The sequence below is a fragment of the Streptomyces sp. SID13031 genome (assembly GCF_010548305.1).
GTDB lineage: Bacteria > Actinomycetota > Actinomycetes > Propionibacteriales > Kribbellaceae > Kribbella.
Genome location: NZ_JAAGLV010000031.1, coordinates 1 through 43,858, shown reverse-complemented (window position 1 = coordinate 43,858; position 43,858 = coordinate 1). Strand labels below are relative to the sequence as shown.

Below are 43,858 nucleotides of genomic sequence, written 5' to 3'. Positions count from 1 at the left end.
CCACATCCCCGCGCGCCCTGGGTGCCCGGCGGAGCCGCACATCGAGGACAAGCCATCGACCTGCGAGGCAGCGAAGAAACGAGCGAACCCTGCCAGGCACCCGGATCATGGCATTGACGCGAAGAAACTCGTCGCGGCCTTCAAGATCTCGACCGTGCGCTCGAGTTCGGCGTTCTTCCGCTTCAACTCACGGATCTCCCGCGCCGACTCAGACATCACCCCATCGGCCTGTCCCGCATACACCTGAGCCTGGCGGACCCAGCGACGCAACGTCTCCGGTGTCATCCCCAACCGGCCCGCCACCGCCGTGATCGCGCCCCACTCAGAGTCGTAATCCGCGACAGGCTCAGTGACCAACCGGACCGCCTTGGCCCTGGTCTGCTCGTCGTACTTGCTCGGCATAGATGCCACCTTCCCAATGAAGGAGGTGTGCAACAAACCCGGGGTGGTTCATCCAGCCTCGAGAGGCGCTTGGCTGAGCCTCACTCGTTCAGCACGGCGGCAAGTCCGTCGCGGCCGTGGACATCGAGTTTTTTGTACGCTGCCGTCAGGTGAATCTCGACGGTTTTGGCGGTGATGAAGAGGGCCTGCGCTATCTCACGATTGGTGCGTCCCTCGGCTGCCAATTCGACTATTCTGTGTTCGCTCGGAGTGAGAGATCGCACGCCGGTCAGGGCAAGCCGTCGCGGACGTGCTCCCGTCGCGTTGAGTTCGCGACGTCCGGCGGTCACCAGGGCTTCGGCGCCACAGATCTCGGCGAGTTCCAGCCCCTCTCGCAGGAAGTCCTTGGCGTCGTCGGACTGGTGGAGGTGGTGGAGGCGTGATCCATAAGTGATCAGGCTCTTCGCTCGTTCAAGGTCAGCTCGCGACTGCTCCAGTACTTTCGTGGATTCGCGCAGCCAGATGAGGCCTTCGGCCCCCTTCTTCAGGATGCCCAGCACGCGTAAGGATCGGCCGAGTGCCCGCGGCGCCCCCCAGCGGCGAGCCAGCGAAACCTCCTGTTGAGCCAGTTCGATACCTTCTTCAGATCGCCCAAGGCGATCGAGGCACAGAGCAGCTTCGGACCGCCAGGGCACCAGGGCAGGATTCGTGCCACCGTGCAGTGCGTATCGGTTGCCGCAGCGCAGCGCCGCGACCAGGCCTGACTCCGCGTCTCCGCTGAGTCGCAGGAGCCTTGCGTCAGTCAGCAGATAGAAGTAGGACGGCCCGTCGGGCGGTTGACCAGCCCCGCCGGTCACCCAATCCAGAGCTTCTCGCGCCTCGGCCAGCCGGCCTTGCGCGATGTAGACCTCAGCGAGGTAGGGGCCGGTAAAGTATCTGCCGATGGTGATGCTGCCGGTGTCGACCGTTTTGCGGGCCTGCACCAAGTCGGCTTCGGCCTCCGTGATCTGTCCCTGCCACAGCCACGCGAGCCCTCGATGGGCGTAGGCAGGGGAAACACCCCGCATTGATCCGTAACGATGGGCATAGGCGATCGCGGCTTCGAGACTGGCCATTACCGAGTGATCATCGGCAGCCAACATCGAGAGCCAAGCACATACCAACGCCCCTTCGCCGCTGATCTCTCGGATGAGGACATCGTCGGAGAGCGCCGCTGCGGCTCTGGCCGGCCCGGCGGGGTCACAGGCGAACGTCTCGTGCAGTGAGAAGACGGCGTCGACCATTCGCCTGCCCGTCCCGGCGCTGGGATCGACCTCGCCGTGCGGTGGAGAAGCCGGCACCAGATGCTGCCAGCCTGGTTCGAGGATCGGTACGTTGAGCAGAAGCGCTTCCAGACGGTGTTTCGCATCCTCGTTGTCAGTCGCAGCGATTGCCTTGGTAACTGTGTCTACCGCGTTGACGGAGTCGCCCATCTGAAGCAGAACTCCCGCTAGCAGACCAGACATCGCTACCGAACGGGGACCGGCTCCATCGAGTTGTTCTGCTTGCCGTAGGTAGCCCGCAGCCGCAGGCAGGTCGACCAGCTGGGCGATTGCGCCAAGTTCTGCGAGCAGGCCGGCCCGCTCAGCAACGGACAAACCTTCACGCAAGCAACGACGTAGGTATACGACCGCGCCCTCTGGGGCCCCCCGCGACGTTGCCTGTTGCGCGGCAGCTCGCAGTACTTGGTGTGCCGGCGGGTCAGTGATCTCCTGGGTCAGCAGCACGTGTGCAGCTACTTGCTCAACATCGCTACCCACTGCAGTGAGCTGCTCGACGGCCAGAGCGTGCATCCGGCTACGTGTGAGCCGATCCAGTTCGTTATAGACCGTCTCGCGAATGAGGGGGTGAACGAACTCGACGCCGTCGTATCGGTCGCTCGGGCTGCGTCTGATGATATCTGCCCGGCACAGCCAATCAGTGGCGTCCAGCCCCACGTCGACCGGAACTTGAGCGACGCTGTAGGCGACCCGTGTGTCCACCGCATCTCCGAGAACGGCGATTGCCCGGGCGACGGCGATCAGGTTCGGGTCCAAGGGCGAGAGTCTGTTGCGTACCCAGCGCGCCACGGTGTGTGAACTGATGGCTTTCACGGCGTCGGCGTTGCCGGTCGTCGGCTCGATGCCGGCACTGGCGACCATGTCGGTCAGCTCGAGTAGCAGCAGCGGGTTTCCTGAGGTCGCCAGGTAGCAGGCTGTCAGGAACTCGCGGTCGGCGTGGGCGCCGAGCTCAACCATCAGCAGCTGAAGAGCAGCCTTCTCCGAGAGTGGGCCCAGGCGCACTGTGAGACAGCCCGGTTCAGTGGCGATGTGGTCGAGCAGCCGAGTCTCGGCGCCAGGGTCGGCAGGGCGAGCAGTCATCAGAACGGTGAGTGGCATGTCCGCTGAGCGATGGATCAGATGGGCCAGGAACCGCAGGGACGGCCCGTCACACCAGTGGAGGTCGTCTACGAGGATGATCTGTGGCCCTTCCTGGCACAGATTGGCCACCATCCAGTAGAGAGCATGAAATGCAACGAACTCACTGGCCACATCCCAATTCGCGGTTCGTCGCTCGACCAGACTTGCCGCGGGTGCTGCAGCGCCGGCAAACAGATCTCGCCGCTGCGATGGTGAAGATGCTGCGATAACGGGCTCGAACAGTCTCCGAACGGCACCGAAGGTGGCGTCCCGCTCAAGCTGCGAGCAGCGCACGGGCAGGACTGCTGCGGCTGACCGAGGCATCGTCGATAGCGCCTCGTCCAGCAGTCGGGTTTTCCCGATGCCGGCTGGGCCTTCAATGACGGCGAACTCACCGGAACCCGCAAGACCGCGCCCGATCAGATCGACGAGCTGTGCCAGCTCACGATCGCGGTCGAAGAGGGTCGCTGCAGTGGCCACGGTGAACCTCGCGGTGGATTGATGTGTGGTGGATCGATCGAAGTGAATCAAGCATCTATGCGGCGGTCGGCTCAGCCACTGGGGAGACCCCCAATAAGTGGCCCTAGGGGTTGCATGTGGGGGCTCCGGCGAGCGACCAGCGGCCAACCGTCGATAACGCTGTAGGCATCCTCTTGGCGGAGCGATCAGGACGCAGCAGCGTGACAAGAACATTTGGGGTGTTGTTGGGGTACTCACCTAGGGCATCGCGCAGGCGCGCGACCCTACGGTTACAGAAATGGTCGCAGCCTGAGCTGGGGCCTGCCACCCCTATGAGCAACGGTGATGTGATGCGTAGATCTCGAGTACTTTTGTCATCCGCAGTGGGCCTGGTGACGGTGACTGCATTGGCTGCGGGCGCCATCGCTCTTGCCGGTCCCTCCGACCACGCCTCGACGGCAAAGTACTGTCAGACGTTGAAAGACATCATGCAGCCGCCATCTTCCAAGCCGGGGGAGGAGGCGTTCACGCGGGTGGATGCCTTGGCCGCCAAGCTCGCTGCTGACGCGCCGGGACCCATTCGAGGTGCGGTGCAGACCTATTCGACCGGACTGCACCAATTTGTGGTCGACGTCGGCAAGGTCGGCTTCGACAGTACGAAAATTACGCCGGAGCAGTACAAGACCTTGCAGACGCCTGAGATGACTGCCGCGACCAAGGCGATCATGAAGTCTGCTCAGGACGACTGTGATATCAGCACGCCGTCGGCTGAACAGTCCACCCAGCCCAACCCGAGCAAGTCCGCCGCACCGAAGTCACCGCCTGCATCCAAGACCCCGAAATCGTCGAAGTCTCCTGTGACGGTACCGAGCAAGAGCCGGTGAGTTAGTCAGCCGGCTGCTCCACCGCGCCGATGCGGTCGCTCCTGAGCGAGCAGGTCACGCGTGAGTTGGCGCCTGTTGGCTATTCCTAGCTTCCGATAAGCGTTACTCAGATGTACTTCGACCGTTTTCGCCGTGACGTACAACTGCTGTGCGATGTCTCGATTCGTGTGGTCGATAGCTAGTTCGACCACACGGCGCTCGCTGGGTGTCAGCGCAAAGATTCCACCAGATTCAGTCAATCGCCGCCGCACACCCGCGGCTCGCATCTCGCGGGCGCCCTGATCCGCCAGCGGGGTGGCGCCACACCTGCTGGCGATCTCCACGCCACTTCGCAGATGCTCGACAGCCTCGGTCCGCTTTCCCGATCTCCGCAGGGCCGCTCCGTACTCGACGAGGGCCTTGGCGTGTTCGAGGCGAGCTGTGCTGTCACGAGTTGTGTCTACGGCGCGCTCCAGCAAGTCGAGGCCATCCGCGCGTCCTACGCACAGGCCGGCGATTCGGAGAGCACGGCCAAGTGCGCCTGGCGCACCGAAGCGTTCAGCTATGGAAACCTCAGCCAGCGACTCCGCCCGGGCCTGTTCGATGTCACCAAGTGCCCACAGTGCAAGAGCGGCTTCCGAGCGCCAGGGGGCGATCGCGGGGTTGTCACCACCCAGCGCCGTGAAGCGGCGGCCAGTGAGCATCGCGGTTTTCAATGCGCCGGCGTGGTCGCCCTGCTCCCTCAGTAGCCGCGCTCGCGCATGCAGGTAATGCATGATCGCCCCACTCTCAGGGAGCGGGTCAGCCATATGCACCCAATCCATCGCCTGCTCGGCGGCATCGAGCCGGCCGCGCTCTATCAGCACTTCGGCGAGCCAGGGACCGAGGTACGAGCGGGCGATGTGCATCCTGCTCGCGTCTACCGCCCACATGCATTCGGGTCCGTCCGCCTCGGCGTCTGTGAGGTCGCCACGACGCAAGCGGGCCAAGGTCTGGTAACTGAGCGCACCAACCTGCTCGCGGACCGCGCCTCGTGCGCGCGCGACTGCTAGGGCGTTCTCGATACTCTCCATTGCGCGTTCGTCGTCAGCCACCACCAGCGACAGCCAAGCGGACACCAGCGCGGACCGCCCCGGCGCTTCTTGGATGAGAACGTCGTCCTCGAGAGCGTGCCTCGCGAGCTTCACCGCTACCGGATCAGCCTCGTAACAGCTGATCGCGGACAACACGCCAGCCAACTCCCGACCGCCCAGCGTGTCGGCGATCGGAAGGTCTCTCAGTTGGTGGGCGGTCGCAAAGACGTCAGGTCGGTCCGGTTCTAGCAGCGCGAGCACGACTTGCCCCGCATTCAGGCTCCGCGACAAGTCATTTTCGCTGCGGGGGAGAGCGCGCAGCGCCTCGGATCGAACAGATGTTGCCGACTCGTTCCGTCCGAGGTAGAGATACAGATCGCCGAGATTTGCCGCGATGGCGGCACGGCGGAGAGGGTCCGTCTCCAACGACACCGCGACCTCGAGGTAGTCGGCCGCGCTGGCGGTGTCGACCAGTTGGGCTGCGTGTCCTGCCTCACGGAACAGATCCGGTTTGTCTGCCTCGGATATCTCCTCGGCAAGGCAACGCCGCAGGTAGGTATGGGCGGCTTCTGGCGCATCACGAACGAGGGCGTCGCGGGCAGCTTGCCGCAGTACCGTGACGCTTTCAGCTCCCGTGGGCGCCGGGATTCGCAGCAGGTGGGCGGCCAACTCCTCAGCGCGCGCGCCCACTTTGCCTAGAACGGCTACTGCCTCGGAGTGATAGCGGATCTGTCGTGTGCCGGTGATCCGGTCGTAGATCGCCTCTCGCACCATGGGATGCACGAACTCGTACGTTGCAGGGTGGGTGGTCTCATCAACTCGCCTGATCAGATCCATACTCTCGATCTCAGCGATCGCATCGGTCGCCTCGTCGACGGGCAACCTGGCTAGCTCCGCGACGACGGCGACGTCGGCACGCGAACCTAGAACAGCGACGGCCTCGGCCGCGGTGGTTGGGATGGTGCCTAACCGTCGTAGGTTCAGGGAAACGCGCCGGGCTACGGCCTGAGCCCCAACCTGCAGTACGTGGGTCGCATTATCGGCAGTGAGAGGCATTTGTTCCGCAGCGAGCCCGCGAGCCAGTTCGCTGAGCAGTAGTGGATTCCCGCCACTCGCTTCATGACACGCGATCGCGAAATCGCTGTCTGGCACCCGTCCGAATGTTGTGGTGAGCCAGTCGACGGTGGCCGCTGGACTCAGTGGTGACAGCTGCAGGTGCCTACTCCCGTACCCGTTGGTAACGTGCTCGAGCAGTTCGCCTACCCCGACCGACTCCGCAGGACGAGCGCCCGTCACAAGCAGCAGCGGCAGCTCTTCGAGTCGCCCTAGTAGGTACGAGACGAACCTGACTGATGGACCATCTGCCCAGTGGAGGTCGTCGATCATGATGACCAGTGGTCTCGCTTGAGCGAGATTCGCGGCCAGCCAGTACAGACTGTGCATCGCGGCGAAACCGCCCACATCCGGCTGTGTGGAGGGGGACCCCTCCACGAGCTGAGCGGCCGGAGCAGCTGCTCCCGCAAGCCACAGCGCCCTGTCTGCGGGGCCGGCATCGGCCAGAAGCGGTTCGAACAGCTGACGAGCGACTCCGTATACGTACTCTCGTTCCAGCTCGGAGCCGCGGCCTACCAGTACGCGAGCCCCTGCCTTTGCTGCTGTGGGTCTCAGGTTCCGCAACAAGCTCGTCTTTCCCAGACCGGCAGCCGCAGAAATCATGATGGCGCTTCCTCGTCCCGCCATCGCGGAATCGAGTGCGCCACCGAGGACATCGAGTTCGGCAGAACGCTCTAGCAGGATCTCAGGGCCCATGAGTCGAAGTATGCATCAAGCCACTAGATCATCTGACTTGCCTCCGGAGGCGCGTCAGCGGGCGGAACTCAGAGGAGTGCGCGCTGATGCTCGACCAGTGGTGGTGGTCGGTGGGCTGGTCGGGCCAGGTGTTTGTGTGCCTGGCCCGACCGGTTGTTGTTGGGTGGGGTTGTTGGTGGGGTGGGGGTTATCGGTCGAAGGGGCTGCAGGCGCTGGGTGGGGCGCCTCCGAATCTGATGTTGGCGGTGTCGGTGGCGGTGGCGCCGGTGGTGTCGGTGACGGTGAGGGTGATGGTGTAGAGGCCGTTGGGGGCGGTGTGTTCGATGACTTGGCCGGTTTGGGTGGGGGTGCCGTCTGCGAAGTTCCAGGTGTAGGTGTAGGGGCCGGTGCCGTTGGTGGTTTTGCCGGTGAAGATTCGGGTGTTGCAGTTGAAGGGCATGATGTCGTCGGGGCCGGCGTCGGCGATGAAGTTGGCGGAGGTGAGGCCGGCGTTGTAGTGGGCGGCGATGCGGGTGGTGGTGAGTGCGTAGATGTTGGTGGCGGGTTCGTCGAGGGTGTAGGTGCCGGTGGCGCCGGTGATGTTGTAGCGGGCGCCGAGGTAGGTGCCGGTCATGGTTTTTCGGGGGATGGAGGTGGTGATGGGTTGGGGGGTGCCGTCGACGTAGAGGGTGAGGTTGGTGGGGGTGCGGACGGCGGCGACGTGGTGCCATTGTCCGTCGTTGATGACGGGCAGGGTGGTGGCTGTGTGGGTGGTGTTGTAGGTGGTGCCGGGGTTGGTTGTGGTGGTGGTGCTGTTGGGGGTGGGCAGGTTGGCTGCGTAGATGAGGCGGCCGTTGGTGCCCATGCCGAGGTAGGTGCCGCCGGCTGCGGAGCTGCTGGTGGAGACGTAGTCGCCGAGGAAGCGCAGGGTGTGGGTTTCGGTGGTTTTGACCCAGGTTTCGAGGGTCATGTTGGTTTGGTTGGAGGGGTTGATGTTGGGTAGGTCGACGCGGCTGTTTCCGGCGGCGGCGAATTGGGCGGCGGTGTTACCGAACAGGGCGCCGGGCTGGCCCAGGACTGGTGGGGTGGTGCCGGTGTAGGTGCCGTGCCGGTTTCCTGCGGTGGCGTCGGTGGCTGTGGTGCCGGTGGTTTCGTTGAGGCGCCACCAGGCGCCGGTGTAGTCGGCTTGCATCTCCTTGCAGTAGCCGCAGGCTGGTGGGGGTGGGTTGACGGTGACGGTGAGGGTGTCGGTGGCGGTCACTCCGAGGGAGTCGGTGATGGTGACCCGCACCTGGAACGTTCCTGCGGTCATCCACTTAACCGTGGGGTAGACAGGGTCGCCGGGGTGGTAAGGGGTGCCGTCGATGTCCCACGCGATGTTTGCCCAGCCAAATCCGGTGCCGCCGGTGGTGGCGGCGCGAAGTGCCGTGGAGGCACCTTGTGACACGGTCACGGCGGGGGCTGTCGAGGTGCCGATGGCGATTTCGACGGTGAGGCGTGGTGCGACGGTGATGGTGACGGTGTCTTCGGCGGAGTTACGGCCGAAGGTGTCGGTGACCCACAAGGTGGCGGTTTTGGTGCCGGGGGTGGTCCAGGTGTGGGTGGTGGTGGGTTGTGTGGTGGCGGGGTCCATTCCGCCGTCGTCGTAGGTCCAGTGGTAGGTCAGGCCGTGCCCGGTGGAGGCCGCACCGGTCAAGGAGACCGGCGCACCTACCTCGGCGCGGTTCTGGTCCGGTCCGGCGTTGACCACCGGCGCGGCCCATACCGTGACCTGCACGGTGTCGGAGGCCGACTCCCCGGCAGTGTTGGTTGCGGTCAGGGTGACGGTGAAGGTGCCGGGTGTGGTCCAGTGATGGTTGACCTGCCGGCCGTCCCCGCTGGTGCTGTCGCCGAAGTCCCAATGGAACACGGTGCCGTTGGGGATCGTCACTCCTTCACTGCCCGTCAGCGTCAGGTTGTAGAACTGCGCCACATCGCGATCGGCGCCGGCATCGGCGACCGGGGTGGTCAAGACGGTGACCGTCATGGTGTCCGTGGCGGTGCGCCCGAGGGCGTCGAGCACCGTCAGGGTCACGGTGTGTGCTCCTGGGGTGGTGTAGACGTGAGTGCTGGTGGCACCGGTCTGGGCGGGGGTGCCGTCGTCGAAGGTCCAGGTGAAGGCTATGCCGGTGCCGTTGGTGGCGGTTCCGGTCAGCGCGACGGTCTCACCCAGATGGGTTGTCTGGTCGGTACCCGCGTTCGCGGCCAGCGTCGCGGCGACCTCGACCGGGATCGTCGCGGACACGCTGCCGGTCCACACCACCCCCTTCTGCTGACCGAAGTCGCCGACCTGACGGGTGTGGATGGTGGCCTTGGCGACATGGGACCCGCCTTGTGTATAGACCCAGTCCAGTTGTGGTCCGGTCGTCGTCGCGTCGATGGTGCCGTCGTTGTCGACGTCCCAGTCATAACTGGTTCGGGCGAGAAGGACCTCTGCCGGGGCGACGGTCAACTGCACCGCGGTGCCGGCCTGGCCGGTGTAGGTGCCACCGGGCACCGAGCCACTGCCGCCGCGGGGGATGAACCTGACTGTGTCGACGTTGGGAACCTGGTCGACGTGGGCAGGGGCGTACACGGTGTTGCGGCTGTGCGGGATCCGCGTCCGGAACAGCATCGTGGGCTCCACGATGCTCGAGGATGGCGGGGTGTAGACCGGCCCGGTGCGCTCGGCCCAATCCGGTCGGGCACCGGCCGGGCAGGTACCCATGTTGTTCTCGCACGTAGTGCGCCACCACGCATCGTGGCGAAGAGAGGGCATGAGCAGCCAGTTGTAGTCGGCCACCGCAAGATCGGCCTCCGGCAGATCAATGGACACCGTCAGCGGGCCGGTGAGCTTGCAGCCCCCGGACGTCGCCTTACACGTGTAGGGACCACCGGTGTTCACCGCAGGCGGGGTGCCATCGGTGACCACCACGTCGAACTCCTTGGTTGCGGTCAGGCCCGCCGAGTCGGTCACCTTGACCGAGCCGCGCACCGTGTCCGGCGTGAACGTCTTGGTGATGCTCGACTTGTCCGCGCCCACCGCGACCGGTTCCCAATAGGCGTCGCAGGAGTAGAACAGGAAACATGGCACGGTACGGATCTGGTCGTCGCTTTCCAAGATCCACTCGTAGTTCACGATCTGGCCGCCCGGAGCGTGTGAGCGTGACCGGGAGGCGTCGAACGTGAACGACTTGCGCCCAGTGGCCGGATCGGTCTGCGCGGTGAACGGGCCACCGTCCAGCTCCACCGTCGGCTCGGGCCAATTGACCCGCAGGTCGACCTGCCTGGCCGCATAGCGGCCCAACGAGTCCTTGATCCGCAGCCACGTCTTGCCCGCTGCGCCACTGGAGAACGTGTGGCTGTACGTCGGGTCAGTTCCGGTGTATTCCAGCACACCGTCACCATCGATATCCCACGCGCGCTCCACGATCGACACACCCGCAGCGTCCACGCTGGACCCGGAGCTGTCGAACGTCACGGTGTCACCCGGCAGGCCGCTGTACGGACCGCCCGGCATCGGCCGCATCGTCGGCGACGTGCCCGCCGGCACCGGCGTAGCGGGCTCCGGCTGCCGCACCGTCGGCGAGATCGTCGCCTGGGACGTGCCACCGAAAGCGTCACGGACCCTGACCGTCATCCGGCGGGACTCGAACTCGCTCCACATGATGTGGGAGATCACCGGCGAGGTCGAGGTCCGCTCGAACTTGCCGTCGTCATCAAGATCCCAGTCGTAGCCGACAATCCCCGTGTCATCGGTCGAGCCTGACGCATCCAGGCTCATCGGCAGCAGGAAACGCGGATCCGCCGGTGTCGCCAAAACAGCCACCGGTGCCGGGTTCGCCGCCGCCAGATGACGGTGGGCGTAGCCGCGCCGGCCCTGAGCGTTCGTGACCTCCACCAGAATGTCGCCGTTGAACGGCGCGTTCCACGTCCGCGACACACTCGCCCCCGTCGCATCGAACCGGAAATCGCCGTCGAAGTCCCAGCGATACGACAACCCCGACCCGGCCGGCGCCGCGGTGAACGTCTTCACACACGGCAGCGACGTGCAATCACCCGCCGGCGCCATCGCCACGGTCGCGGCCGGGTGGTCCGAGGGTAACTGGTCCTCGAACACCACCGTGACCACACGTGACCCGACCTCGCGAGGCGACTCGTTGTCATAGGCCCGCAACGGCAACTGCATCCGCCCCGGAGCCCACGCACGAGCGACATACGTCCCGCCCGTGGCCGACAACGTTCCTTGCACCGCATCGATCGAACCGACACTCAGATAGGCATAGGTGTCACCCGCGAAACCCGTCACGGTCCCGTTCGGATCCGTCGCGGCCGCCTCGATCACCAGCGGCTCACCAACCTTGCCGTGCAACACGACACCACCGGTACCAGAATCACCATTGACCGTGATCACCGGCGGCTGCGACACCACACTCACCGGCACCGTCGTCGATGCGTGATGACCCGCCGCGTCAACAACCGTCAACTTCGCCAAACCATCATGATCACCGAAATACCAGGCAGACGTCGCCGTAGCCGCATCCGCACTCGCCGGGATGTCGATCCCCGGGAACAACTCCTGACCATCGTTGTTCCAGTCCCACTCCCACGCCACGATCGGACCGCCCGACCCCGCAACCGAAGCCGACCCATCCATCGTGAACCGCGCATGATGCCCAGTCGCCGTGAACGGCCCACCAGAAATCACCGCCTGCGGCGCCCGGTAAGCCTCCACCGGCATACTCACCTCGACCGAACCACCCAAAGCGTCATACACCCGGGCCCTGACCACCGCGCCAGGCGCGCTGACCACAGTGAACACATGCTCCACCGAACCCGTCTCGGTAACCTGCTCGGCCACAAACGAGTCATCCGCGTCGCCAGTGAAATCCCACTCCCAACGCACCACACCCGACTGATCCCACGCAGGAACCTCGAACCGGCCCGTCCCCGGCACCGCGACCTGCCGCGGCCACACCGGCTCCGAGACCCGCGGCGCAGCATTCACCAACACACCAGCCGACGCGATCGCCGTACCACCAGAAGACGTCGCCCGAACAGCAACCCTCCCGTTGAACTCCGAACTGAACGACCGCGACACCGACAAACCAGACGCCTCAACATCAAACGTGTGACCATCAAAATCAAAATCCCACTCAACAGTCGCACCTGCCGACACCGAAGCCGACAACCCAACCATCGCAGGCAACACCGACCTCGTCCGATCAACCTGCGACGTCACAATCGACACCACCGGCGGCGCCACACCCGAAACCGTCCCCAACGGACCACCCACACCCGTCACCAAAAACGCAGCCCAACGCCCCATCGCCGCGCTGAGGTCTCCTCCATCCTGTTGCACTGTTCCACCAGTCGCCAGGGCTTCATCCACTGCGACCGGATCCACCGCAGCCCCGCCCATTGCGATCTCGTGCAGGCGAACGGACGGCACAGCGTCCGTAATCAATGCACCAAGCATCGTTTTGGCCGCCGACTTCGCCGCAGCTTTCTTCCCTGCAGACAAAGGTGCAATCGGACTCGTCTCGACACCACCCGCCTCAGCCAGATCGATAATGTCCTGACTGCTCAGAATCTCCCCGCTGGGCAGGACCTCCGGGTTCTTGATGCCTACGGTGTGCAGCAGCACTACATGCCGCGGAATCGTCGGGTCAGCTCGCCACGGCTGCTGCAACGCCAGCCGCTGCGCGGACAACGCCGCCTTCTCCATCCACTGTGGATTGGCTTGGACGTAGTTCGCCCAGGCCTCGGCGTATCCCACACCATTGAGGAACACAGCATCGGGCCCGCGTGTGATCTCGTTGAGCGGGACCGTGCGGTTCCATTGCTCGAAGCAGGCCATCTTTGCGAGGAACGTGTCACGGTCACCGGCGGTTGTCCACATATAGGGCAGGCCGGGGACGCCAGCGGGAGCAGCCGGCATGGCCGCGCAGGCTTCATACGCGCTCTTCAACAGAGCGCTATCGAGTGCGGCTCGTACTCCGGCCAGAGAGGTCTGGAACGGAGCAACGACCGACGGAGCACACGACGGACTCGCATCCAGCAAGTCAAATCGGGTGCTGTAGTAGGGGAAATTGGAGCCAGGAGCAACAGGCAGCCAGTGCAATGCAGTGCGTTCGCAGTCCCAGTCCGAATACAACACAACCGAAACCCGTGCGCCCGCTGACTTGAAGACCTCAGTTGCGGCAGTGGTGACCGTCGTACGAACTGCGTCTCCAGCGGCCTCCTGGAAGTCGTTCGGCATCTCCAAGGTCAGCACCACGTCACCAGTCAGCTCACCACCTCGAGAAGGGCACCCCACATACCAGGCTGTGGTCGATGGCGTGGCCGGCGCGGCGTTCTGCCGACCCGACACAACTACCCGCACCTGACCCAGCGTCCCAGGAGCCGCCTGCAACGCATCCCACTCCGTCGGCGTGAACTGATAGGACATGGTCGCGCCATCGGAGGGTGACGCTGACATGGTTACAGCGGCGATTAGTTCAGTGGCCAGAGCTGAGTTGAAGACCTGGATGCGGAACTGATCATTGAGGTAAGCCCCCGCCCCGCCCCGGGCAAATGACACGCTCGCCGGAGCATCCTGGCTGAGGTCCAGCTGTGTCCCGTCAGCGAGTTTGGGCGCGATGGCTTGCTCGGATAGCACACAGCTGTACTGCGCGTAAGACACGCTGGACATCGCTGACCCGGTCGTGCGGACCCGCTCGTCGAACGCGGCCAAGTGAGCTGCTGGCGACACCGAGTCGCCGGATCGCATCGCCAGTTGCCACGCAGCGGCCACACCACGTTGCTGTGCGATGCCGAATAGCACTCGAGCCGTGGAGCGCTCGTTATCCTCACCCAAACTAGATCCGCCCTCGACTGAACCTAGGTCATACATGTACGACGTCGTATCGACCGTGCTACTTGCTGCAGTCTCGGGGGACAACGCGAGCAGCGGCAGGGCGTCAGCGCGAGCCAATTCCCGGCGCGCCGTCACAGCGAAGAAGTCCGCGAACCCATCCACCCATGCCTGACCGATGCCCGAGGTCTTGCCAGCCGAGGCCAGGTTCGCTGCCGGATCCGGGACGGCATTGACCTGGCTTGCCGAGAATCCGCGCTGCGTGAGCAGCCACTTCGCGTAATAGTGGAGCACCTCGTCCCATGAGACGCCGGCACCCGGACCAGGCGCACCAGCGTGCACCAGAATCTCGCCATCGGCGATAGCAGGCGTGCCAGCGGTCATCCGTGCCACAGGAGAATTCGTCGGAAGGGCCCCTTCTCGTGACTCGATGAACTGGCCCGCGCTGACAAGAGCGTCGTAGGTCTCGAACGCGTCGCGAGTGTCGGCGATCACGGCCTCATCCGATGGCGCCGGTCCGGCAGGGGTGGCCTGGTGGATCACGATGGTGTGCGGCCGGCGATCCTCGCTCGAGTCCCGATCCCGCACTGCGTTTTCATAGATCCACGACAAATGATCAGTGGCGTCCGGCACTTCCGAGTCAACTACCTCGGTGATGGAGGGGTTGGTGAAGTCGATCGGGTCGGGCACGGTTGTGCTGGGCAACAGCGGTTCACCCGAGCGCACCTGCACAAGGCGGCTCTTGCGCCCGTAGGTGTCGCCCGAAGCATTGACGACCTCGCCATACGCGCCCGCCGCTTGAATCTCCAGGTATAGCGGGATGGTATTGAAGCCCTTTGGGTCGATGATGCCGACTCCACTGAAGTCGACACGGACCGTTCCGGTCTCGTCACTGGTGAACGTCGCGACTGGCACGTCGGGCGCATTCGCAAACCACTGCGTCAGCTTCGCCTGCACCTGCCGTGCCGGGACGCCAGCAGAGCCCTGGCCGAGGCCAGGAAGCAAGGTCTCATTCGGCTGGTACCGGACATCGACAGTCGAGTCCGGCGCAAGGGTGACCGTTCGCGCACACGACCGGTACGGACCCGTCGTCACATCCAGGGTTTGGCCAGGGCCCTCCGCTGGTGCCACACCGCGGACCGTGACGTGGACGCGCTCGCCCTTGTGTGCCCGCCATACCGGCTGCCACAATTCAGTCGGGACCTCCATGGCTCCCGAACTGTCGGTGCCCCAATCGGGCAGCTCGGCGTATAGCTGGGTGTAGTCGTCGCTCCATACCTCGATCGTGAGCAGATCGTTCCGAGCAGGAGCCCGACCGTATGCGTCCAGCCGATCATTGCCCGGCTTGACCGTGAACTCACCGGGGTCACCGCCGACCAACGCACCTTCTGTAGGAACCATGATCTCGGGAGCGATGCCGTGTTCGGTGAATAGGCAATCCACTTTGCGCTGATACGTGGTCGCGATACCGGTGCTGAGCGTTGCGGACTTATATAGGTCCGAGATGCTAACAGGCCTATCATGTGTCAGTCCGCCGTCGTAGTAAGCGTCTGCAAGAGCTACGTTCGGATCGCGCCCATCTGAACGCGGGAGCTTTCCCAGGTGGTACAAAAGGCGTCCAATTGTGCGACTGTCCTCACCTAAGCTCGGATAGGCAGCCGCAGCGCCACCGTCGGTAAAGCTCATCGGCTTTGACGAGAATGGGAAGTGCATCTGCGCGTCGCCTGTTAGCGGTGTGCCGGCACCGAAGGGAAAGTCACCGTAGAATCCGTGCTGTTTGATCGTATATTCCTGCGCGATCATAGCGAAGTAGTCCGCATAGCTCTCGTGCAGATTCGCCTTGAGTGCAGCGGACTTCTTGATCTCCACCCCTCCAGTGGCCACACTGCTATATCCAGTCGCGTGCAGGTCTGGATCATAGGGGGCGACGCTTGTCAAATAGTCAACGCCGAGACTGTAACCGACGTAGTGGCCATATTCGTGCTGGATAAAGTCGTAGTCGAATCCACGATCCACACCGATGCGAATTGGCCCGGCGGGCGTGTAGTTTGTATGGTTAGCCCGAAAGCCGTTCGCCGGATCGTCGGGCATCAGTACCTGTGTTTGAACGGGGGACAGTGTGCGACTGGTCAGATCCTGAGCGAATGCGTGCGCCTCGCGGATGGCGTCATAAGCGACGAGTGCCTTCAGGTTTGAATCACTGAGGGGACGTGGGCCAGGGCCAAAGTCCAGCTTTGCCGAACCGCCGACGCCCCCGATCAAACCAGGGACCATCCATGCACAACTGTGACCGATATGGTTGGTCACCACGTTGTCATCGCCGGTTTCATGGTCTTCTGGGATAGCGGGCATGCGGATCTTCTTTGTGGCTAGCACAATTGGATCCGCAGTCACGCCATTAGGGGCGGTGTTGGTGACCTGAACTGACGCATTGTCATCGAGCGTGTACTCGAACCATAGGTCCCACTCATACTGCGGTCTGTCGGACGGACTCGGGCTGGGGCCGAATGTCCCGTCTGTCGCCACTTCGTACGCCTCCGGCCGGGATAACGGAGCTGCCTCGTGGATGGTGATCTGACCAACGTCGTCCAGATGGGCTGTGGCGATGGTGAATGGAGACTGCCCAGGGTGCAGTAGCGGTTGTGCACCCTTGATCGCGACCCGAACGCCGCGCAGTGGCCTACTTGCGCCGTCCTTGTCCACGTAGGTCACGGGAAACTCGATCCGACCGCCAGCCGGAAGCGTCCACGACCCCTGCGGCATGTCCTCCGGCCGCCAGGTGCGTTGGGTCGACCATGGGAAGCCATAGTTCGCCTGGGCAGGACCCTTGCGGATGTCATGGTCGGACAACGCGGCCCAGGCCGCCCCTACCTCGCTCAGCCCTCCCGCCCTCAGAGCCCAGAGATCGGCGAAAGAAGCCATGGACGGACCCGAGAAGGCACCGAGCTGGCATGCACCTGTCGAAGTGTTGGGCAGATTCTCCTCGGCCGAGGCGCGATCGCCCTGTCCCAACAAAACCACCATCGCCGCTAGCGCCCACATGAACACCAGGGCTACTCCACGAGTGAGGATCTTGATCATCCGCGTTGGCCGACTGGCCTGTCCGGCGGTTGGTTCATACGAAGCCATGGCTGGGTCCTCAGGGTGGAATAGTTGAAGCGGGTATGTCACGCCCGTATGAGGCGTGGGCGACATTGCTCGGCGATTCGCTCGCTTGCTAGAGCCGACGGGCGGCTCGTTTGAGGGATCCGTCCAAGTCAGACGGTAGAAAGTTGGAACGTCCTGAACGTCGGGGTAGGCCCCCCAGTTTTCAGCGCCCGACCCGGCCACCTGAGCGGCGTGAGCGCGGTTCATGCTCGTTCTCGGAACGACCATGCCTCCTTCCGCACAGTCCATCCCTCGCGTTCGAAGAGGGAGGTAGCCGACCTTGTCGACGAGCACAGGCGTCAGCCTTCGCTGGGGCGGATGAGAGCGGAGGGCGCAGGTGTCCGGGCTGGCGATCAACTCAGGGCCGGTGTACTGCACGCACTGTCCCGCCTGCCAAACGATCGGAACACCGCGCAGCCGCGGCCAGAAACGGTTCACGGCGCGCTCACCGCCGGCGGGGGATAGCCGGTGTATGTAGGGCGTCTACGCGGCTCGAGGGTCGGCTTCTGAGGCGACCTCGGCTGCGCCTCGCCGCCAGAAAAGAGGTGAATGGACGGGCGTGCGGGATCCTTGGGCAAGACTCGAGGCATCTCCGGCCGGCGGAGGAAATAATGAGCAGCGCCAAGCCCACCAGCGGCCGTGAGGTGAGCGCTTTCATTACACTAATGTCGCGTTAGTAAAGTAGCTTTACTGCGGGCCGGTTCTTCGGAATCTGGCTGCAGATGGCGTTGCGGTGAAGGACATCGTGGAGAGCGGGTCGGGGTGTCCAAGCCAACGGTGATTGGCTGGAAGAGGCGCTAAATCGCTGAGGGGCTTGGCAGGGTGGATGATCGGCCGAAACCGGGGCGTCGCAAGCAGATCGATGATGTCGAGGTGGTGCTGGCAACCTTGGAGTCGCCGCCGGAGCGGTTCGGGGTGACGCACTGGTCGTCGCGGCTGCTGGCTGTCGAGCTGGGGTTGTCGCATGTGACGGTGGCGAAGGTGTGGAAGCAGTGGGGTCTGCAGCCGTCGCGGGTCGAGACGTTCAAGTTCTCCACCGATCCCGAGCTGGAAGCCAAGGTCCGCGATGTCTTCGGGTTGTATCTGAACCCGCCGGAGAACGCGATCGTGTTGTCGGTGGACGAGAAGTCCCAGACCCAGGCCCTCGATCGGACCGCGCCGATCCTGCCGCTGCGGCCCGGGATTCCCGAGAAGGAGACCCATGACTACGTCCGCCACTGCACGACCACCCTGTTGGCAGCGCTTGAGGTCGCTACCGGCAAGGTCGTCGATATCTGCTAACCGCGGCACAGCAACACCGAGTTCCTCAAGTTCTTGAAGCAGGTCGCCAAGGCCTACCCCCGCCGCCGGCTGCAAATTCGTGTGCGACAACTACCGCACCCACAAACACGCCAACGTGCAAGCCTGGCTGGCGAAGAACCCTCGGATCACGTTGCACTTCACCCCGACGTCCGGTTCCTGGCTCAACAAGGTCGAGATCTTGTTCGGGATCATCACCCGCCAGGCGATCCGCCGCGGCAGCTTCAACAGCGTCAAAGAACTCACCACAGCAATCCGCCGATTCATCGACGGCTGGAACGACCGCTGCCAACCATTCACCTGGACCAAGACCGCCAACGACATCCTTGACCACGCCACCTCAGGTCAAAGAACATCGTTTACGCGACACTAGGAGTTCTCCCGCAGCCTGCTCGGGCAGAACGCCAGGATATGGCTGATGCTCTCACTCGTCCGCGCATGGCCCGCTGTCCCCACATCGGAAGGTTCGGGCGAAGTGGCGGCCTCTGGTGCTAACGGAGGCTGGCTACTCGTAAATGCTGGGGGTTCACCAGCGGGCTGGCCACGACGCCTCCAGCGACGTTCACCGTCAGAGTGTTGAAGAGCTCCCAAGCTCGAGCTCAACAGGCTCCGAAGGGTGTCACGTGGATGGAAAGACCCAATGCTAATCCCCGTCTCAGCACGGACTGCCAGGCGGAGTTGACGGCGTACGCATCATTCGGCCCGACCATCTGCCGCTGGTTGCGTTGGTATCGGACGGCGGCTTTTGTTGTCTTCGCAGCCAGCGGAGCAGTCTGGATCAACACCTCCAGTTTAGATGCTCCGCATTCAAGCGGTGGGTTTGCTGTGACAGCGGCTTCGCCTGCGGGTAGGACGAGCAAGCCAGCTGAGAGGAAAACTCGGCCACCGTCGGTTGAGGTTGTGTCACAAGACCGGCAAGTTGACCAGCGTGGCCGGACAGCCATTAGTGTCCCCGCCCGAGTTCGCGAGGAGGCGGTGGTGGCCAGGCCACGATCGGGCAGAGTGGCTTCGTCCGGAGTGCTGCGGCCGGCTGACGTCGCTCGTGTCGCAGTCAAATTTGCTCTCAGCCAGGTCGGTAAGCCCTATCGGTGGGGAGCGGAAGGGCCTGCCGCGTTCGACTGCTCGGGGCTCACCCAACAGGCCTACCTTCATGCAGGCGAGGCGATTCCACGCACATCGAGGGAACAAGCGAGATTTGGTACTCAGGTCGCCATCGATGAGCTGCTGCCAGGTGACCTCTTGTTCTATGCCTACGATGTCCATGATCTCGAGACGGTGCACCACGTGACGATGTACTTGGGCGACGGGATGGTGGTGCATGCACCACAGAGCCGCGATGTCGTCCGCGTTGCCCGTATGTGGCTGTCAAAGCTCGCCATCGCAGTTCGTCCTGCTGCAGCTCAGGCAGCAGAGCCTTCGAAGACTGACCGTCGGCAGGCGAAGCGCAGTCTGAATGCGACGCTGCCGGGTCTGACCGCGGTGTCGAGCATGACCTCGGATTCGAGGGCTGGTGTGTCGAGACAGACAACAAAGCCGAGTTTGCCGGCGGTGCTAAGACCGGCTGTGGTTGGGCCGTCCGTAGTGCCGAGATCGCCAGTAGTCTCGGGGCCGGTCGTGGTTAGTCCGTCAGCGGCGCCGACTCCGACCGTGACGCCTAGCCCCTCTGGGGCGCCGACTCCGACTGCGACACCGAGCCCCTCTGTGGCGGCAAGCAACAGTCAGGACGCGCCCGTGTCATCCCTGCCGTCCCCGCCATCGCCCAGCGACGGTGTCTGAATGGTGTGCTGGCGCCGTCGACGGCTACTGCCGTCCGGTACCCGGCATGAGCGCGGCGGCGGAGAGAACGTCGGGGGATTGTTTCGGGGTGCGCCTCAGTGTCGATGGCGGGCTGAAAGCGGATCGTTGCATGAAACATTGGACGACGCCGCCGCTGGTGAGGCACCGCAGGTGCCGTGCCGCGGGTGTCGTGAAGCATAGATCAGATCCGAGGTTGCCTGATGACGATCATCGAGACCCGTGTGCACGTGCGAGTCTTTCGGTACCTGGGGGCTCCGTCGGATCACAGATGGTATGTCGATATCGATGATGCCGACGACCAGAGACCAGACGATCCGATTTGGTTTGGCTACTTCAGATCGCAGCATGAGGCCATAGATGCTGCGTGCAACAAGATCGCCGCCTTACGCAAAGGCTTGAAGCCTACTGATCGGCTGGCACGTATCAGCGATCGACTGACGCATCAGGCGGCTTGAGCGCGACAGGTATCTGCCCCCGTGATCTGGCCGGCGGCAGGCTCGTGACCTCGGATGCCCATGCAAGACCCGCCGTGCACGTCCGGTTCGGCCGGTACCTCGGATGTGGTCGATCAGGTCATGCTGTGCCGCGCTGCCGGGGTTCTGGTGGCGGCGATGATCAGGAATCCGAGCAAGTAGTGAGTAGGGATCGCGAAGATGACCAGCGCCTTTGCCATTGGGGTGGAGAAGACGTCATTGTCGGCCAGGACCAGCCACATCACCCAGTCCGCGGTCGCGCTGCCGATTTGGTAGAAGGCCAAGCCTTTTGCGACGCCGACATGTGGTTGGCGGCGCAGTGTCCATGCGACCCACGCCTGGGCGGCCAAGGCAACGGCCAAGAGCTTCGTAACCCACTGCCCGTCCGCGCTGAGCCGCCAGCCGGTGACCGAACTGAGGATCTCCGGCGGCAGTAGACCGGTGAGTGCGTAGGCAAGTTCGAGGATCGCAACAAGCTTGAACAGCAGGCTCAGATCCAACAGTCTTTTCAAAACGGTGTCTCCCGATGTAGCCAGTCGCGATGGGTCAGTCGATTGCGATCTGGGGTGAAGCTCACCCAGGCAACCAGGTGAGTGCCAGATCAGTGACGGGGTTGACCCCTTGTCAGACCCCCTAACGTTGAGCGTGTTGGCCGTCCGAATAGTTGGCGCTGCGGAACTTCGTTTACAACACGCTGCTCAACGGATGGGTCTGTCGTTAGCGGTGCGCCCTGGCGTTGCCGGCGGAGTAGCTGCTGATTTTGACTCGCTCTGTACGACCGCCGGGCGCCGAGCGCACTACTGGGAGCGAGTCATGTATCAGGGCCTGGCGTCGACCTTGTCGCCGTCGACTCGGCGCGGCGTCCTTTGAACGACTACTTCCCTCAGGTCAACGCGTACAGCGGGACCGTCAACACCGCCGTAACCGCGAACTACCCGATCACCGCGTTACTGACTCCCAACACCGTGGGATTGGAGGGCGACCTGTATCTGGCTACTGATCGCTTCTGGGGGCGCCCCTGCCGGCTCCGCGGGCAGCAGTTTGCGGAGTCGGCGCCTACGCGGACAAGCGTGGCCACTGGGCAAGGTGTACGCCGCAGTCAGGCACGGCTGACCACTGATGTCAGTAAGTCGCATTCTTGGGGTTCGAGGCTGGGGAGAACCACCATGCGCGCGCTCGTGGTCAATGGGAGGGTCCGGTAGACAGTCTGCTCCTGACGATTGAGTAGTACACGCGCCTGGGAGAACTTGATGACCGAAGTACCGCGCGGCGCGTCGTTGACCGACGTGATACCTCGCGATGTGGCGGACATCCTCGCCTGTGGCGTTCAGCGCCCGCGCTGGCTTGGACCGGCCCGGACAGGATTGTTATGCGCGTTGGTTGCGACCACGTTAGTGCCCAGTCGACTTCCCAGGCCGGATCTCTCTAGGAGCCACAGCGTCGCAGGTTCCGTCGAAGTGCTGGCGGCTGCGTTGGCGCCGGAGGCACTCATCGACCTGATCGGTGCCTCAGGATCTGATGTCGATCTCGTGCTGACCGGTTTTGGAATGATCTTTCGAACGGCTGCCGGTGCCGGAACCAGTAAGGAGGGGCAACCATGACAGCTGCTGAGGTCGTCGTTGTAGGAGCAGGACTCGCAGGTTTGGTGGCGGCTGACTTGCTGGTGGCGAAGGGCCACGACGTCGTGGTTGTCGAGGCGCGTGACCGCGTCGGCGGCAGGCTGTTGAACGGGAAGTTGCCCGATGGCGGGCCGATCGAGGTCGGCGGCCAGTGGATCGGGCCGACTCAGGACCGGATGCATTCGCTCATCAGCAAGCTGGGGCTAGGAACCTATCCGACGTTTGACGACGGCCGAAAGGTCATGGAGATCGAAGGTAAGCGACTGGAGTACGCCGGGCGGATCCCCAAGTTGGGTGTTGTCAATCTCGCGGACATCGCCAGAGGACAGAGCAGGCTGGATCGATCTGCCTTGCAAGTCCCTGCAGATGCCCCGTGGACTGCTGCCAATGCCGATGAACTCGACGGCCAGACATTCGCGACCTGGGTTCGGACGAACCTGCGCACCAAAGCCGGGAGGGCGCTGCTTCGTCTGGCGACCGAATCCATCTTCTGTGCAGAGCCTGAGGATGTCTCCGCGCTCTGGGCGCACGCATATATCGGCGCGGCAGGCGGCCTCGATGCACTGATCGAGACCTCAGGCGGAGCTCAACAGGAACGCGTGCTGGGCGGGTCCCAACGTGTCGCTCTGGCGCTCTCCGACCGCCTTGGCGATCGAGTCCATCTGAGCCGGCCCGTGGTAGAGATTGCCTGGTCCGCGACGGGAGCAGCCGTGATCGCTGGAGGCGTCGAATACCGCGGACAGCGGGTCGTCGTAGCGGTTCCGCCGCCGTTGGCTGTCCGTATCAATTTCTCCCCGTGGTTGACGGGAGATCGCGACCAATTGCTCCAGCGAATGCCGATGGGACGCGTCATCAAGGTCAACGTCGTCTATGACGAACCGTTCTGGCGAGCGGCGGGTCTGTCAGGGCAGGCCAACAGCGATCGCAGAGCGCTCGGCACAGTGTTCGACAACACGCCACCGTCCAATGCTCCTGGTGTCCTCGTCGGGTTCTTCGATGGCGTGTTCGCCGACACAGCTCAACGTCTGTCCGCTCAAGAGCGCCGTCGCCTCGTCCTTGAGGACCTTGCCGGGTACTTCGGTCCAAGGGCAGCGAACCCGATCGACTACATCGAGAAGGACTGGGCGCTCGAGGAGTACAGCCGAGGCTGCTATGGGGCTTTCGCTGTGCCGATGACGCTGACGAGATACGGATCCGCGCTCCGCGCGCCCGTTGGCCCCTTGCATTGGGCAGGTACGGAGACTGCGACTCAATGGACCGGCTATATGGAGGGCGCGGTCGAATCCGGCGAGCGATGCGCACAAGAAGTTTCGACAGCACTTCAAGATCCCAGCCAGACAGCATGTGCCTGATGGCAAGTGACGGCGTCGGGATACCGATCTGCTCGCCGGCTTGCCGGTCGGTGGTGGACGAGACCAGCCGAGGAGGACCACTGTGATCGGCGAGCACCCCGCGACCCCCTCTCGAGGGCCCTTGAGCGAGCTGACTGTACGGCCGATCGAAGACAGCGAAGCCCGTGCGGCACACACACTGTTTCGCGGGACACTGCACATGCCGCCGACCTCTGATGATCAATGGGCGTTCGTACAAGACAGTTTCGAGCCCGGCCGCACCTTGGCCGCCTACACGCAAGGTTGCATGGTTGGCACCGCACTGGCGTGGACTTCAGCGGTTACCGTGCCGGGTGGGACCGTATGCCCTATGGCCGCTGTGACTAGAGTCGGTGTGCGGTCGGATTTCCGCAGGCGCGGTGTCTTCTCAGCGCTGATGCGTGAGCAGCTGGCAGAGATCGCGGCCAGGGGAGAACCATTCGCAGGGTTGCACGCCAGCGAACCGGGCATCTACGGCCGGTTTGGATACGGAGTGGCCACCCAGGCGCGTACGACGTACTTGGACACGGCACGCGCGGAGCTCCGCGCAGATCTTCCGCTGGCCGGCGAGGTGCGCTTGATCGACCCAGCGGAAGCGGTGCGCAGTCTTCCCGGGCTCTACTCACGGATGAGGCAATTGCGGACGGGTGCTCTGATGAGGCCGCGGCCGTGGTGGGCTGTGTACTACGACCGGCCGGTCGGCCTCGGAGAGTACCTGCGGATCGCGGTTCACCGTGGCGCGGGCGGTGACGACGGTTTCGTCGTGTATCGGCCCACGCTGAGTGTGGATCCAGCAGGCGGCGCGACCTTGGAGGTGGACGACTTCCAGGCTGCCAACGCTGCAGTGGCCAATGGACTCTGGCGGTTCTTGCTCAACATAGACATGGTCGAGCAGTTGGTGGTGCGAAGCAGGCCGGTCGATGAGCCACTTTCCGCGATGCTGACTGACTCTCGTGCGATGACCAAGGAGAGCTCCGATGCAGAACTCTGGCTGCGGCTGGTGGATGTTCGGCTGGCGCTTGCCTGCCGAACGTACGGGGATCCGGGGCCACTGGTGATCGAGGTGATCGACCGTTGTCTGCCCAGGAATTCCGGTCGCTACCGATTGGCAGGTGGCCAGGTCACCTTGGTCGACGATCCACCTCAGCTCATCGTCGATGCCGAGTCGTTGGCCATGATCTACCTCGGTACTTATCGGCCGTCGACTCTGGCGGGGATCGGCCGAGCTCGAGTCGCCGATCCGGCGGCGGCCGCACACGCGGACCGCGTCTTCGCGACGGTGGATGTCGGATGGTGCGGGACCTACTTCTGATGCCTGCCGGCCATCGATACTGACGCTCTGGAAACCGAACGCCCCCGCAACTTGGTGTCGCGGGCGCGTTCCGTGATCAGGAGGTGAGAGCCGTCGAGAACGGTCACCATCTTTGGGACGTCCCGATGTACCTGATCATGGCCCCGAGTTGTGACTCCTTGATATCCCGACCCGGGTTCTGACCTCGGGGTGGGACGGCGATGTTCGAGTTCGACAGTTGTCGGTTGTTCTTCGGAGGTTGTGATGAGTGAGATCCTCGACCCTGGGTTCGTTCTTGCTCAGGAAGAACGTCAGTGGGTGCATGAAGCCGTCGAGGAGGCAGGAAAGGTCTTCCGGCGTGAGTTGCTTCGGGCAACTGGTGGGTGGCCGCTGGAGTTCCTCAGGGATCGCGGCTTGAAGGACACCCTGAGTACTGAGGCAACTTGGAAGGTCGGGTACGCGCCCGACAGTTGGTCGCAGTTGACGGATCATCTGCAGAAGCGGGGATTCGAGTTGGCGACTCTGGTGCGGGCCGGCTTGACGACCTGGTCAGAGCCCGCGATTGGAGCATGGTCACAGTCTCCGAAGATACCGGTTCTCGGTTGTATGTGGGATGGGCGAGTAGCGCGCGAATCGGCTCGAGGTCATCTGCTGCAATTTCTGAGCGTTCAGTTAGCAGGTCGGCCAATGACGCTGTAATGGTCTGAGAAGTCGGTGAAGGTGCGACCTCGCATGGTGAAGGGCGCCGAGTGTGTGGGAGTGATGGTGTTGCTCCAGCCGAACGTGGGTGTGCGGTGGCCGCGGCGCGGCAGGACGTAGTCGAGGCGGCTGGGCGAGCCGCCCGGGGAGCGGTAGGCGGCTATCGAGTTGGTCGCCGGATCGTAGCTGGCCTGTTGGCCGAGCAGACGGGTAGGACCATCCGCGGACAGGAGGCTCAGCATCCGGCTGTATTCGCTGCTGCCGTAGCGGATGTTGAGGTCGCCAGCGATCAGTACCGGTTCGGCCGCCGGGATCGTCAGAGCTCGGAGGTAGGAGTTGATCGTCGCCAGTTGCCGCGCGCGGACACTTGCTGGCTCGCCAGGGTCGCAGCTGGAATCGTTGGCCTGCAGGTGTGTACCGATGAGGTGGACGCGGGTCCCGGCGACGTCCAGGATGACGTAGGCGAAGCCCTTGCTGGACCACCAGTCCGCTCCGCAGCCATCGGTGAAGATGTGTTGGGCCCGATGGCGGATCGGCCATTTGCTGGCGATAGCGACGCCGCCGTCCTCGAACGGCGTACCGATGTAACCGCCTGTGGTGCGGTTCCACCCGGATGTAGATCGCCCGACCACAGGCGTGCGATAAGGGTGATGAGGGGCGAGGCGGGGAAAGAGGTAGTCGTCGGTCGCGCTGTTGTCGAACAGTTCGGTCAGTACGAGAACGTCGGATCCCCGCAGGACCGCAGAGTCGCCCACCAGTCGAGCGCGCAGGTCGGGCTCCCAGTCGGTCAGTCCACTCGGCAGCAGCATCAGGTTGTAGGTCATCACACTGGGGAATGTGGTCGTGGCGTTCGCGACTGTTGAGCCCTGCACAGGGCTCGGTGCGACAACTGCAGCGGCAATCAGAACTGCGATGGCAAGCAGAGATCTCGGATAGCGGTGGACTCGGTTCATGGTGGTCCTTTCAACGGGTGATGGATCGTCAGGCCAATCCGCCGACCTCTGCGTGTGCAGTGGAGTCGATGCGCCAGCGCCGCTCGGTCTTGCCGTTGGCGGTGGTCCAGGTGATGTCGGCTGTCGCACGCTCGCTGTTACGGCAGATCTTCTGTGTTCCGTCGGGGTCCAGATAGGAGACGGTGACGGTTTGTTCGACGGGTTGGTGGACCTCGACGTTGATCATGTGGTGACCGATGCGCCCGTGGACTCGCCAGTCGAGTGTGCTGAACTCGGCGCGCAGACGCCTGGCGGCGAGCAGAGTGTCACCTCGCGGATAGTCTTCTCCGTCCAGCCGCAGTCGGACCAACGGCAGGGGGCGCAGGTGCCGCAGGCCTGGCCTTCCGGAGACTGCGGCGACTACTTCGATGAGGTTCCCGTCGCCGAGGTCGGCATGCAGCCAGGCCCATCGTTGGGCGTTGCCGTGGCCATAGATGCGGGCGTTCGCACCGAGCGCGTCGACAACGGTGAGCTCCTGCCCTCCATAGCGAACGATCCCTGAATAGCTGGCCGCCGGACAGGGCACGATCTGCGCGGCAGGCAAGATTCCCCGATGCCATGCCCAGGCGGGAAAAGTGAACAGAGGGGGGCCATGCTGTGTCATTCGCAGATCCCAGGTGGCCTCATCGGCGCTGCCGGCCAGTCGACTTCCGGTGACTTCAACGGGTCCGGCCGTGAAGATCGCGGACTCGCTCGTCGACCAGCCGGCCGGTCCGAAGCGTCGATGGACAGGTGGGCCGACGGCAGGAAAGATCGCGATCCACCCGTGTGCCCGGACGGCACTGCCGTCGGTCGGCGAGACGAGTTCGTGGTGCAACCAGACTCCGGTCCCGGTCAGGGGATCGGTGAGCGTCGTGTACCAGACCTCGAGTCTGCCTGGCTGTCCACGCCATCTGGAAGCCATCAGGTCGTCTACGGATGAAAGCATCTCAGACCTTTCGCAGTCGGGAGGAGCCGTTGCTGACCTGCCAGCTGGCGGCCCTGCGTGTGGTTGCATTGCGGTCCTTGCGGTCGGAGACGAAGTACCAGTCCATTTGGCATCGCTGCGGGCGGATGTCGAAGACGGCGAACCCGTGGCGGTCCAGTTCGGCCCATTTCACGTGCCAGTTCGAGGCTCGGAGAAGGTCGGCGGCATACGGCGAAATGGTGCCTGGGGCAACGTCGAGGAAGTCGTCGAGGTTGTCACTGGTTACCGATGGCACCACGAATTCGACGGCGGTGGGGGATAGCACGGTGCTCTTGGTGGTCAGCTCGTTCGCCCAAGATGTGTGGATGTCGCCGGTCAGGAAGACGACGTTGCCGATGCTGTTGCTCTGCATGAAGTCGACCAGTTCGTTGCGGTCGGCGTTGTAGCCGTCCCATTGGTCAGGGCTGAGGACCAGACCGTTGCTGGGGATGCCGAGTAGCTTGGCGAGCGGTCCGAGGAGCCAGGCTGGAAGGGCACCGAAATCCAGCCGGGAGATCATCACCGGATTGCCGATCAGTCGCCACCGCGTCGTCGAGGCAGCCAGCCCTTGCTTCAGCCAGCTCATCTGTCCGTCGCCGGTAATGGTGCGGTCGGGGTCGTCGACGGCGGTTCCGGCCGCCTGCTTAGATCGGTAGGTGCGGAGATCCAGCATGGACAGCTCGGCCAGGTTGCCGAACTGGAGTCGTCGGTAGATCTGTCCGTTTGCGCCGAAGCGGACCGGCATCCATTCGGTGTAGGCCTGGTGCGCTGCCGCCGCGCGTGCCGCCCAAGGCCCCTCGGTGGCGGGGTCGTGATTCTGGGCGCCGCCAGACCAGGCATCGTTGCTGACCTCGTGATCATCCCAGACGACGACCCATGGCAGGGCGGCGTGCAAGGCCTGAGCATCTGGATCTGTCTTGTACTGCGCATGCCGGATCCGGTAGTCGGCCAGCGTCAGGAGCTCGTTGGCGGGTTGGCAGGGTCGTACCGGCCGGCCGCGGTTGGCGAACTCGCCGGAGCGGTACTCGTAGAGGTAGTCACCGAGATGCACGATCAGGTCGATGTCTCCACGCTGCGCCAGGTGTCGGTACGAGCTGAAATAGCCGGCCTCCCAGTTGCTGCATGAGACAACGCCGAGCCGTAGGTGGTCGAGCTGCGCGGAACGTGCGGGGGCAGTTCTAGTTCGGCCTGTTGGCGATACCGCATCGTCACTGAGTAGGAACCGGTACCAGTAGTCGGTCGCGGGCTGGAGACCGCTCACGTCGATCTTGACGGTGTGATCGCGGTTCGGACCTGTGGTCACGGCCCCTGCCGCTGCGATTGTGCCGAACGTGGCGTCGGTAGCCATCTGCCATCGCACGACTACGATCGGGCCGTTTGCGGAGCCGGGCATCGAGTCGGCGGTCGGCGTCACTCGAGTCCAGAGCAGGATCCCGTCCGGGAGGGGATCGCCTGATGCGATTCCGTGGGCGAAGAACGGGCCGACTGGCTGGCCACTTGCGAAGTCGGCGGGTACTACGGTCGCGCCGATGACTGCGGCGGCCGCGCCGAGGAACGTACGTCGGGGAAGGGGCATGTCGACCACTCCTAGGTGAGGCGGGTGCCGACTGGACGGAGATCGACTCCGGAGGCGGCCAGACGTTGCTGAACGAAGGTGGAGGCTCGTTCAGCGAGCGCGGCAATGGTGAGCGAGGGATTGACGCAGAGCGCGGTCGGTACTGCAGCACCGTCGGTGACGAACAGCCCCTGGTGGCCGCGCAACTCGTGGTGGTCGTTCAGAGCCGAGGTCGATGGGTCGTCGCCGATCCGGCACGAGCCCAGCGGATGAGCGGTGACAACTCCGGCCGGCTCCTCGTGCCACGGGGTGACGGTCGACAAGCCATCACGTTCCAGAATGCTTTTGAGTTCCGCATCGGCGACGGCCCAGCCACGTCTGGTGTTCGCTGTCGGCCGGTAGCGCATCGTTCCGCTGGCAAGGGCGGGGGCGAGTCTGGTGAAGCTGCCGACCGGTGGCGGAGCGCCGAAGGTGCCCTCGTTCTCGTCCTCGGTCATGGCCAGCATCGTCAGCCACGAGCGCCAGCGCCTGCGCATCTCCTTCTTGCCCGTTCCCCACCAGCCGGGGGCAGCCGCCAGTATGTTCGTCATCGCTGGGAAGTAGATCTGCTGCAGGGAGAAGCGTTCGAACTCCGCCAGACCACCGTCCAGGTGATCGAACGTCATGGCGGTGATCGCTTTCCCGATCGGGAGGGCCTGGTAGCCCACGCCGGGAGCACGCGAGAGGCCGAGGACGTCGCGGACGCGGTCGTCGTTCGTTACCGCGACGCTGACCCGATCGCCGTTTCCAGAGAGGTTGCGACCGACCGCTGCGGGGACGCCGCCGAGTAGTAAGGCGGATCGCTGGAGAATGATCGGCGTTCCGACCGTGCCAGCGGAGAGGACCACGACCTTGCTCTCGATGCATTCCGTTGAGGGGACTGCACCGTCGGCGTAACACAGAGAAGTGGTCCGGTATCTGTAGCCCGGCGTGAGAGCGGGTGTGATCAGTTGTACCTCGTGCAGCGGCCGGATCTCGGCCCCCTCGGACTCCGCAGCCGGCAGATAGTTGTGCAGCATCGAGCGTTTCGCGTCGAAGACGCAGCCAGACAGCATCCAGTTGCAGTTGGTGCATCGCTCGAGATCGACTGCCACCGGTACCGGGTTGCAGGTCCGGCCCGCGTGTTTGCAGGCCGCGGCGAACACGCCGCCGGCGTACGAGACCTGGGACCAGTCCTGTTGAGCAACCGGCAGGGCGGACTCGATCCTGTCGTACCAGGGGTCGAGACTCGCGCGGCTCAGCGAGCTCGGCCAGATCCGTTGCCCTGACCTGCCCCGCCGGTCGAAGACGAAGCCCGGTGTGCGCAGAGAGGCCGCGAAGTAGACCACGCTGGAGCCGCCGACGCAGTTGCCGGCGATCACCGTCATACCGTCCCCGATGATCGCGTCGATGCTTCTCGTGTAGGAGCCGAGCGCCATGTCCTGAGCGAGGTCATTGGCGGCGAGCCTCGGACCGCGCTCGAGAACGACGACTCGAGCGCCTGCGGCTGCGCAGTGGAAGGCGGGGATCGCGCCGCCGAAGCCGCTGCCGATCACCACGACGTCTGTTGTCTCTACGGTCACGACGGACTCCCTTTCGCCGTGGTGGCAGGGTGGGGGTTCGCGAGTTGGCGGCCGTAGGAGAACTCGGCGCACCGCCATCGGCCATCCGGCCCTACCGCTGGGAAGCCCAGGAATTTCAGCCCCGGATGGCCGTTCGATAAAGCCTCGACGGTGTGTCGGTGCGGGGCAGAATCGAATGCGGCAGACACCAGCAATGCCAGCAAAATCCAGATGAGCCGGTCAGGTCGATCGCGCTGGAACAGGTCCGTCAAGACAGCGGTTCGATGTGGGAAGGCCAATCCGACGAACGGTGGTAGGCCCCACGGGAGCGGGATCAGGTGGGCCACCGCGTACGCCGTGGCCGCGACATTGAGTCCGGCCGCCATCTCGGGGAGAAGCGGGCCCAGGGCAACTAGTGGGTGTCGGAGCAGATCGAGGAATCCGATGTCGGCCCCGCCGGGCGGGCCGGCCACACCGGCCACGGCGGCATCGCCTGAATACCGCTTCGCGCCCGGGACGACGGTGTCCGCAAAGGCCTCCAGCGTCGAGGTGGTGGCCGAAACAGTGACGCTGTCACCGGTGGCCGACGCTGTCGTCGGCAGAGTGACAGACGGCAAGGTCATCGCGATCAACAGACCACGGATGACCGCTCGCCGGTCCACCTAGCACCACCAGGCAGTCGGTATGTCGATGCTGAGTCCGGTCTGGCCGGCTTCGTTGCCGTAACGCGCCAGGACTTCAGCCAGAGCAGGGAATGTCGGCCGTAGTGCTTCAACGACGTCACCGACGCCGACGGTCATGCCGTTGATCCGGAAGTCCTTGAGCAGGATTCCAGCCCCACCGGTGTCCTTGTCGAACCAGTAGCTTCCGTTCCAGCTGACATACGCAACGTCGCCCGGATGGTTCTGAACACTCCAGTGATCGAGTTGCCAGTACCGGCAGGACGGCAGTGCCAGAGCGAACCGGGACGGCTCTGCCAGCAGAAAGGCGAGAGCCCCGCCGTTGTCGATGGTGATGTCCCGCTTGCTGTACTCCACGCACAGCGGATTCTCTGCGTAGAGGTACCACGGGGGCTTCTCGCCCTCACCGAACCGATGCCATCGGCACGACGAGCCGAAGGACGGATCGTGGTAGGAAACGGCGGTTGTTTCCGCGTTCGCGGCCATCGGAGAAAGGGTCGCGGTGAGGATGCCGAGCAGCGCGGTGGTGATTGTCTTCCAGGGCATGACGCCTCCATGTGCAGAGCACAGCAGAGCGGGGCGGATTGGGGGTCGAGAACCTCGCGTCATCGGATGTCGCGTCGGTGGGTTCCGATGGTCGGTGAGGTGAGACCGTCGAACAAGGCGCCGGCGGGTTCAACCTCGTCTCAGCAGGTCTCAGCCGTCTTGAGCCAGGAGATGAGCGGCGATCCGGTCGACGGCCTCGGTGAGCCTGCGGAAGTAGGTTGCCCGGCTCACCACCAGTGATCTGGCGATCGTGTCATGTGCGTCGCGACCGAGCAGGAAGCGTCGATCGACGATCGTCGTCAATTGGGTGGCGTGCGGGGATCCGGCAAGAGCCGCTTCGGCGGCGGCGCGCAGCTGGGCACGCACCGACTCCGCCCGGCCGGGGCCTGCCGGTCCGATGGCAAGCGGGCTGCTGCTCAGCGCGTCGTCACTACCGAAGGCATCCAGCGCGCGCCGGACGTCGGCTGCGGTCGTTGTCAGGCTCGGTGGCGGCACATGCAGCTCCCGATACACCACGTCTCGTTGCGCTGACAGAAGTCCGCCGATGCCCAGATCGATGTGATAGCAGCCGAGCGTCCGCCCGTCCACGACCCAGCGCAGGCCGGGTACGGCGCGGCCGCCGATCTCCTGGCAGAATTCCCGCACTCGCTCACTGCGGTCGAACGCGAGAATGAGGGCATGGCGAAGCCGTGGAATCTCGGCCCGTTGTACCAACGAGAAGTTCAGCAGGCTGTACAGCCCGGCATCAGCAGCGCCCTGCGTGCCGCCGGGCAGGATGATGGTGTCTCGCCATACCAGAGTCGTCGACGCCGCGCCGATCTGCTGGGCATAGGCCGCACAGCCGGCGCCGATCGGATCACCGGCCAGCAACTCACGCGGCGCCGTCGCCGGGACGAAGCCGATAGCGTGGCCGGCCGGAGCGCCGTCACCACCCCGCGCCACCACCACGTTGGCCCCGGAATAGTGGTAGTACCCGCGGCTCAGTCCCCACCAATCCCGGAAGCCGTGGCCGCTTAGCCTCGCACCGACGATGGCCGCATCGCCTTCCCGTACCGAGGTCGCCGAATAGCAAGCATTGGCGCTGAGTCGATATCCCCACTGGACCCTTGGGCTGCTCACCAGGTGCGCGAGGTCTGCCAAAGCCGTTCTGCTGCCCGCGACCGCATCCCGGTAGTAGTGATCGCAGAGGCGTCGCCGCAACTGCTGGTCCCGCTCCGGGGCCGCGGTGGCCATCGCTGTGCACAGCGATGGCCGGACCAGCTCGTGCACGGTCAGCAGGTCGTCGTTACTCTCGATGTACGAGCGCCCCGCAAGCCAGTCGAACGCTGAATCCGAGTCGGTGCCCAAGACACTACTCAGCAGTTCCGCGGTGGTGGTCCGAGCGATGACACAGACATGCAATGCGTCTTGAAACCTCAGGTCTTGTTCGCCATCGGTGACGACAGCGGCGACCTTGGTCGCTATCTCGCTTTCACGAGCCACAGCTCCCCGCGCAACGCTCATGGTTGCTGCCAGCACCAACGTCAACGGAAGTCCTGCTGCCCAGCGCTGGATGGCGTCAGCGGCCGCGGCCGGTACGCCGAGCCGCCGGAGCAAGGTCAGGGAGTAGTCCTGCGACAAAGGTGCGAGCTTGACCTCGGTCAGCACATGCTCCCAGCCGTCCCGACGCCATTCCACGCCGGGCGGATGCCTGGACGCGACGACCACCACGGCGTTCGCGGGAAAGGTGCACAAGATGTCGCGCAGCGACCCGGTGGACTCGAATCGGTCGAGCTTGTCGACGAAGACCACGAGTCCGTCCGACGACCACGCGAAGGTCGTGCCGGCCGTCGGATCGGACAGCCAACAAGAACGGCGCCCGGCCTCGCCGGCCCGGCGACGCATCGCGCGCAGCAAAGCGGTCTTCCCGCTGCCACCGGGACCGTGCGCATAGATCACGATTGGTCCTGACTCACCCTGCAGCGCCCGATCGAACAGGGACAATTCCTCTGTTCGTCCGACAAATCCGATGCCGTGCCGCGAGGCGATCCACTCACCGATCGTCCACCCTCCGCCCGCTGAGCGCACGAAGGCCACCCCCGCCCCACCTCGACGAGACAGCTCCTGGATGGACGAAACTACGGCTAACCCGGGGATTGATCAAGCGACGAAGGTCACGCGTCCGGCACTGATGAAAGCACCTTGCCTCATGGCCATCGCTCGATGCGTGCAAGATGTTGGCGGTTGGCGGTTGGCGAAGGGCTGTGGCCCGACCGATATCAGCGGCCGGGCGCGTGGCGCCATCTGCTCGCGATCACACCCCCAATGGCGGTCGGCGTGACACGGAGCGACATGCCGCTGGTCTGGATCTAGTTGACAGGGCGCGTCCGTTGATCTCGGCCTCAACGGTCCCGGCTGTTGACCGAGCACCGCGCGATTACGCCGGTGATTGTGAGGAATCTCCATGGGTCGCGTGCTGTTCGGGAATGACGCCAGACCATCGCGCCGGTGGGTTCGCCAGGCCGCAGTCGATGCCGGTGAGGCTCCGGGAGTCCCGAAGGTGGTGGGGACAACCGGGAGTTGAAGCGTAGGGGCCGATCTGGAACGCACCATCGAGACCTTCGAGGCGGCGACGAGTTCCCCCGCGAGCGCGAGCGCCCCGCGATCTCGCTGATTTGCCGGTTCGATGCCGGGCAGAAGGATCGGTTCGGCGTCGCTTCGATCTGCCCGGTGCTTGGTGTGCGTGGCAAGATCGCTCCGCGGAACTTCCTGGCGTGGACCCGGCGCAGGCCGGGCGGTTTCCAGCGATCGACGCAACACTTGCTTGACACCTACCTCACCCCACCAACCCCCAACCACACATCAGCGCAAACCCCCACCCATCCCCCCAAAAGAATGGACGCCGCCAGCCTCAAAACTCCATGAGTCAACTGCATCCGGGGCAGTCCCGTCCCCTCGAATCCGGAGCCGAGTGGGCAGAAAGCCTATCGCTGGGCGAGGGGTCGCCCCGGTGGCTGCCAGCGGTTGAGGGTCTCGTTCGCCATGGCGACCCGCACGTGGCCGGAAGTGGAAGATCCAACCGCTCCGGGTCGGGGCGTTCCAGTTCTTCGCCGATCCTGATCTGGAACGGAAGATCCGCGATCCGTGACGTCGAACTCCTGGCCTTTCAAGCATTTGGCGAAGACCGACACGCGCGTGAGCTGCACGTCATCTGCGACAGATCATGCCACTCGCACCGACCTCCACGCGAAGCTTTTGAACTTGCCGAAGAGGCCAACTTTAGGGGGGCCACTCCGGGCAGACCACGATGTCCACTACCTGGATTGGGGCGACCCTGAGACCCGGCGATCATCCAAGTTTGTTCGTTTGATTCTTGATTGGGTGTGTGTGATGAGGGTTGATGCGGGTCGTCCTTTGCGGTGGTTGCTGGCGTGGGTGTTGTTGGTGGGGTGTGGGGTGTGGGTGGTCCCGGGGGGTGTGGGGTGGGCGGTGCCTGAGGAGGGTTCTCCGCCGGGATTGCCGGGGGGTGTGGTGTTCTCTGACCCGCCGGTGCCGGAGGTCGCTGCTCCGGCGGGGTTGTTGCCGGGTGGTTTGTCCGTGTCGGGTTCGGGTGCTGCGTCTTATGAGGTGCCGTTGGAGGTGCCGGCCGGCCCGGGGGGTGTGCAGCCGAGGTTGTCGTTGGGGTATACCAATGGCGGTGGGAATGGTCTGCTGGGGGTGGGATGGTCTGTTTCAGGGGCGTTGTCATCGGTGTCTCGTTGTGGGAAATCGTTGTCGGTCGAGGATAAGACGACGGGGGTGAAGTACGTAAATTCAGATTCAGCGTCGGGTGGGGACGCCGATCGTTTTTGTTTGAATGGGCAGAAACTGGTGGTGGTGGGTCCAGGTTCTTATGGCGCGTCGTGGACGACATATCACACGGAGGCGGAGAGCCGGACGAAGGTGGTCTCGCGGGACTCTGATGCTGGGGGGCCCAAGTGGTTCGAGGTATGGACGGACGATGGCCGCCATCAGCGGTATGAGGCAGCAGCCTCGGCTGATCCGATGCGTTACACCACGAGCAGTGGCGGGATCATGCCGACGGCGACGGTCCGTGATTCGTGGGTACTGAAGAGTGAGTCTGATCGTTCGGGGAACGTGATGACGTATTCTTACAGTCAGGTCTTCGAGCCTATTGCGGGACTTGCTGTTCCTGGGGCGAAGAGTGTCGAGGTCGTGGTCGATAAGATCGCCTATTCGACCGTATCGGGTGCCGGGCAGCGTCGTTATGTTCAGTTCAATTACTCAGATGATCGTCCGGATGTGGAATTCTCGTGGCAGTCGGGTGTACGGAAGCAGACCCGGAAGCGATTGGTATCGCTGGAGATGTTCGCACCGAACCCGAAAGACACGGCACTGGTGTGGAAGTATTCGTTCGACTACAATACCGAGGGCAGCACGGGCCGGAGCCGACTGGCAAAGGTGACGCGGTGCGGGTTCAAGGGTGGCTGCACCTGGTCGAAGAAATTCACGTATTCCGCAGGCCTTTCCTCCTACGCCGGATCGGTGCTGGAGTCCGGTTTCGAGTTGCGGTATCCCGATATTCAGTTCGATATGCCGTCGATGCAGGTCGCAGATTTCAACGGCGATGGCGCGGATGATTACATCTACAGTTTCGGTCATGAGCCGGGGTCAGGTAATGACTACATCCGGCTGGGAGTGAAGGCCGCAGGGTCGGGTCTGATCACGGCGCTGCAGGACAAGCGTCTGCTGACCGGCGTGGGTAATTACGACACGCGGACGCTCGCGCAGAGCAGGCCGGCTGACCTAGACGGGGATGGGCTGCCGGAGCTCGTGGCGTTGCACGAGGCGCGGGATGGCAGTGACACCACCCATGTCGACCTGCTGCACTGGGATAGCGCGGCGAATCGTTTCTCGAATGGTTCGAGCCGGGGTACATTTACCTACAACGGGCCGGCCGAGCCGGATTTCGGTGATTTCAACGGCGATGGGCTGCTGGACGCGGTGGGGAGTATCCGTCACGTGCCTTATGGTGATTCATTTGTCACCGAGTGGGGTTTACAGCTCAATGCCGGTACGGGGTTTGGGAGCGTTCGGCCGTTGTTGACCTCGGACTGCAAGCGGTCGATGGTCGATGTCGATGGTGATGGCCGGATCGATGTGTTCGCGGGGCGGACTAACACGAGTTCGCCTTACCTGGATTCCTGTGGTGACGGGGTCGGGGTGACGGCGTCGCTGCGTGACGACGGTTACGTGGCCGGTGCGGCCTTTAGCGGGTCTCGTTACCCGGCAGATGAGTTCGACTCCGAGGCGCTGGCCCCGGGCGATAACCAGTTGGAGTTCGGTGACTTCAACGGTGATGGGCTGCAGGACGCGGCCCAGGTCCGGTGGGTGAGCGCGGGCGGCCCGTGCGCGGGCCCCTGCATGACGGTCCGTTACAACACCGGGAACGGGTTCGCGCCGGAGGAGGTCTTCACCGAGCTGCCGAACTGGCCTGTGGAGGGTATGTGGGGCGATAAAGGCCTGAAGATCGCCGACATGAACAGCGATGGCCGAGACGACTTCGTGCTGTTCCACGAGCAGGCGACTGCGATGCCGGTGGCACCCCGGGTCTGGCGCGGTTCGGCGACCAACATCGCCGGTATCACGATCTTGTATGCCGGTGGCGGGTTCAAGACGCTGGTCGATGCCGCTAATCCCGACAAGCTGCACGACTTCGACGGGGACCTGCACAACGGTGGCTGGGGCCTGTCGAAGATCGGTGACTTCAGCGGCGACGGGTTCCTCGACATCGTCACCTATAAGGGAAACGGTGTCGCCAATCAGCTCATGGTGTATGTGGACAAGCCCTCGGATGTTGAGGACGCCCTCGGAGATCCCGCCAGCGCGATCCGCGGGGATCTGCTGACCAAGGTCTGGGACAGCTCCAACAGCAAGTGGCCGCTGGAGCACATCAGTTATTCCACGGAATGGTCGAACCAGCCGCGGGTGACCGCTGTTCCTGCGGTGTCCTTCCCGACGATGGCCGGACGCCACCGCGGGATGACGGTAGTGCGCAGTGTCGCCTCCCGTGCGCATCTGCTCGACCCGGCCGATGATGCGGCCGTGCGCAAGGGCGCGCACGTCACGGAGTACGCCTACGAAAATCCGGTCTCTGATGTGTGGGGCCGAGGATTCCTGGGCTTCAGTAAGACGTTCACGTGGAACAAGCACCGGCCGTCGGAGACAGTGACGGACTTCGACAATCACACCCGGATCGCGGGTGCGGGTCACAGGGGCTCCTACGCCAGTGCGGGGCTGCCTTCGACCGTGACCACGGCCACCGCCATCCTGACCACGCCTCAGGTCGAGGTTCGGACGGTGAAGGTGACCGCCCGGGTGCGCCAGACCACCCAGATGTATGAGACGCGGTCTTACTTCGGTGGCGCCACGCGTGAGGTGATCCCGAAGAACGTGGTGCTGCCCTCAGGCAACACCACAGTGAAGGAATGGGAGCAGAAGGCCGCCATCGACTGGGAGCTGATCAACCCGGCCAACCCGTCCCCGCGCGCGCATCTCACGAATCTGTCGGTGCCGACGTCGCCGGACAAGGTGACGGTCTTGGCCAGCACCCGTGATGACTATGGGAATGTGACCCGCAGCCAGCGGCAGGTCGCTGGTGGTGTCGGTGAGGACTCAGCGGCGACGTTCGACCTGTCGGCGGGGCGGATCGACGATTGGCTGATCCATGTGCCCGAGACCAGTTACGTGACGCAGATCGAGGCCGATGACACCCTGGCGGTTCCCCATCGCACCACCCGTCATCTGGAGTTCGACCATGATGAGAAGGGCCGGGTCAAGACGATCTTTACCGAGCCCGGCAGTTCCGACCCCGACCTTCGTGCGGTCACCACAATGGGGTATGGCGACAAGGGGGAGGTCCGGTCGATCCGGTATCACAGTGACAGCAGCGGTGTTCTCGACCGGGAGACCCGGTATGAGTTCGAGCCGCTGATCACGGGCTGGGCCAATGAAGGGATCTACCCGACGCAGGTGTGGTCGCCGCACAGCTTGGCGGCCTATCAGCCGAGCACGTGGACACTGACCGATCCCGCGACTGGGCAGCCGCTGCAGAACGTGGACCGTAACGGAACCCAGTCCAGTGTCCAGCACGACGATCTGGGCCGGCCGATTAAGTCCCAGGTACCCGGCGAAGCCGCGATCACCACCGCCTACTCCAAGCGTGAGGACAGCTTCGGCGGCGCGACCGGCATCATCACCACTACCCAGCGGGGCAGCGAAGTCACCCAGACCGTCACCGACGTGCTGGGACGACCGGTGTCACAGATGAACAACATGTTCAACGGCGACGGCACCCAGGCGGTGACCACTTCTTATGACCTCCTAGGACGGATCGTCAAACAGAGCCGCCCCTACCAGGTCATCGCCGCGACCTCCAAGCCCACCCGGTTCACCACCACCACCTACGACAGCCTCGACCGACCCCTGGACACCGAACTTCCCGACGACACCTTCAGCAGCCGCACCTATACGGGCCTGTTCGAGACCCGTTCCACTGACGCCAAGGGCAACAAGTCCGTCGCCACCAGCGACGTGAACGATCGCCCGATCAAGAACGTGAACGTCGATGGAAAGAAGGTGAGCGGTGTCCTGGCTGATGTCATCACCCGCTACGCCTACGACCCGTTCGACCTGCTGAAGTCCACGACCGATGACGCCGGGAACATCACCTCGAGCGTCTATGATGCGCTCGGGCGACCCACCCAGGTCTCCGACCCTGACACCGGCATCCGCCAGCTGCGCTACACCGGCTTCGGCGAGCTTCGCGATGAATACCACCCCGCCTCGCTCAAGGCCCGCAGCGCAGTGTTCGACGACCTGGGCCGGATGACGACCGGAACCGAATACAACGTCACGAGCTCGGGAACACGGATCCAGACCGGTCACTCCGAGCGGGTCTATGACAGTGGCGACCACGGAATCGGCCAGATCGCCTCGGCGACCAGCGTCGATAACGTCACCACCGCCTACTGGTATGACGAAGCCGGCCGGCCGGCCAGGGTCGACTACACCGACGGTCCTACCGGCCCGGTCTATCGCGCGGACACCACCTACACCGACGACACCGGCAAAGTCGACACCGTCACATATCCGGCTATGACCCCCGGCGGGACCCGTGTCACCACTCAATACACCTACAACGACCAAGGGAACCTCACCGAGATCGGCGACATCACCCCCGGCCACATTGCAAGGCTCTGGCACGCCGACAGCCGCAATCTCGATTTCAACCTGACCCAGGCGACCCTGGGCAACGACTACCGGACCAACCGCGGCTACTCCGCCGACACGGGCCGGCTCACCTCCATCACCGCCAACACCCCCACCGGGGTGTCCGTCATGAACATCGGCTACCAGTACTGGGACAACGGGCTGGTCAAACACCGCACCGACACCAGCGCCGGCGGACGTGATGAGACCTACGACTACGACAGCATGCTCCGCCTGACCGACTGGACCCTCACCCACGGAGGCACCACCACCAAAACCGGCTACGTCTACAACCCCATCGGGAACCTGACCGCCACCACCACGAACAGCGCCGTCACCGAGAACAACATCTACGGCACCAGCGGAACCCGGCCCCACACCCTCACCCTCACCACACCCACCACCGGACCCAACGTCGCCTACCAGTACGACACCCAAGGCCGGCTCACCTCGGGCCGCGACCGCACCCTCACCTACAACTCCCTCGACCTGCTACCTCGCACCATCACCAACGGCGGCCGGACCTGGAATCTCACCTACGACGCCGACGGCCAACGGGTCAAAAAGGCCTCCGGCCCCGACATCACCACCTACATCGGCGACCTCTACGAAAAACGCCAGACCAGCACCGGCACTAGCCACGTCTTCCACATCACCGGCCCCGACGGACCCGTCGCCCAGATCACCTACAACCCTGCCGGCGCACCCACCACGACCTACACCCTCACCGACCGCCTTGGAAGCATCAACACCACCCTCACCAACACCACCCTCACCAACACCACTATCGACCACACCTACTACGCCCCCTACGGCAACCGAACCAACCCCGACGGCACCGAACTCACCACCCCACCCTCCACCATCCACAACGGATTCACCGGCCAAGAACACGACCCCGAACTCGGCCTCATCAACTACAACGGACGCCTCTACGACCCCACCCTCAAACACTTCACCACCCCCGACCCACTCAACAGCGCACCCCTCAGCCCCTACGCCTACATCAACAACAACCCCACCAACGGAACCGACCCCACCGGCTACTCAGTCCTCGGCGAAGGCCCCGGAACCTGCAGCACCATCTGCACCAGCTTCAGCAACGCCGAAAACACCCAAACAACCGAAACCTGCACAACCATCTGCCTCGGACCTGACACACCAGTAGCGCCGCCACCAGCCGCTAAATCCGACCGCGGCTCCTACACCGGGGCCACAGCGACCGACGCACGCACAGCCAAAGAAATCGCCGCCCAAGGCGAAAACAGTGACGCACAAGACTACGCAAACCGCCACAACATCTGGTCTCAAGCCCAAATGGAACTACCCGCCGGACCCAACGACGGAGCAGAAGGCGCCGGCACCACCAGCGACGGCACCGGCGGAGCAGGGCCAGGCGGAACCGTCTGGGAACCAGAACCCGACGCAATCGGCGCCGCCATCAACGCCACCCCCCTCCGCATCCTCGCCGTCTCTAGCCACGACGACCCCGCCCTCTTTTCCGCCATGCTCGCTGTCCTGCCCATCATGCCGCAACTCATGCCTAGGTCGAGCTCGCTAATTCGTGCCGGCGGTCAATGCGGTGCCGGCGGCGCGTGCTATAGGATGTCAATGCAGATCGCCGAAGCAAACCCGGGATCTAAGGTTCTGCGTGTTGGGCGGCCGAGCAAGCCAGCTGATGCATTCATGCCCGACCTACCCATTGCCCACTTCGGCGTGCAGAATCTGGACGGTACAATTACTGACGTCACGCTGCTTGGAAACGCGCTCGGGTATAATAGAGCAGGAACAATCCTTCCGAACCCTGCGTATATCAAGAACATCAGTTCTCGCGCGGCCCGATCTGCGGCGACTAGTATCGTGGGCAGAGACACTTGGATGCCATCTGACTATCGGGCATTGCTTCGCAACTTGTTCCCGAACTCTCGTCCGTAACTCTGAGGTTCGTGGCACCTCACTCTGGTGCGGACACGGCTGACGAGCTGGACCGATGGTGGTGCGCCGATCGATCGGCATCGTGATCGGATGATGTTCATCTCACGCGACGAGCGATTGGCGCCGGTGGGCTTCGTCGGGGATCGATCGGGAGGGACGGACAAACTCGTTCACGCCGGAGACTCCACTGCATCGCCCGTCGAACGCCCTGGTCGGTCTGCAAGAACAGATCGACCTGCTCCACAACGGCGCAACGCCTGTCATCTGCGACAGCCCGACGGATGCGATGGTGATCGAAGAGCTCAGTCGTTCAACGAAGAAGCAGTACGTTGGGATTCCGCTGTTCGAGTCGCCGATATCGACCGCCCAAGCGAGGATACTGGCTCGGTACAGCGAGACTGATCAAGCGATCGTCATGGTGCCGCTCGGGTGGGCGTCGGTTCCACGGGCCGGGCTTGTTTCGGGTCGTAGTGACGGGTGGAGGTGTTTTCAGCTGGGTGCGGTGAGGGCCTGGAGTCGGGTGAGGCCGGTGTAGCAGAGTGGTCCGGGCGCTGTTGCGGGCGAGGTGGATGACGGTGCGGCGGCCGGTTCGGGCGAGCCTGGTGGCGGTGGAGAACAGTCGCAGTCGTAGGCGTTTTGGTTCCCAGCGGCGCGCCTAGTGGGTGGTGCCGTCGGTATCGGTGAAAGCGAGTAGCTGCATTCAGGTGGTCAGTTCGCAGGCCAGGGCGACGATCGCGCACCAGATCTGATTCTGGCCGAAGTCGTGTAACGGGAGGTTCTGAGTCCGGTGTCTTTGGCGGTTCGGATCCGGTCTTCGGCGCGGGCCCGGCGACGGTGGCGTAGTTCGAGATCGGCGAGCTGGCCGCGAGCGGTGTTGGTCGCGAACGCGGTGACCCGCATGCCGTCGATGTCGGTGAGGCGCAACTGGGCGCCGGGGTGGGGACGTTCCTTGCGGATGTCCACCCGCATCCCGGGCGGCCATTTGGACAGGTTGAGCAGGGGCTGTGACGTCGGCGACCCAGGTGCGTCACGGACCCGGCCATTGCTGTCGATCGCTGGTGTCCACGCCTGCTTCGGATCCGCGGCAGCTTGGCCGCGAAATCGTCGGGGGAGGGGGGAACCGACCGAGTAGGACAGCCGCTGGCCGACGATCCAGTCGAGGAACTCGTGGGTGCAGCCGGACGAGTCGGTACGGATCAGCACCCGACGTCCGGGTCGGCTCCCCGCCCGGTGGCCGGGGAGTTGTTTGAGGGCGTCACTGACCACGGTGAGGTGGTCGGCGGCAGTGTTCGATCCGGCGTTCCCGGGTCGTAACCTGATCGCCACTGGGCCTGCCCCGTTTTGACGGACATCCGAGATCAGGAGCGGTTGCTCCGGAAGGATGTTCATCATGGAGTCCATGGGCAAGAAGAAGCCAAGGCCTCGTCGTTCGTTCACTGCTGAGTTCAAGGCCGAGATCGTTGAGCTGTGTGAGCGCGGCGATCGGTCGGTGGGTCAGGTCGCGAAGGACTTCGATCTGACTCAGACCGCGGTGCGTGAGTGGCTGAAGCAGGCCGAACGCGACGCAGGCACCGGCGACGGCGGGGTGACCAGCAGCGAAAGGACGAGCTCGCGGCGTTGCGGCGGGAGAACCGTCGGCTGCGCGAAGACGTCGACATCTTGGAGCGTGCCACGGCTTTCTTCGCGTCAATGCCATGATCCGGGTGCCTGGCAGGGTTCGCTCGTTTCTTCGCTGCCTCGCAGGTCGATGGCTTGTCCTCGATGTGCGGCTCCGCCGGGCACCCAGGGCGCGCGGGGATGTGG

At 64.0% G+C, this 43,858-nt stretch carries 19 protein-coding genes and 3 pseudogenes; 9 read left to right on the top strand and 13 right to left on the bottom strand.

Annotated elements, in window-relative coordinates:
* Positions 1-123: 123 nt before the first annotated feature.
* Positions 124-402 (bottom strand): annotated as a pseudogene (locus G3I17_RS37850) (transposase); the annotation flags it as partial.
* Between the two features lie 80 nt (positions 403-482).
* Entirely contained in the window at positions 483-3,299 is a 2,817-nt protein-coding gene (locus G3I17_RS37845; protein WP_164603989.1) for an AAA family ATPase, read from the bottom strand.
* A 371-nt stretch (positions 3,300-3,670) separates the two neighbouring features.
* Between G3I17_RS37845 and G3I17_RS37840 the strand changes: the two genes are divergently transcribed.
* Positions 3,671-4,162: a hypothetical protein gene (locus tag G3I17_RS37840; protein WP_164603987.1), complete on the top strand. Its 492-nt coding sequence runs from the start codon at positions 3,671-3,673 to the stop codon at positions 4,160-4,162.
* 5 nt (positions 4,163-4,167) lie between these two features.
* Here the strand turns inward: G3I17_RS37840 and G3I17_RS37835 are convergent, their stop codons facing one another.
* Entirely contained in the window at positions 4,168-7,023 is a 2,856-nt protein-coding gene (locus tag G3I17_RS37835; RefSeq protein WP_164603985.1) for an AAA family ATPase, read from the bottom strand.
* 187 nt (positions 7,024-7,210) lie between these two features.
* Positions 7,211-16,957 carry a PKD domain-containing protein gene (locus tag G3I17_RS37830; protein WP_164603983.1) on the bottom strand — a complete coding sequence of 3,249 codons (9,747 nt, stop codon included), beginning with the start codon at positions 16,955-16,957 and terminating at the stop codon, positions 7,211-7,213.
* Between the two features lie 819 nt (positions 16,958-17,776).
* Between G3I17_RS37830 and G3I17_RS41410 the strand changes: the two are divergent.
* The 3 genes and pseudogenes from G3I17_RS41410 to G3I17_RS37810 all read left to right on the top strand — a co-directional run.
* Positions 17,777-18,695 (top strand): annotated as a pseudogene (locus tag G3I17_RS41410) (IS630 family transposase); the annotation flags it as partial.
* 254 nt (positions 18,696-18,949) lie between these two features.
* A complete protein-coding gene (locus G3I17_RS37815; protein WP_164603977.1) occupies positions 18,950-20,098 on the top strand; it encodes an NlpC/P60 family protein in 1,149 nt (382 codons plus the stop codon).
* A gap of 221 nt (positions 20,099-20,319) precedes the next feature.
* Positions 20,320-20,574, top strand: coding sequence for a hypothetical protein (locus G3I17_RS37810; protein ID WP_203591308.1), 255 nt, complete (start codon positions 20,320-20,322; stop codon positions 20,572-20,574).
* Positions 20,575-20,687: 113 nt separating this feature from the next.
* Here the strand turns inward: G3I17_RS37810 and G3I17_RS37805 are convergent, their stop codons facing one another.
* Entirely contained in the window at positions 20,688-21,092 is a 405-nt protein-coding gene (locus tag G3I17_RS37805) for a hypothetical protein (protein ID WP_164603975.1), read from the bottom strand.
* Positions 21,093-21,842: 750 nt separating this feature from the next.
* Between G3I17_RS37805 and G3I17_RS37800 the strand changes: the two genes are divergently transcribed.
* The 3 genes from G3I17_RS37800 to G3I17_RS37790 all read left to right on the top strand — a co-directional run bounded on the left by G3I17_RS37800 (position 21,843) and on the right by G3I17_RS37790 (position 24,893).
* The gene (locus G3I17_RS37800) at positions 21,843-22,193 is read left to right on the top strand and encodes a hypothetical protein (RefSeq protein WP_164603974.1); all 351 of its coding nucleotides are present in this window, start codon (positions 21,843-21,845) and stop codon (positions 22,191-22,193) included.
* Positions 22,190-23,563, top strand: coding sequence for a flavin monoamine oxidase family protein (locus G3I17_RS37795; RefSeq protein WP_164603971.1), 1,374 nt, complete (start codon positions 22,190-22,192; stop codon positions 23,561-23,563). The genes G3I17_RS37800 and G3I17_RS37795 overlap by 4 nt, the downstream gene beginning before the upstream one ends.
* 121 nt (positions 23,564-23,684) lie before the next feature.
* Complete coding sequence (locus G3I17_RS37790; protein ID WP_164603969.1) at positions 23,685-24,893, top strand: GNAT family N-acetyltransferase; 1,209 nt, start codon at positions 23,685-23,687, stop codon at positions 24,891-24,893.
* A gap of 647 nt (positions 24,894-25,540) precedes the next feature.
* On the opposite strand, the gene sph is transcribed toward G3I17_RS37790, so the two are convergent.
* The 7 genes from sph to G3I17_RS37750 all read right to left on the bottom strand — a co-directional run bounded on the left by sph (position 25,541) and on the right by G3I17_RS37750 (position 33,808).
* On the bottom strand, positions 25,541-26,395 hold the full coding sequence (sph, locus tag G3I17_RS37780; RefSeq protein WP_164603965.1) for a sphingomyelin phosphodiesterase: 855 nt from the start codon (positions 26,393-26,395) through the stop codon (positions 25,541-25,543).
* Between the two features lie 157 nt (positions 26,396-26,552).
* Positions 26,553-27,380, bottom strand: coding sequence for a hypothetical protein (locus tag G3I17_RS37775; RefSeq protein ID WP_164603963.1), 828 nt, complete (start codon positions 27,378-27,380; stop codon positions 26,553-26,555).
* Between the two features lie 112 nt (positions 27,381-27,492).
* On the bottom strand, positions 27,493-29,085 hold the full coding sequence (locus G3I17_RS37770) for an alkaline phosphatase D family protein (protein WP_164603961.1): 1,593 nt from the start codon (positions 29,083-29,085) through the stop codon (positions 27,493-27,495).
* Between the two features lie 11 nt (positions 29,086-29,096).
* Positions 29,097-30,665, bottom strand: coding sequence for a GMC family oxidoreductase (locus G3I17_RS37765; RefSeq protein WP_203591307.1), 1,569 nt, complete (start codon positions 30,663-30,665; stop codon positions 29,097-29,099).
* Complete coding sequence (locus tag G3I17_RS37760; protein WP_239063310.1) at positions 30,662-31,267, bottom strand: DUF5987 family protein; 606 nt, start codon at positions 31,265-31,267, stop codon at positions 30,662-30,664. The genes G3I17_RS37765 and G3I17_RS37760 overlap by 4 nt, the downstream gene beginning before the upstream one ends.
* Positions 31,268-31,306: 39 nt before the next feature.
* Complete coding sequence (locus G3I17_RS37755) at positions 31,307-31,870, bottom strand: hypothetical protein (protein ID WP_164603957.1); 564 nt, start codon at positions 31,868-31,870, stop codon at positions 31,307-31,309.
* Between the two features lie 150 nt (positions 31,871-32,020).
* Complete coding sequence (locus G3I17_RS37750) at positions 32,021-33,808, bottom strand: hypothetical protein (RefSeq protein ID WP_164603955.1); 1,788 nt, start codon at positions 33,806-33,808, stop codon at positions 32,021-32,023.
* Between the two features lie 1,431 nt (positions 33,809-35,239).
* Between G3I17_RS37750 and G3I17_RS37745 the strand changes: the two genes are divergently transcribed.
* Positions 35,240-42,055, top strand: coding sequence for an RHS repeat-associated core domain-containing protein (locus G3I17_RS37745; RefSeq protein ID WP_275402658.1), 6,816 nt, complete (start codon positions 35,240-35,242; stop codon positions 42,053-42,055).
* 489 nt (positions 42,056-42,544) lie between these two features.
* On the opposite strand, the pseudogene G3I17_RS37740 reads toward G3I17_RS37745, so the two are convergent.
* Positions 42,545-43,375, bottom strand: a pseudogene (locus tag G3I17_RS37740) (IS1380 family transposase); the annotation flags it as partial.
* Positions 43,376-43,454: 79 nt separating this feature from the next.
* Here G3I17_RS37740 and G3I17_RS37735 point away from each other — a divergent pair.
* Positions 43,455-43,858: transposase (locus G3I17_RS37735; RefSeq protein ID WP_164603951.1), on the top strand; the 404-nt coding region annotated here is incomplete at its 3' end.

Coding starts and splice junctions, on each gene's coding strand:
- G3I17_RS37835 (WP_164603985.1), bottom strand. CDS start 7,023: ATGGGCCCTGAGATCCTGCTAGAGCGTTCTGCCGAACTCGATGTCCTC.
- G3I17_RS37830 (WP_164603983.1), bottom strand. CDS start 16,957: ATGATCAAGATCCTCACTCGTGGAGTAGCCCTGGTGTTCATGTGGGCG.
- G3I17_RS37815 (WP_164603977.1), top strand. CDS start 18,950: ATGGAAAGACCCAATGCTAATCCCCGTCTCAGCACGGACTGCCAGGCG.
- G3I17_RS37810 (WP_203591308.1), top strand. CDS start 20,320: ATGACGATCATCGAGACCCGTGTGCACGTGCGAGTCTTTCGGTACCTG.
- G3I17_RS37800 (WP_164603974.1), top strand. CDS start 21,843: ATGACCGAAGTACCGCGCGGCGCGTCGTTGACCGACGTGATACCTCGC.
- G3I17_RS37795 (WP_164603971.1), top strand. CDS start 22,190: ATGACAGCTGCTGAGGTCGTCGTTGTAGGAGCAGGACTCGCAGGTTTG.
- sph (WP_164603965.1), bottom strand. CDS start 26,395: ATGACCTACAACCTGATGCTGCTGCCGAGTGGACTGACCGACTGGGAG.
- G3I17_RS37770 (WP_164603961.1), bottom strand. CDS start 29,085: ATGCCCCTTCCCCGACGTACGTTCCTCGGCGCGGCCGCCGCAGTCATC.
- G3I17_RS37760 (WP_239063310.1), bottom strand. CDS start 31,267: ATGACCTTGCCGTCTGTCACTCTGCCGACGACAGCGTCGGCCACCGGT.
- G3I17_RS37755 (WP_164603957.1), bottom strand. CDS start 31,870: ATGCCCTGGAAGACAATCACCACCGCGCTGCTCGGCATCCTCACCGCG.
- G3I17_RS37745 (WP_275402658.1), top strand. CDS start 35,240: ATGAGGGTTGATGCGGGTCGTCCTTTGCGGTGGTTGCTGGCGTGGGTG.